The organism is Actinosynnema sp. NPDC049800, assembly GCF_040656635.1.
Lineage (GTDB): Bacteria > Actinomycetota > Actinomycetes > Mycobacteriales > Pseudonocardiaceae > Actinosynnema.
The window spans coordinates 1-57671 of sequence record NZ_JBFAMT010000055.1; the positions used below are offsets into that span (position 1 = coordinate 1).

The following is a 57671-nucleotide window of genomic DNA, read 5'->3' on the forward strand; positions in this document are numbered from 1 at the left end:
TTCCCGCCAGGCCTGCCCGGCTTTGGCCTGCCTGGGGTGCCCGTAAGGGCCCCATGTCAAATCGAGCCGAACGAGACCACCACCGCCCCGCCCAAACCCAACCCACACAACCCAGCCAACCGGCCCCACCCCACCCAAGCCGCTAGCCGCTAGCCGCTAGCCGCTAAGCGCTCATCCTCCAATGCACCACGTACCCAGCCGCCTCCGCCGCGATCAACGCGTCCAACTTGGCCAGGTTCGTCCGCCGGGACATCCGGAACGCCCGCCCCCGCCGCGCGTCCAACACCAACGGCACGACCTCCGGCGTCGCGCCCGGCAACGTGTCGGGCATCGCCTGCTGCAGGATCCGCAACCCGATGTTGGCCGCCTCCTGCGTCATCGGCGTCTCCTTGACGTACACCAACACCGCGGCTCGCGACCCGTCCGGCATCCGCAACCCCAAGTGCGGCCGGACCCGCAACGCCAGGTCACCCGTCCGCCACTTGGCCGCCGACGTGGGCACACCGGTCGCCCTGGTCGACCGCAACCACGGCAGGAACCCCTCCCGCAGCTCCTCGTACGCCCGAGGCTGCCCGGCCCGAGGCTGTCGGTGCGCCGCCTCGACCGCCTTGTCCAACTCCGCGGCCGGGTCGGGCGAGTTGGCCGCCCGCCTCATGGCGTCCCGCATCGGGTTGTAGAACCCGGCCACCCACTGCTCGGACGACAGGTAGATGCGCCGCTGCTCGGACACGATGCTGATCCGGCCACGCTGACCGCTCATGACGTACTCGGTGAAGGACAGGGCGGTGACGCTGATCGGCTCCACGACAAGCTCCCCTCGCACGCGCTCGAACTCGTGTTCGATTCTACCGAGGGGGTCCGACAATCCGGGGCCCGCGAACGGGGTATCCGCAGGTAGCACGCGATCGGCCTAGTCTCGAAGGCACACCCACCACCCGACCCACACCACTCGACCGCCCACACCCACCGCCGCCTAAGCTGCCGGCCGGGGGAAGGAGCAATCCGTGGGTGAACGACCGGACATCGACCTGACCAGGCCGAGCGCGGCCCGGGTGTACGACTACTACCTCGGCGGCGCGCACAACTTCGCCGTCGACCGCGAGATGGCCGAGCAGGCGATCTCGATGTGGCCGGAACTGCCGCTGATCATGCAGGCCAACCGGGCGTTCCTGCGCCGCGCCGTCCAGTTCTGCGTGAGCACGGGCGTGACCCAGTTCCTCGACCTCGGCTCCGGCATCCCGACCGTGGGCAACGTCCACGAGGTCGCCCGCGACGCCGACCCCACCGCACGCGTGGTCTACGTCGACAACGACCCGATCGCCGTGACCTACAGCCGCACGATCCTCGGCGACGACCCGCGGACCACCGTCGTCCAGGAAGACCTCCGCCACCCGGACGAGGTGCTCGCCGACCCGGTGGTCGCCCGCACGCTCGACTTCGACCAGCCGATCGCGGTGATGATGGTCGCGGTGCTGCACTTCGTCCAGGACGACCCGGCGAAGATCATCTCCGCCTACCGGGACGCCGTGCCGCCGGGCAGCTACCTGGTCATCTCGCACGCCACGCACGACGGCCAGGACACCCAGGCCGACGACCACACCGACCTGTACCGACGGCGCACCGCCACTCCGATGACCATGCGCTCCAAGCCCGAGGTCGAGGCGTTGTTCGAGGGCTACGAGCTGGTCGAGCCGGGCGTCGTGCACCTCCCGCTGTGGCGTCCGGCCTCGCCGGAAGACGTCGGCGAGCACCCGGAGCGCTTCGCCGGCCTCGCCGCCGTGGGCCGCAAGCTCTGACACCCGACACACAACGACACCCCCACACGACACCCCGACACGACGACACCCCCCGCCACCCCGACGCCCCCACAACTCGAACCCGACGAGTTCGCACCTTCGAGTGATCGAGCCCCACCGGCCATCACCGCTGTTGTAGTTTTGTGACCTGGCAGGTGCGGCTGCCACCGAGGCTCCTCCTGACCCGGATGGAGTGGGTGCCTCCAGAGCGCGTTCCCACGAGAACGTGTCCCGCGTGTCCGCCTCTTCCCCGGGGTTCGACGCCAGTGCGTTCGCGCGTCTGCGTGTTCGAGCAGTCGCGTGTTCACGCGTGGTCGAGCCCGTGGCGTCGACCGGGTGGCGTCCGCGGAGGTTCCTCGTGTCCACAAGCTCCCTGGCCAAGCGCTACTGGTGCACCGGCGAGACACCGAACATGGTGCGCAGGCAACGCGGCGGCGCCCAGCCCGACTCCCTCGTGCCCAGCGCCTGCCTGCCGGGCCAACGCCGGTTCGAGGCGTCGCTCCTGGCGGCGGCCAACCGCGCGATGGCGGGCATGCGCCGGCGTGGCGACTCCCTGCGGCCGACGGCCCTGGTGAGCCGCGTGCGGCCGGACGCGAAGGTGCTCGGCCTGCGGGTCCACGACGCCGCGCTGGACCAACTCCTGACCGAGGCCCTCCCGGTCGTCGCCGGCGACCGGGTCCGCGGCGTGCCCGGCCTGCGCGCGCACCCGCGGCGCAACCACCTCGACCTGCGTTCACCGGACGGCGAAGTGCGCCTCCTCGGCGTGACGCGGGAGCGCTGGCGTCGGGCCGTCGCCACGGGTCTGCCGGTCGACCTGGCCCTGACCGACCACCTCGACCCCCGCGAGTCCCAACCACCACCCGACGTGCCCGCCGACCTGATGAGCGGCGTGCTCCGCCGGCTGCCGCTGTGGCGCGGCGCCGCCTGGCTGGACGGCGTCGTCGTAGGCGACGTCCTGGAGCTGTACTGGCGAGGCGGCCCGCCGAGCGAGTCGGTCGCCGCGATCCTGGCCGGTTCCACGTGCGGCATCCCCGCGTCGGCGGCCGTCCCGTACCGCTTCCGCAACGCCGTGCGCGGCGTGGCCCTGTCCGCCGCCGACCCGCGAGCCGTGGCGAAGCCGGCCGAACCGGAGTGGGCGTGGGTCGGGTGGACCGCCGCCACCGCACCCGGCCCCGCCGTGGCCGAACGCGCGGTGCGCCCCACCGTCCACCCGCGCCCCGACCTGCCCGACGTGTGGGAGCAGCACGACATGCGGGAGGCGTTGGCGTTGCGCGACATCACCACCGTCTACCGGCTCCTGACGCACCACGGCGTGCCGCGCGACCGGATCGCCGCGCTGACCGGCCAACCGGACCACGACGTCGACCGGATCCTCTCCGGCGCCAAGGTCGAGTCCTACGACACCCTGACCGACATCGCCAACGGCCTCGGCATCCCACCGGGCTACATGGGCTTGGCGCACGACGAACCGACCGACCCCGAATCCCCGTGCGACTGCGCGAACTTGGACGAACGCGCGAAACGCGACCGCTTCCTCGCCCACGCCGCCCTCGTGACCGTCGGAACCACCACGACCTGGGGCTGCCAAGCCACCAGCTGCCGCTCCGCCCGCCCCGTCTGACCCCCACCCCACCTGACCCCACCACACCTGCCCCCACCGCGGACCTGAGCGGGTGACCGCAACCCCCAGCGTCCACGTCTGCGGGATCCTGACCAGACTGGACATCATTCAACCCGCGCGACCACCAACCATCCGATCGGAACTGATCAAGCCTCGAAATGCCGGCCGGTGCCGATCAGGAAGCCGGAGTCGGACCGCCTCGGGCGGGGCGCGCCGGCGACCAGCGCCGCCAGGTCGGCCACCACGCGGGCCGGGCTGGGTTGCTCGCCGATCTCCGCGGCCACCGCCTCCGCCGCCGTCCGGTAGGCGCGGGTCGCGAGGAGTTCGGCGCAGGTGTCGGCGATCGCGGCGGGGGTGAGGTCGGCGGACAGGCTCATGCCCGCACCCGCGCGGACCACCGCGTCGGCGTTGTCCAACTGGTCGTCGAACTGCGGTAGGACCAGTTGGGGACAGCCCGCCTCCAGGGCGGTCAGCGACGTGCCCTGGCCGCCGTGGTGGATGACGGCGTCGCAGGCGGCTGCGGCTTGGGCCAAGGGGATGTGGCCTGCGTGGAGGACGGCGTCCGGAAGGGACGACCAGGTCGCGGCGACGTCGTCGGCCACCGCGACGACGAGCTCGAAACCGTGGCCCGCCAATCGTTCCAGGGTCCCGGCCACCAAATCCGGCACACCCGCCGCACCCAGGCGCGGCACCACGGTACCCAGGGTCAGGCAGACGCGAGGGCGCGAGCGCGGGCGCAGCGCCCAGTCCGGCACGCGCGCGTCGCCGTTGTACGACACGTGGCGCAGGCTGCTGTGCCCGCGTGCGTGCTCCAACCGCAGGCTCGGCGGCCACGGGTCGAGCACCAGGTCGGGCTCGGGGAGCGGGCCGAGCCGCGCCGCCGCGGCCTCGCGGTACTCGGTCAGCTCGGCCACTCCCCAGCGCAGTTCGACCAGGGGCACCCCGTGGGCCGCGGCGGCGACCGGGCCGGCGGCTTCGGCGCGCTCGCTCACCACGACGTCCGGCCGCCAGGAGCGCACCAGCTCCGCCGTGCCGTCCAGGCCGCTCTCCGCGATCCGGGCGAACACCCGGCCGTGGGCCGACCGCCGCCGGGCGTGGGTGTCGGACACCGCGTCGGCGGCGCCCAAAGCCACGAAGTCCGCGGGCGGACCGCACGGCACCGCCGGCAGACCGGCGCGCAAGACCACCGGCACGAAGTGCTCGGCGGTCGCGACCAGCACCTCGTGACCCGCCGCCCGGCACGCCCAGGCGAGCGGCACGAGGGTGAAGAAGTGCCCGGACAAACCCACGCTCGTGAAAAGGATGCGCATGCGCGGGCCCTTATGCGGAACGCCGCAGACGATTAGCGGCGGCGACACGCGCGGCCGCTGCCTCGGCGCGGTGATCCGGGTGGCCGCCGACGGCGACGTGCGCCACCGAATCCGCCGCGTCGATTCCGGCCGCCCCGCGCCACCACACCCGGGTGAACGGCAGGTTGACAGAAGCTGTCGGCACCGCCGTCCCGTCGAGGTCGGCGCCCGCGAAATCGGCCGGCGTCACGGGGGACATCTCGTCGCCCACGGCGGTGAACTCCCGCACCCGATCGCCCGCTCCCTTTTTCGGGTCGAGCGGTGTCGCCGGGAGGCCTCGTAATGTCGTCGCGCCGACGTGCTCGTGGCTCATCGCGGCAAATTCCTCCGACTCGGATCGGTGGTTTCGGCAACCCCATCCTGTTTCCCCGGCGGATCGCGCCGCATCTCCCGGCGTGCGAAGCGTTATCGTGCTCACGTGCGGTTCGACGTGCTCGGTCCACTGGCCGTCTGGACGGATGCGGGCGCGCCGGTAGCGGTGCCCGGCGTGAAGGTGCGCGCACTGCTGGCCGACCTCGTCGCGCACCGCGGCGAGCTGATCCCGACCGCGCGCCTCATCGACGACCTGTGGGGCGAGGCGCTGCCGGGCAACCCGCAGTCGGCGTTGCAGGTCAAGGTCTCCCAGCTGCGCAAAGCGCTCGCCGACGCCGAGCCAGGCGCCCGCGCCCTGGTCGTCTCCCGGCCGCCGGGCTACCTGCTCGACGTGCCGCCGGGGTGCACCGACGTCGGCCGGTTCCACGCCCTCACCGCGCGTGCCGCCGCGGCCGACCCGGCGACCAGGGCGGCCCTGCTGGCCGAGGCGCTCCAGCTGTGGCGCGGCCCGGCGCTGGCGGACTTCGCCGACGAGCCGTTCGCCCGGCCGGTCACCGCGCGGCTGGAGGAGGACCGCCTGACGGCGGTGGAGCTGTGGGTCGAGGCGCGGCTGGAGCTGGGCGAGCACACCGGGCTGGTGGCCGAGCTGGAAGACCTGGTCGCCCGGTACCCGCTGCGCGAGCGCCTGCGCGCGGCGCACGTGCGAGCCCTCTACGGCGCGGGCAGGCAGAGCGCGGCGCTGGCCAGCTACGGCGAGCTGCGCGAACGGCTGGCCGACGAGCTGGGCCTCGATCCCAGCGCCGGGCTGACGGCGCTGCACCAAGCCGTCCTCACCCGGGATCCCGCGCTGGACGCGGCGGCGCCCGCGCCGCGCGGCAACCTGCCCGCCCAGCTGAGCGACCTGGTCGGCCGGGACGACGACCTGGACGGGGTGCGGTCGGCCCTCGGCGCGGCGCGGCTGGTCACGCTCACCGGCCCCGGCGGGGTCGGCAAGACCCGCCTCGCGGTGGAGACGGCGGCCCGGCTCACCGCGGCGTACCCGGACGGCGTGTGGCTCGTGGAGCTGGCGCCGCTGACCGCCGCCACGCCCGAACCGCTGGTGGAGGCGGTGACCGCGGCGCTGGGGCTGCGCGACGACGCGGCGGTCGGGCAGCCGTTGGACCCGGTCGCGCGGCTGGCGGACGCGTTGCGGGGCAGGGAACTGCTGCTCGTGCTGGACAACTGCGAGCACGTCGTCGAGCCCGCCGCCGAGCTGGTGGACCGGTTGCTGCGAGCCGCGCCCCGGCTGCGGGTCCTGGCGACCAGCCAGGAGCCGCTCGGCCTCGCGGGCGAGGTCCGGTGGGACGTGGCGCCGCTCGACCGCGCGGGCGCCGTCGAGCTGTTCGTCGCGCGGGCGGCGGCGGCCTCGCCCGGGTTCCGGCTCGACGACGACAACGCCGGGGACGTCGCCGTGCTGTGCCGTCGGCTCGACGGCATCCCCCTCGCGCTGGAACTGGCGGCCAACCGGGTGCGGGCGCTCGGCGTGTCCGGCCTGGTGGAGCGGCTCGACGACCGGTTCCGGCTGCTCGCCACCGGCTACCGGGGCGCCGCTCCCCGGCAGCGGACCCTGCGGGCGATGATCGACTGGAGCTGGGACCTGCTCTCGGGTCCCGAGCGCGCGGTCCTGCGCAGGCTCGCCCGCCACGGTGAGAGCGCGACGCTCGAAGCCGCCGAGGCCGTGTGCGCGGGCGGCGAGGTGACCGCGGCCGACGTCCTCGACCTCCTGACGCGGCTGGTGGACCGGTCTCTGGTGGTGCCGGTCGAGGCGCGCGGCCCGCGGTACCGGCTGCTGGAGTCGGTCGCCGCGTACTGCCTGGACCAGCCGGGGGAGCCGGGCGAGGCGGACGCGGTGCGCCTGAGGCACCGCGAGTACTACTTGGGGCTGGCCGAACGGGCGGAGCCGCACCTGCGCGCGGGCGACCAGCGGCGCTGGCTGGAGCGGCTGGACCGGGAATCGGCGAACCTGCGCGCGGCGTTCGACGGGGCCGTCCGCGACGGCGACCGGGACACGGCGCTGCGGCTGGCGACCGCGTTGGCCTGGTACTGGTGCCTGCGTGGTCGGTTCGCCGAGGCACGCCGGTCCCTCGACGCCGCGGCGGGCTCCGGCGGGGCCCCTCCGCTGGTGGCGGCGGCGCTGGCGTGGCGCACCGGGATCGCGATCCTGCAGGGCGACAGCACCGACCGGACGGCGCGGATCGCCCGGGTCGTGGAGCTGTTCGAGCGGATCTCCGAGGGCCGGGCCAGGGCGTTCTGGTTCCTCGACTACGCGGTGTCGCGCACCGGGGACGTCGCCGCGGAGGGGGACCTGGTCAACCGCGCGCTCGCCGAGTTCGAGGCGGCGGGCGACCGCTGGGGCACGGCCGCGGCGCTGAGCACCCGGGCCGGCCAGGCGCTCGCCCGCGGCGACCTGGCCACGCTCGACCGCGACGGCAGGCGGAGCGCGGCGCTGTTCGCCGAGGTGGGGGACCGGTGGGGGCAGTCGAGGGCGTCCGCGGCGCTGGCCGCGCTCGCCGAGATCGGCGGCGACTACGCGCGCGCGGCGCGGCTGCACCAGGAGGGGCTGCGCGCGGCCGAGCAGCTCGGGCTGTGGCCGGAGGTCGTCGACCGGCTCAACGGCCTCGGCCGGGTGGCGCTGCTGACCGGCGACTTCGCGACCGCGCGGGAGTCGCACGGGCGGGCGCTGCGGATGGCGGCCGAGCAGAACGCGAAGACCGCCGAGGTGAGCGCGGAACTCGGCCTGGCGCTGGGCGCGCGCCGCGAGGGCGACCTCGACGGCGCCGAGGTCCGGCTGTGCCGCCTGCTGGAGTGGAGCCGGGGCTCGGACTTCGCCGAGGGGGTCGGGCACGCGCTGGTGGTGGCCGAGCTGGGGTTCGTCGCCGAACTCCGCGGCGACCCGGCCGAGGCGGCGGCCCACCACCTGACGGGCCTGGGGATCGCGCGGAAGTCGGGCGACCCCCGCGCGGTGGCGCTGGCGCTGGAGGGCATGGCGGGCGCCGTGACGCTCGCCGGGCGGGCCGAGGCCGGTGCGCTCCTGCTGGGCGCGGCGACCGCGGCCCGGGAATCGGTCGGCGCCCCGCTCCCGTCCGCCGAACGGGGCGACTACGACCGGGTGTCCGCCCGGCTCGAAGAGGCCCTCGACCCCGACGCGCTCGCCGCGGCGCTGTCCCGCGGCGCGACCCTGACCGCCAGGGAGATCGACGAAGTCCTCGCCCCGACCGGGTGAGTCCCGGGCGGGACACGACACCGCGAACGGGGCGGTGCCGCGAGCAGGCACCGCCCCGTTCGCGGTCGTCATCAGCCCTTCGTGAAGGTCACCTTGTCCACGGTCAGCACGCCGGGCGGGCCTCCCACCACGAAGTACAGCGGTTCCGTGCCGGGCGGGGGCGTGAACGCGGGCAGCGCCACGTCCACGTAGGTGTCCAGGTCGCCGGTCGACGGCACCTCCACCGTGCCCAGCGCCGCGCCGCCCACCTCGTGGTACTGGACGGTGATCGTGGCGCCGGGCGCGGTGGCGGACACCCGGAACGAGACACCCGTGACGCCGGTCAGGTCCACGCGGTCGAGCTTCAGCCAGTCGTCCTGCTCCAGGTCGCCCACCCTCGCGCCACCTCCGGCCGGCAGCGGCGTGACCCTCGGGCCGAAGGCCTCCGCGACCGACTCCGCCTCCCACTCCAGGGCGTGCACCACGTGGCTCGCCGAGCCCGTGAGCCGCGGGGTCCCGGTGTCGGTGTAGACGGCCGTGAGGGTGCCGCCGCCGCGGGGGAGGGTCACCGATCCCTCGCAGCCGGAACCCCGCGCCGCGACGCGCCCGTCGACGGTGTACTCGACGCGGACCCTGGCGCAGTCGACCGGGCGGTCGTCGGACACCGCGACGCTGAACGGCACGGTCTCGCCCGGTGCGGCGATCACGCCGTCGCCCGGGGAGGTCAACGTCACCGCCGGGCGCGTGTTGCCCGCGACCGCGGTCGTCCGCTCGACGGTCGAGCGGCCCGTGGTGTCGGTGACCTTCAGCGTCACGCGGTACTCGCCCGGCCTGGCGTACCGGTGCCGGAGCTCGCCCGCCCGCGTCGAGTCCACCCGGCCGTCGCCGTCGACGTCCCACTCGTAGCGCAGCGCGTCGCCGTCCGGGTCGTGGGTGCCCGCCGGGTGGAGGACCACCTCGCGCGGGTCGGCTCCCGGCCGCGTGGTCACCTCCACCTCGGGCGCCCGCCTGCCCTTCGCGTAGTCCACGCGGTGCAGGCCGGCGCCGTCCAGCACGTACAGCGAGCCGTCCGGGCCGAACTCCGCGTCCGTCGGGCCGGCGAACCGCTGGAACGGGCGGATCTCACCGTCCGGGCGGAGTTCCTTCACCCAACCGCGGTCGCGGTCCAGCACGAACGCCGAACCGTCGTACTCGGGTGGGAACGCCGTCTCGGAGGTCGAGCCGGACCGGTAGGTCGGTCCGCTCATCGGCGCCTCGCCGCCGTTGCCGAACGGCGGCGTCGACCCGCCGGTCGTCAGCTCCGGCACCGACTCCCCGTCGTAGGCCGGCGACGCGGGGACCGCGGGCGGCAGGTCGACCAGCCCGGTGTTGTGCGGACTCGTGTTGCGCGGAGCGGCGCAGTCGAACGGCGTCCCGGCCACGGCGTAGGGCTGGTTGGCCCCGGCGCAGTACGGCCAGCCGAGGTTGCCGGGCGCGGTGAGCCTGGTCAGCTCGGCCTGCCCCGCCGGGCCGCGCGCCGGGTCGGGCGCGCCCGCGGCCGGTCCGTGGTCGGCCACCAGGACCGAGCCGGTCGGCCGGTCGACGGAGAACCGCACGGGGGCGCGCAGCCCCATGGCGTAGATCTCCGGCCGCGTCTTCGGCGTGCCCGGCGGGAACAGGTTGCCCGCCGGGACGGTGTAGCCGCCGTCGCGGCCGACGGTGACCCGCAGCAGCTTGCCGCTCAGGCTGTCGGTGCTCCCGGCCGTGCGCCGGGCGTCGCGCGTCGCGTGTCCCGGCCGCTCGTCGAGGGGCGCGTACCCGGCCGACCCGGTGGTGTCGGTGTCGTCACCGGTGGACACCAGCAGGTTGCCGTCCCGGTCGAACCCCAGGTCACCACCGCCGGGCGCGTCGATGACGCGCTGCTCGCCGCGGCGGTCGAGCACGTGGCCGCGCAGCGGGAAGCGGGAGACGTGGTCGTCGAGGTAGACGTAGACCCAGCGGGGTGACGCCGGGTCGACGGCGATGCCGTGCAGGTGGCCGCGGAACGCGGCGGCGCGGTTCGTGGTCCCGTCGGCGCCGGTCAACCACACCTGCCCGTCCGGCGCGGCGTGCAGCACGCCGCGGTCCGGCAGCACGGCCAGGGACGTCGACCCGGAACCCCCGGCGAGCGTCGTCCGGGCGAAGTCCCGCGCGGGCCGCGTGGCCCTGCCGCCGCAGTCACCCGGCTCCTGCCCGTTGGCGTACTGGATGCCGCCGAGCAGGTGCGCGCGGAACGCGGGGTCGGCGTAGGTCTCGATGCTGTGGCCGAGGTTGGTGTACCAGGCCCGCCCGCCCGCGGGCTCGCGGCACCAGGTGACGGGGTGGTCGCCCATCGCGCCGGGACCCGGCTGGTAGGTGGACTCGTCGAGCGAGGCGAGCACGTGCGCGTCCTGCCGGACGCTGCCGTAGAAGTTCCACCACTCCTCGGTGAACTCCCACTCGGCGGGCAGGTGCGCCGTCGACGGGTGGTCCCGGTCCTCCACCCGGATGGTGGCGCGCTGGGTCTCGGGGAACCGCGGCGGGTACGGGTGCGAGTGGTAGAACGTGCCGACCAGCTCGTTGTAGTACCAGGGCCAGTTGGACTCCATGCCCGCCGGCCCGTGCACGCCGACGTAGCCGCCGCCACCGGTGATGTACCGCTCGAAGGCCGCGCGCTGCGCGTCGGTGAAGCTGGGCGCGATCACGTTGAGCCACACCACGGCGTCGTACGCGGCCAGCCCCTCGTCGGTGAAGACGGCGGACTCGCGGGTTTCGTCAACCGTGAATCCGTGCTGGGCGCCCATTTCACGAATTGCGGCTATACCGTATTCGATCGAGGCGTGCCGGAGGTCGGGGTGGCCCGTCTGGTGGAAGACCAGCACGCGCACCGGGTCCTGCTGCGCCGAGGCGGGCGCGCTCATCCCGCCCACTACCACGAACAGCGCCGACAGCAGCGCCGCAAAGCGCCAGGGTCGTGTTCCGCCAACGATCGGCACGTCGTGCCTCCTCCTTCGGGCCGGTCCGTCCGCCGCTATTCCTAGTCGGTGCGACCGGCCGTGTCTTGTCCGGAAATGCGGAATCGGCGGAATCGCGGGCGTGGTACGTGCGGGTGAAATTACCGCAACGCAGAAGATGTTCGATCGCCGCACAAAGACCAAACTGGCTGCCGTCCCGCATCTTCGGTGGTTGGAGCTGTCCATGATCAACGTGTTTCAGCCGAGTCTCGGCGACGAGGAGGCCGAGGCCGTCCGCGAGGTCTTCGCCACCAACTGGCTGGGATACGGGCCCCGCACCAGGGCGTTCGAAGCCGAGTTCGCCGCACACCTGGGAGTGTCCTCCGACCAGCTGATCTTCATCAACTCCGCCACCTCCGGCCTCTTCCTGGCCACCGAGCTGCTCGGCCTCGGCCCGGCCGACGACGTGGTGGTGCCCGCGATCTCCTTCGTGGCCAACGGCAACGCCATCCTGTCCTCCGGCGCGCGCCCGGTGTTCTGCGACGTCGACCCGCACACGCTCAACCCGTCGGTCGAGGACGTCGAGCGGGCGCTGACGCCGCGGACCAAGGCCGTGATGGTGCTGCACTACGGCGGCTTCCCCGGCGACATCGCCGCGATCGCGCAGCTGTGCCAGGAGCGCGGCGTGGTGCTCATCGAGGACACCGTCGGCTCCATCTCGTCCCACGTGGACGGCAAGATGTGCGGCACCTTCGGCGACATCGCGATCTGGAGCTTCGACTCCCGGAAGATCATCTCCACCGGCGACGGCGGCATGATCTTCGTGCGCGACCCCGAGCTGCACGCGCGGGCGCACCGCCTCGCCTACCACGGCCTCGTGGACCGCAGCGCGTTCACCACCGCCTCGAAGTCGCCGAGCCACTGGTGGGGCCTGGACATCCAGGACGTCGGCCGCAGGCTGATCGGCAACGACGTCACCGCCGCGATCGGCAGCGTCCAGCTGCGCAAGCTGCCCGGGTTCATCGAGCGGCGCAGGCAGGTGTCCGCGCGCTACGACGAGCTGCTCGCCGGGGTCGAGGGCATCCGCATCCCCCCGCCGGCGCCCGCCGGGCACGGCAGCTCGTACTGCTTCTACTGGGTGCAGATCGACCCGGCCATCCGCGACCAGGTCGCCGCGGACCTGCTGGAGCAGGGGATCTACACCAGCTTCCGGTACGAGCCGCTGCACAAGGTGCCCATCTACGGCGGGAGCGGGGAGCTGCCCGGCACCGATGTCGCCTCCGCCTCGACCCTGCTGCTGCCGCTGCACCAGGCGATCACGGACGACGAGGCCGAGACCGTGGCCACCGCGCTGGTGAACTCCGTCGCGAAGCGATCCAACTGGACCCGAGTAGCTTAGGGAGCTCCCCATGTTCGGCACCGACCTCGCCGCCGTCTACGACCTGGTGTACAGCGAGCGCGGGCAGGACTTCGCCAGCGAGGCGGAGCTGGTCACCACCCTGGTCCGGGACCGGGCTCCCGGCGCGGCGAGCCTGCTCGACGTGGGCTGCGGCACCGGCGAGCACCTCGTGACGCTGGCGAAGCACTTCACCCACGTCGAGGGCGTCGACCTGGCCGAGCCGATGGTGGCGGTGGCCAGGGCGAAGCTCCCCGACGTCGCCGTCCACATCGGCGACATGACCGCCCTCGACCTCGGCCGGACCTACGACGCGATCATCTCGCTGTCCGCGGCCGTCGCCTACCTGCCGTCCGCCGACGCGATGGGCATCGCGCTCAAGAACATGGCCTCGCACCTCGCGCCCGGCGGGGTGCTGGTCGTGGAGCCCTGGTACTTCCCGGAGAACTTCCTCGACGGGCACATCGCCGCCGACATCATCCGCGGCGCGGGCCGCACGATCTCGCGGGTCTCGCGCAGCCGGGCCCAGGACGGCGCGACCCACATCGAGAGCCACTGGGTGGTGGCCGACGCGGACGCCATCCGCCACTTCACCGAGACGCACGTGTTCGGGCTGTGGACTCGCGAGCAGTACGACGCGGCCTTCGCCGCCGCGGGCTGCACCGCCGAGTACGTCCCCGACGTGCAGCTGGGTCGCGGTCTCTTCGTGGCCCGGCAACGCTAGAGAAAGGGCAACGACATGACCTCGCCGGCCGAACTCCAGCCCCGCGACGACGCCGAACTGCCCCGCCGCTTCGCGCACTCGGCGTCGGTGGCGTCCGCGGGCGCCTGGATGCGGACCATGCGCTTCTACGAGTGGCTCGCCCAGCGTGGCCGCCAGCACCGGTTCCAGGTGGACCGGATCCCGTTCGACGGGCTGGTCGGCTGGTCGTTCGACCCCGACTCCGGCAACCTGGTGCACCAGAGCGGCCGGTTCTTCACCGTCGAGGGGCTGCACGTCACGGTGGGGGACGGCCCGTTCCCCGAGTGGCAGCAGCCGATCATCCTGCAGCAGGAGGTCGGCATCCTCGGCATCCTCGTCAAGGAGTTCGGCGGGGTCCTGCACTTCCTCATGCAGGCCAAGATGGAGCCGGGGAACCCGAACCTGCTGCAGCTCTCGCCGACCGTCCAGGCCACCCGCAGCAACTACACGAAGGTCCACAAGGGCGCCGACGTGAAGTACCTCGAGTACTTCACCGACCCGGGCCGCGGCCGGATCCTGACCGACGTGCTGCAGTCCGAGCACGGGTCCTGGTTCCTCAGCAAGGCCAACCGGAACATGATCGTGGAGGCGCACGACGACGTGCCCCTCGACGACGACTTCTGCTGGCTCACCCTCGGCCAGATCGGCGAGCTGCTGCGCCAGGACAACATCGTCAACATGGACGCGCGCACCGTGCTGGCGTGCGCCCCGGTCGCGAACGACGAGCCGAGCGCGATCCACTCCGACACCGAGCTGCTGTCGTGGTTCACCGCGGAACGGTCCCGCCGCGAGGTCCAGGTGCGGCGGATCCCGCTGGCCGAGGTCCGCGACTGGGTCCACTCCCCGAACTCGATCGACCACGTGGACGGCAAGTACTTCCGGGTGGTGGCGGTGTCCGTGGAGGCGGGCAACCGGGAGGTCTCGGGCTGGACCCAGCCCTTGTTCGAGCCACGTGCGCGCAGCGTCGCGGCGTTCTTGACCAGGAGGTTCCACGGCGTGCCGCACCTGCTGGTGCACGCGCGGGTCGAGGCGGGCTTCCTCGACACCATCGAGCTGGGACCGACCGCGCAGTTCACCCCGGAGTACTACGCGCACCTCAAGGGCAAGCAGCGGCCGCCGTTCCTCGACCTGGTGAGCACCGCGCCCGCCTCGCGCATCCGCTACGAGGCGGTGCACTCCGAGGAGGGCGGCCGGTTCCTCAACGCCGAGAGCCGCTACGCCATCATCGAGGTCGACGAGAAGGACGTGCCCGCCGACCTGCCGCCCGGCTACCGCTGGGTCACCCCCGGCCAGCTCAACTCGCTGGTGCGCCACGGCCACTACGTCAACGTGCAGGCGCGCACGCTGCTGGCGGTCATCAACTCGCGGGCGGCCGAACTCTGATGGCGCCACTGCGGATCGGCGTCCTGGGCTGCGCCGACATCGCGGTGCGGCGGATGCTGCCCGCGTTCGCCGCGTCCGCCCTCACCGAGCTGTCGGTGGTGGCCAGCCGCAGTTCGGCGCGGGCGGCGGCGGTGGCGGGCGAGTACGGCGCCCGCGCCGTTGGGGACTACCGGGAGGTCCTCGCCGCCGCGGACGTCGACGCGGTCTACGTGCCGCTGCCCGCCGCGCTGCACGCGGACTGGGTCGAGGCGGCGCTGCTCGCGGGCAAGCACGTGCTCTCGGAGAAGCCGCTGACCACCGACGCCGGCCGGACCGCCCGGCTGTTGGCGCTCGCCCGCGCGCGGGGGCTGGCGCTGGTGGAGAACGTCATGTTCGTCCACCACTCCCAGCACGCGGCGGTGCGCGACCTGGTGGCGGAGGGCGCGATCGGCGAGCCGAGGGCGCTCACCGCGGCCTTCACCATCCCCCGGCTCCCACCGGGCGACATCCGCTTCCGGCCGGAGCTCGGCGGCGGCGCGCTCCTGGACACCGGCGTGTACCCGGTGCGCGCGGCCATGCACCTGCTCGGGACGGACCTGCGGGTCGTCGGGGCCACGCTGACCTCCGCGCCCGGGTTCGAGGTCGACACGGCGGGAGCGGCGCTGCTGTCCACGCCCGAAGGCGTCACCGCGCAGGTCACCTTCGGGCTCGACCACGGCTACCGGTCGGCCTACCAGCTGTGGGGGGCCGACGGGCGGCTGACGGTCGAGCCCGCGTTCACCCCGGCCGCCGACCACCGCCCGGTGATCCGGTTGACCCGGCGCTCCGGCACCGAGGAGATCGAGCTGGCGGCCGACGACCAGGTGGCCGCCGCGGTGGCGGCGTTCGCCCGCGCGGCGGCCACCGCGCGCACCGACGACGCGGCGCTGCACCAGGCGCGGCTGCTCGACGACATCCGGGACCAGGCCGGGAAGGCCGCGGTCGGGGACTTACCGCGCACCGCGACCGGCGCCGAAAGCGGATGGTAAGCCGACCGTAGGGCCCGGGTCGCATGGTGGGCACGACGACCACCGAGCCGACGACGAGGAAGTCCACCCGATGTCCGAGAGCCACCGCCTCCGCGTCGCGGTCATCATCGGCAGCACGCGGGTCGGCCGGTTCGGGCCCACCGTCGCCGAGTGGGTCAGCGCCAAGGCGCGCCGCAGGCACGACGTCGACGTCGACGTCATCGACCTCGCCGAGACGCGCCTGCCCGACCGGCTGGCCGACGAGGACACCACCCCGCCGCTCGCCGTGCGCGCCCTGGCGGGCAGGCTCGACCGCGCCGACGGGTTCGCGGTCGTCACCCCCGAGTACAACCGCAGCTTCCCGGCCCCGTTGAAGACCGTGATCGACTGGTTCTGCCGGGAGTGGCAGGCCAAACCGGTCACGATCATCTCCTACGGCCGGGACAACGGCGGCCTCAACGCCACCCGGCAACTGCGAGAGATCTTCACCGAGTTGCACGCCACGACCGTGCGCGACACCGTGGCGCTGGCCGACTACTGGACCTACTTCAACACGGACGGCACGTGGCCGAAACCGACGGCCGAGTGCAACGCGGCCGTCGACACGACCCTCGACCAGCTGGTCTGGTGGGCCGTGGCACTGCGCGACGCGCGCTTGGCGTCTCCCTACCCCGCCTGACCACCCGCATCCGAGAGAAAGTCCGAGAGGAGCAACGACGGTGAATGTCAACGAGCCGGCCTCCGCGCAGGTGCTGGGCACCGACGGGGGCAGGCCGGCGCCGTGGGCGGAGGCGCGCGAGCGGCTGGCCGGGGCGCGGTCGTACTGGACCGCGACGAGCCACCCGAGCGGACGACCGCACATGCGGCCCGTGCTCGCGGTCTGGGTGGGCGACGCGCTGTACCTCTCGTCGGACCCGGGCGCCCGCAAGAGCCGCAACCTCGACGCCGACGCCCACTGCTCGATCGCGGCGACGTGCGACGACATGGACCTGGTCATCGAGGGCAAGGCCGTGCGGGTCACCGATCCCCAGCAGCTCAAGAACGTCGCCGCCGAGTACAAGGCGAAGTACGGCTGGCCGGTGACCATCGTGGACGCCGCGTTCACCGCCCCCTACGCGGCACCGACCGCGGGCGACGGCCCGTTCGCCGTCTACGAGGTCGAGCCCGCCACCGTGTTCGGCTTCCCGACCAGCGACAAGTTCGCGCCCACCCGCTGGCGCTTCTGACGACGGCGATCGCTGGAAAGGAACGATCATGGACACCACACCGACCGAGTCCGGCGCCCTGGCCGGGCGCAAGGAGTGGCTGGGACTGGCCGTGCTGGCCCTGCCCACCATCCTGCTGGCGCTCGACTTCAGCGTCCTGTTCCTCGCCCTGCCCAACCTGAGCGCGGACCTGGCGCCCGACGGCGCGCAACAGCTGTGGATCATGGACATCTACGGCTTCATGATCGCCGGGTTCCTGGTCACCATGGGCACGCTCGGCGACCGCATCGGCAGGCGGAAGCTGCTGATGATCGGCGCGGTCGCCTTCGCCGCGGCCTCGGTGCTGGCGGCCTACTCGACGTCGGCCGAGATGCTGATCGCGACCCGGGCGCTGCTCGGCATCGCGGGCGCGACGCTCATGCCGTCCACGCTCTCGCTCATCACCACGATGTTCACCGACGGCAAGCAGCGCGCCGCGGCGATCGGCGTGTGGATGGCGTGCTTCATGGGCGGCACGGCGATCGGCCCGGTGATCGGCGGCGCGCTGCTGCAGTGGTTCTGGTGGGGCTCGGTGTTCCTGATGGGCGTGCCCGTCATGATCCTCCTGCTGGTGACCGCGCCCGTGCTGCTGCCCGAGCACCGCGACCCCGCCGGCGGCAAGCTCGACCTGGCCAGCGTCGCGCTGTCGCTGGCGGCGATCCTGCCGGTCATCTACGGCCTCAAGGAGTTCGCCAAGGACGGGTTCGCCGTCGTGCCGCTGGTGGCCGTCGTCCTCGGTGTCGTGTTCGGCGTGCTGTTCGTGCGCAGGCAGCGCAAGCTCCCCAACCCGCTGATGGAGGTGTCGCTGTTCGCCAACCGCGCCTTCAGCGGCGCGCTCGGCATCATGCTGCTCGGCGTCCTCACCGTCGGCGGGAGCACCCTGCTGTTCGCCGTGTACCTGCAGGACGTGCAGGACATGTCGCCGCTGCAGGCCGGTCTTTGGATGCTGCCGCACACCGCGGCGCAGATGATCGGCGTGGTGCTGGCGACGATGCTGGTCCGCACGATCCGGCCGGCCTTCGTGATCGCGGGCGGCCTGGTGATCGCGATCGTCGGCTTCCTGATCGTCTCGCAGGTGAGCGCCACGGGCGGGATCACGCTCGCGGTGGTCGGCTTGTCGGTCGCGTTCTTCGGCGGGGCGCCGATCGCGGGCCTCGGCGTCGACCTGATCGTGTCGTCCGCGCCGAGCGAGAAGGCGGGCTCGGCGTCGTCGATCTCCGAGACCAACATCGAGTTCGGCATGGCGCTCGGCGTCGCGGTGATGGGCAGCATCGGCGCGGCGGTCTACCGGAGCCGGATGGCGGACACCCCGCTGCCCGAGGGCGCCGCCGAGGCGGGCAACACCTTGTCGGGCGCCACCACCGCGGCGGCGGAACTGCCCGCCGAGGCGGGCGCGTCGCTGGTCGCCTCGGCCCGGGAGGCGTTCACGGCCGGTTTCGGCACTGCGGCCGCCGTGTGCGCGGCGATCGTCGCGGTCGTCGCCGTGCTGGCGGTGACCCTGCTCCGCCACGTCCCGGCGGCCGGCGCGGCCGAGGCGGACACCGCCGAGTCCGGTTCGGACGAGAAGAAGGCCACCTCCGACGAGGCGACCAACATCGAGGCGTAGGAACCCCCTGCCCCGAGTGGACGAAGAGGTGACCGCGCGATCCGCGGTCACCTCTTCTCCTTGTCCCGCAACGGGAACAGCACGAGCAGACGCGCCGAACAGGACTGGGTCGGGAAATCCGGCGGGCCCTGCCCGATCGTGGGCAGGGCCCGCCGGTCCGGTGCTACGCCACCCGCCGGTTCGAGGGCCCGGCGGCCGGTTTCGACTGCCGGAGCACGCGCAGCGCGAGCCCCGGGCGCATGAGCGCGGTCGGCGGGTCGACCAACCCGGCCACCCGGAGGAACGCCCGGGCGACCTGCGGGTCACGGGTGGCCGCGACCTGCACCTTCGGCATGTACGAGTTGCCCATCCGCGCCTTGAGCGGACGGGGCCCGACCACGTCGGGGTAGGCCAGGTCGCCGCCCGCGGCGATGTCCCACGGCGCGTCGAGCACCTTGGCGATGTCGGCGAAGAACGCCCGCGCCTGCGGCATCGTGCCCTGCCGCAGGTGCTCGCGCAGCGTCAGCGCCTGGAGCCCGGCGGTCGTCATGCCCTGCCCGTAGACGGGGTTGAAGGTGCACACGGCGTCGCCGAGCACCAGCAGGCCCGCCGGGAACCGGGGCATCCGCTCGTACCGCTTGCGGGCGTTCGCGGGGAACTGGAAGGACACCGGGTCGTCGAGCGGCTCGGCGTCGCGCACCGCCTCGTACACCTCGGGCACCGGCAGCGACTTGGCGAAGGCGAGGAACCCGTCCGGGTCGGTCGGGGCGTGGTCGCCGAAGATCCCGGTGAGCGACAGCGCCCAGCGGTCCTCGCCCACGATGGTGAGGAACCCGCCGCGCCGGTGGCCGGGGGTCGCGACCGGGTTGACCGACACGTCGCCGCCGAAGTGGTCCGACGACAGCGCGAACCGGCGGGTGCAGTAGGCGAGGCCGATCTTCACCCGCTCCTCCTCGACCCGCGGGTAGCCCGCGGACTCGAGCCAGGACGGGGTGCGCGAGCCGCGGCCGGTGGCGTCCACCACCAGGTCCGCGGTCACGGTCTCCGGGGTGCTGCCCTCGGCCCGCCGTTGGATCCGCGCGCCGACGACCCGGCTGTTGTCGGGCGAGAACACCGGCTCGACCACGTCGTGGCCCTCGACGAAGCGCACGTTCGGGATCGCGGCCACCCTGGTCCGCACGTGGTGCTCGAGCGTCGGCCGGTCGCCGCCCGCGACGAACAGCCCGGTCTCGACCGGCGCGAGCCGCTCGCCGTTGAAGTGCCAGCGCAGGTCACGGCCCATGTCGCCGACCTTCACCCCCGCGGCGCGCACGCCGTCGGTGAAGCCGGGGAACAGCTCGTCGAGCACGATGAGGCCGCGGGCGAGCAGGCCGTGCACGTGCCTGCCCTGCGGCACGCCCCGCCGCACCCCGGCCACGCCGACGAGCTCGTCCCGGTCCACGACCACCACTTCGGCGTAGGCCTCGGCGAGCACCCGCGCGGCGAGCATGCCCGCCATGCTGCCGCCCAGGACGAGCGCGCGGTCTCCGACCTTGTTGTCCATGCGCCGTCCTCAGCTCAGGAGTTCCGGTGCGCAGCGGTGAGCTTCTCCAACAGGGGCACGACGTCGTGCGTGCTCGGCGCGGACATCCACTCGTGGTGGACCCGTTTCGCGCCCTCGAGGTAGGAGGGGTTCGACACCACGTCGAAGATCTGCTTGCGGATGTCCTCGACGGACAGCTCCGCGCGGTTCATCGCGATGCCCGCCCCGCGCTCGGCCATGTACGGGCCGGTGATCGGCGACTCGATGCCCCACGGCTCGACCGGGATGATCTGCGGCACCGAGAGCGCCACCGCGGCCGCCCAGGTGCCGACGCCGCCGTGGTGGATGAGCGCCGAGCAGCTCGGCAGGAGCTGGTCGAGGGGGATGTACTCGACGGTGCGCACGTTGTCGGGGATCGGCTTGCCCTTGGGCAGCTGCGCCTCGTTGAGCGTGCCGACCAGCTCGACGTCCAACTCGGACACCGCTTCGAACATGTCGCCCACCAGGCCGTGGATCGCGGCCATGAGCTCCTCGTGACCGTTGCCGAACTGGCGCATCGACGCGCCGAGGCACAGCGCGATCCGCGGCCGCTCCGCCGGCCCGTACAGCCACTCGGGGACGGTGTCCGCGCCGTTGTAGGGCACCCAGCGCATCGACACGCGCGAGCGGTGGGTCGGCAGCCGCATCCCCTGCGGGGCCGGGTCGATCGTGATGTCCCCGAGCAGGAGGTCGTCGTCGACCTTGACGCCGTAGTGGTCGGCGAGCGGGGCCACGTACCGCTCCAGCGGATCGGGACCCAGGTCGACGCCGGGCAGGCTGTTGCGCTCCGCCCAGCGGTCCCTGGTCCACGCGAACATGTCGTGGCCCCAGAGCAGTCGCGCGTGCACGGCGCCGCTGGCCTTGGCGGCCACCGCGGCCGAGGGCCAGCACGGGTCCCAGATCACCAGGTCCGGGCGCCAGGCCTTGGCGAAGCTCACCAGGTCCGGCAGCCCGGAGCGCTCCAGCGCCACCGCCGGGTCGGTCGGGTGGAAGTTCCACACGCAGGGCAGCATGAACTGGCGGAAGTGCTCCCACGGGTAGCGGTCGGCCGGGTCGTCGCTGGTGAGGACCTCGGTCAGCGGGGACAGCTCGTCGGCGGCGGCCCACAGGTCGGGGTTGCCGGCGCCCATGGGCGGCAGCATCCGCTCCTGGTCGCCGATCGACACGGCGGAGAGCCCTGCGGCGGCGATCTGCTTGGCTATCAACGCGGTCGAGGCCACCCGCACCTCGTGCCCGGCGGCCTTGAGCGCCCAGGCCAGCGAGACGGACGGGTGCAGGTGTGCCGTTGCCGGCCACACCGCGAACAGGACGCGCATCAATGCTCCTCAGCCGTTGATCGTGCCGTTCGTTGACGGGCGGGCCACGTGCCACCTGCCACCGCGCCGCCTGACGGCGAATCGCCGGTGCGGCGCGAGAGTCCGTTCTGGACCGGGTCCACAGTGGCGCCTGGGCACCATCCTGTGCTGCCGCGGCACCGCACGGCATCTTCGTTGTTGCCCTCTTCGCTGCGGTTGTCCGCACTCCTGAAGAAGTCCCGGATGTCCGATTCGGCAAGGCTGGGATGTCGTGTGCCCAAAAGGGAAGGAAGAATCGTGACCTCCACACAGCGGATCGACGTTTCGGCTGATCCAGTCGGGACGGACGGCGCCGTGCCGAGGCGGACGAGCCTGTGGCGGCGACCGTGGATGGTGCCGTTGGCACTCCTCGTCGCGGCGTTCCTCTTCATCTCCCTACCGGTGTACGTGACGTTGGACCCCGCGCGGTCCCGGATCGCACTGTCCGAAGGCTTCCCGCTGCACTACCCGTTCTTGGTGGCGCACATAGCTTTCGGCACGGTCGCGATGGTGACGGTGGTGCTTCAGGTGTGGCCTTGGTTGCGGCGTCGGCACCCTGTCGTGCACCGGTGGAGCGGGCGGTTGTACGTGTTCGCCGGCGTCCTCCCGTCCGGCCTGCTCGCGCTGGTCATCACGCCGTTCGCCGTGGGGCCGGTGGGCAACGCGGTCGGCGGGATCCTGTGGCTCGGCACGACGATCGCCGGCTACCGGATGGTGCGGCAGCGGCGTTACGCTGAGCACCGGCGGTGGATGATCTACAGCTTCGCGTTGTGCCTGCAGATCATCGAGGGTCGGGTCATGGTCATCGCGGCGCCCGCGTTCCCCGGCTTCACCCCGGACGCCTTGCCGCCGATCCTCGAGGCCGCCAGCTGGATCGGGATCGTCATCAACCTGCTGATCGCGCAGTGGTGGCTGGAGCGGACAGCGAACCGGCGGCGCCGCGTCGCCGTCACCAACAGGCAGAGGTGAGGGACATGAAGGCAGCGGTCATCCCCGGACCGGGACTGGAATGGGAACTGCGTGAGGTTCCCACGCCCACCCCGGGCCCCGGCCAAGTGTTGATCAAGGTGCACGCGTCGGGCGTCTGCTTCAACGACGTGCTGGCCACGCAGGGCGTGCTCCCGTTCCCCGCGGTGTCCCCGGCGGTCACCGGGCACGAACCCGTCGGCGAGGTCGTCGCGGTCGGGCCCGGCGTGACGTCCCGGGAGGTCGGGGACCGGGTCGGCACCACCTGGGTGCAGGCCGGCTGCGGACGCTGCGGGTACTGCAAGCTCGACTTACCGGTGACCGGCCAGACCGCGCTGAACTGCACCGCGCCGGTGGTCACCGGGTTCACCGTCGCGGGCGGGCACGCCGAGTACGTGCTCGCCGCCGCGGCGGCGACCGTGCTCCTGCCCGACGGCCTCTCCTACGAGCACGCCGCCCCCGTGATGTGCGCGGGGTACACGGCTTGGAGCGCGCTGCGGCAGGCGGATCCGCAGCCGGGTGAGCGGGTCGCGGTGCTCGGGATCGGCGCGGTCGGGCACCTCGCGCTGCAGTTCGCCAAGGCGTGCGGCCACGACACGGTCGCCGTCACGCACTCGCCCGACAAGCACGCGCTCGCGCGCGAACTGGGTGCGGACGTGGTGGTCGGCACCGGCGCCGAGCTGGCCGAGGCGGGTGGCGCGGACGTGGTGCTGGCGGTGGGCAGCTCCTACCGGGCCGCGTCGGACAGCCTGCTCGGCCTGCGCCCGGACGGCCGCCTGGTGCTCACCGGGTTCGACAACTCGCAGGGCTTCGACCTGGCGCCGAACCCGATGCAGCCGTTCTTCACCCAGCGGCACCGCATCATCGGCTCCACCCACAACGGCCTGCCGTACCTGCGTGAGGCGTTGGACCTGGTGGCGGGCGGCGCGGTGACGCCGAAGGTCGAGGTCCACGACGCGTCGGAGGCCGCCAAGGCGGTCGGCCGGGTGGCCGCGGGGGAGGTGCGCTTCCGCGCGGTCCTGCGCTTCTGACGGCACAGGCGGAAACGGGTGGCGCCGGGGCGTGGACCAGCCCCGGCGCCACCCGTTCCGCGTTGACGATCACTGGTCCGAGCCACCGGGACACGCCGCGGTGGGCCATCCTCGACCGGTTGGTCGGGGATGGCCCACCACGGGGTCCGCTCGGGTCAGGCCGCCGTCTCGACGCGGTGCGGCAGCGCACCGGCGATGAGGTCGGCGGCCTTCTCGGCCACCGCGATCACCGGGGCGTTGGGGTTGCCCCGGACGACCTTCGGCATCACCGAGGCGTCCACCACGCGCAGCCCGTCCACGCCCATCACCCGCAGCTCCGCGTCGACGACCTCGCCCATGGCGCACGTCGAGGACGGGTGGAAGATCGAGTGGGTGTACTGGCGGGCGAAGGCGCGCAGGTCCGCGTCGGAGTCCGAGTCGGGCACCAGGTACGGCGTGCCGGTGTAGCGCGCCAGCGCGTCCTGGCGGGCGATGTCGAGGCCGATCCGCAGCGCATCGACCGCGTTGTCCAGGTCCGCCTCCTCGGCGTAGTAGTTGTGCACGATCTTGGGCTTGGCCGTCGGGACGTCCGAGGCCAGCGTGACGCTGCCCCGGCTGACCGGGCTGAGCATCGACGGGCCGTAGGACAGCGCGTGGTGCGTCGGCGTGCCGAGGCCGCTGTCGGCGAACATGACCGGCGCGCACAGGAACTCCACGTCCGGTGCGGCGAGGTTCGCCTTGGTGCGCACGAAGCCGCCCGCCTCCGGCCCGTTCGAGGTCAGGGGTCCGGTGTGCTCGTTCGCGTAGAGCTCGAAGTTCTCCGGTGTGGCCGCGGCGAGCATGCTGATCGGGTGTTCGTGGGCGTAGATCAGCGGGATGAGCGCGTGGTCCTGCAGGTTCTGGCCGACCTGGGGCGAGTCGACCACCACGGGCACTCCCAGCGCGCTGAGCAGCGACGCGGGCCCGATGCCGGACAGCATCAGCAGTTGCGGCGAGTTGTACGCGCCGCCGGAGAGGATCACCTCGCGCTCGGCGCGGATCGTCACCTGCTCGTCGAGCCGCTCGCCGACCACGCCGGTCGCCCGGCCGTTCTCCACGAGCACCCGGTGGACCTGCAGGTTGGTCTCCACCGTGAGGTTCGGCCGCGACAGGGCCGGGTGCAGGTACGCGCTGGCCGTGCTGGCCCGGCTGCCGTCGCGCTGGGTCAGCTGGAAGTAGCCGAACCCGTCCTGGGAGTCGCCGTTGAAGTCGTCGTTCGCCGGGTGGCCCGCCTCGACGGCGGCGTCGATGAACGCCGTCGACATCGCGTTGCGCGCCCGGTTGTCCGCGACCGAGAGCGGACCGCCGACCCCGTGGTAGGGCGACGCGCCGCGCTCGTTGTCCTCGGACTTGATGAAGTACGGCAGCAGGTCGGCGTAGCTCCAGCCGGGCTGGCCCCACTCGTCGAAGTCCAGCCGGTTGCCCCTGATGTAGATCATCGTGTTGATGGAGCTCGTCCCGCCGAGCACCCTCCCGCGGGGTAAGTAGATCCGGCGGCGGTTCAGCTGTGGTTCTTCGTGGGTGCTGTAGTCCCAGTCGAGGTTAGTGCGGAGCAGCTTGCCGAAGGCGGCAGGCACCGGGATGTTCTGGGACTTGTCGGCCGGCCCGGCTTCGACCAGGCACACGGTGACATTGGGATCCTCGCTCAGCCGAGCGGCGAGGACGCATCCCGCCGAGCCGGCGCCGACGATCACGTAGTCGTACATCCACTCCTCCTTGGGTGAAAACCCAGCATGGACCAGGCCACGAGACGCCGGCGTCTCCGTAATTGCCGAAGTTGTGACCGACTTTCGACCGCGGCAGCGGGCATTTCGCAAGTCCGGAGATGCGACGGCGCGCGCAGGCGGAGGACGATGGGGATCGGTGCTTGTACGGACGGAGATCCCATGGTGCCCGCGGGTTCGCCGACGGCGGTTGACGTCGTGCGGTCCGCGGGTGAGGACGTGGATCGCGGTGCGGCACAACGGCGGGCGACGGCTCGTCGGCTCCCGGAAAGCCCGCGTGGTGCGGGCACGACCTGCGGCGGTGACCAGATGACCACGAGTGCGAGTTCCTGGGGTGACGCGGCCGAGATCCTCGCCGAAGCGGGCGTGGCCGACGACCCCGACTACTACGGCGCCTTCACCAGCCCGGCGCAGAAGGCCGTCCTCACCGTGCCGCTGCGGATCCAGGCGGCCTGGGCCGCCAACGACGCCGACGCCTTCGCCGACATCTTCACCGAGAACGGCAGCGAGCTGATCGGCGACGACCAGCTGTGCGGCCGGGAGGAGATCCGCGAGTACCTGACGGCCGGTTTCGCCGGCGTGTTCAAGGGTTCGCGCGTGCGCGGCTGGGCGCTGTCGCTGGACTTCATCGCCGACGACGTCGCCCTGCTCACCACCGGCGGCGGGGTGGTGTTCGCGGGTGCCACCGACATCGCGCCGGAGCACGAGCTCCGGTCCACCTGGGTGATCCTCCGGGAGGCGCCGGGCAAGTTGCGGCTCGTCTCACACCAGAGCAGCCCCGTCAAGGGCTGACCCCCCTAGTGCAAGGAGTTCCGATGCCCACTGACGACCACCTCTCCCTCGACCGGCCGTCACCGGCACGCATGTACGACTACTTCCTGCACGGCGACAACAACTTCGAGATCGACCGGGCCGCCGCGGAGCAGGTGATCGCCAAGGTCGGGGAGCGCCTCACCCGCGACGTGGTGTGGGAGAACCGCAACTTCCTCGGCCGCGTGGTGCGCCACCTCGCCGAGGACTGCGGCATCACCCAGTTCATCGACGTCGGCGCGGGACTGCCGAGCCAGGAGAACACGCACCAGGTCGCCCGCCGTGCGGTGCCCGACGCGCGGGTCGTCTACGTGGACAACGACCCGATCGTCGCGGCCCACGGGCAGACCCTGCTGTCCGAGGAAGACCGGAAGCTCACCCGGATCATCACCGCGGACCTGCGCGACCCGCAGGCGATCCTGGACCACCCGGAGACCGCCGAGGTCATCGACTTCTCGAAGCCGGTGGCGGTCCTGCTCATCGCCGTCTTCCACTTCGTGAAGGACAGCGAGCGGCCGGGCGAGCTGGTGGCGGCCTTCCGCGACCGGATGGCGCCGGGCTCCTACCTCGCGCTGTCGCACCTGAGCACCCACGACTCGCCCGCCGAGGAACGGGCGAAGATGGAGGACAGCTACAAGAACGCCACGGCCCCGATGGTGTTCCGCGATCTCCCCGAGATCGAGAAGCTGTTCGACGGCTTCACCCTCACCGCGCCGGGCCTCGTCCCCGTCGGCCGGTGGCAGCCGGGGGTCGAGCAGGGCGAGTCCGTGCGCCGGATGTACGGCGGTGTCGCGCGCCTGTCCTAAAAGGACTGTCGTGGGGTCCGAGGGGCACGCCCCTCGGACCCTTCGCGCCGTCCGCCACGTGCCGGGCGACCATCGTGATCGGATAGCCGTGGCGCGCCTCACCTCGCGAACGCGGCCTACTCGCCGATCCGGGCCAGGAAGTCGAGGACCCGGACGCGCATGAGCTCGGCCGGCTCCGGCTCGTACTCGGGGTAGTCCGCGTCGCCGAACATGTGCTTGCCGCCGGGGTAGACGTGCACGTCTAGCGCCGCACCAGCCCGTTCAGCCGCCGCGCGGAACCGTTCAAGATCGGTCGGACCGACCCACGGGTCCCCCTCGGTGAAGTGCAGCTGTGCCGGCACCCCGTCCGGCCACGGCCCGTCCGGCACCGGCACGCTGTTCATGAGCACCGCCGCCCGCACCCCGGGCACCAAGGTCGCCACGTCCACCGCCACCGCGGCCCCCATCGAGAAGCCCGCGACCACGATCCCCGACGGCAATCCGGCCACGGCCGCGAGCGTCCGCTCCCGCAGTCGCGCCCCCAACGCCTCGACCTTCCGCATGCCGTCGTCGATGTCGTCATACGTCTCACCGTCGAACAGGTCGGGCGTGTGCACCCGGTGTCCCGCGGCCCTCAGGTCCTCCGCCCACTGGAGGACACTGGGCCGCCGCCCGAGGACCGAGTGGAACAACACGACGTCGTGGATCATGGCGAACCCTCTGCTGTCCTAGCCGACGAGACCACTCGACCCAACCATGATCGTCGACCGGCGGACTACTCGGGCGGCTCACCGGCGTCAGCAAGACACCACCTCCTCCGCGGACCTGCCGACCAGGCGGCGGCCGCCTCGGCGGTCTCCGACCGGAGAAGTGAATCACCTGGGTTTGACGTGGGCCGATCTTGACCGGAGACCGGCCCCAACGTCCTCACCTGCACTGCTGCGCCCCCGGCAGGATTCGAACCTGCGACCTCGGGATTAGAAGTCCCTCGCTCTCTCCACTGAGCTACGGAGGCTGGAGGGGCTGTTGACCACGCGCTGTAGCAGCGTAGCCGCCCCACCGGACACATCGTCCGGAAGACTCGTCGCGTTTCCTTCCAGGCGCGGGAAGGTGATTAAGATGGCCAAAAAGTGATGTGGATCACTTCGGTGGGGCCGTCGAGTCGCGCGGAACGAGGGAAACCGGCAGTCTTGTCGGCTCGCCTGGTCTGCCGCCGTCGAGCAGTCGCAGGGCCAGTTCACCCGCGTGCCTGCCCTTGTCGGCCAGGGGTTGACGCACCGTAGTCAACGGTGGGTCTGCGTGTTCGGCGGCGGGCACGTCGTCGAAGCCCACGACCGACACGTCGGCCGGCACGCGCAGGCCCAGGTCGCGCACCGCCTGGAGCGCGCCGAACGCCAGCTCGTCCGAAGCGCACAGCAACGCGGTCGGCCGCGGTGAGGTCGAGAGCAGGGCACGGGCGCCCGCACGGCCCAGTTCGCGGTTGCTCCGGGTGCACTCCCAGACCGGGGTGTCCGCACCCGTCACGTCGAGGTACCCGTGCAACCGGTCCCGAGTCACCCGGAACGACGTCGAAGCCAGCCGCGCGGGCGTCACCGGGCCGCTGTGCCCGTCCGGGTGCAGCGCGAACGTCACCACGCCGAACCTCCGGTGCCCCGCCTCCCACAGCGACGACGCCGCCAGCCGCGCCCCGCCGAAGTCGTCCACCTCGACCCGCGCGGTGTCCGGCAGCACGGGCTGGTCGATCACCACCAACGGCAGCCCTCGCGCCCGCACCGCCGCCAACGCGGGCGCGTCGTCGGGCAGCGAGTAGGCCACCACGACGTCCGCCTGAGCCCGCGTCACGGTCTCCGGTCGCGGTCCGCCCTTGTCCCGCCCCGGCATCAGCACCAGGCAGTGGTCGTGTCCGTCCACGGTCGAAGCCAGTCCGTCCAGCACGATCGACAGCGCCGCGTCGGCGAACGACGCCGACAGTCCCTGCCCCAGCATGAACCCGACGGCCGCGCTGTGCCGGGTCGCGAGGCTGCGCGCCACCGGATCCGGTCCCGCGTACCCGATGGACGCCGCCGTCTCCAGGATCCGCTCGCGCAACGCGGCGGACAGCTGGTCCGGCCGGTTGTAGGCGTTCGACACCGTGGCGCGCGACACGCCGACCACGCCGGCCACCGTGTCGAGCGTCGGCTTCCGAGGGCGGTCCACGTGATGAGCGTAACCAGGTAATCGGTTGGACGTTCTGAAGCGCTCTAGTTCACACTCGAACGCATGCCCACACCACGCGTCGCCGTCTTCGCGGTGTTCCTGTTCAACGGGGCGCTGTTCCTGTCCTGGGCCGCACGCATGCCCGCGTTGGCGGCGCAGGTGGGCGCCACCGAGGCCACGCTCGGCCTCGCGCTGGTCGGCGCGAGCATCGGCCTGGCGCTGACGGCGCCGTTCGCGGCCAGGATCTGCGCACGGGTGGGCGCGCGGAAGCTGATCCTCGCCGGCGCGGCGGTCACCGTCGTGGCCGTGCCCTCCCTCACGCTGACCGAGACGCCCTTCCAGCTGGGCCTGGTCCTGTTCGTGCTCGGCTCGTGCGGCGCGTCGCTGGACGTCGGCATGAACGTCGCCGCCGTGGCCGTCACCCGGAGCCTGGACCGGCCGCTGATGCCGCAGTTCCACGCGGGCTTCAGCGTCGGCGGCCTGGTCGGCTCGCTGGGCGCGGCCGCCGCGGCGGCCGTCGGCTGGGGCCTGCCCCGGCACCTGGTCGTCGTGGCGGTGATCGGCGCGGTCGCGATGGCGTGGGTGATCAGGTCCGTGCCGGACACGACCGCGGAGGCGTCCGGCGAGACCGCCGGCACGGCCGAGGGCGACCGCCCGGTCCTCAAGCGACCGCTGCTGTGGCTGCTCGCGACGATCACCCTGTTCTCCGCCATCGCCGAGGGCGCGGCGTCGGACTGGTCGGCGCTGTTCTTCGTCAACGAACGGGGTGTGAGCGAGGCCGCCGCCGCTGCCGCGTACGCCGGGTTCTCCGTCGCCATGGCCACCGCCCGCCTGTTCGGCGAGCCCGCGCAACGCCGGGTCGGCCCGTACCGGCTGCTCGCGGCGGGCGCGGTGGTCGCGGCGGCGGGGTTGGCGCTGGCCGTGCTGGTGGTGTCGCCCGCGGTCGGTTACGTGGGGTTCGCCCTCGTGGGCCTTGGCCTCGCGTTCGCGTTCCCGGTGATCATGGACCTGGCCGGTGACGCGGGCAGGCGCGCCGACGGCACGGGCGGTGAGCGCGAGATCGGCCTGGTCACGACGGTCGCCTACACCGGTTTCCTGCTCGGACCGCCCGTCGTCGGCGGTATCGCGCACGCCAGCAACCTGTCGATCTCGCTGGGTTTCGTGGCGTTCGTGATCGCGCTGATGGTGCCCGCCGTGGCGCTGGCGCGCCGGTCGCGCGCCCGTGAGCTCAGGCGATCGGAAGCCGGTTCAACGCGGCCTTGAGCAGCGGCTGCATCCCGGCCAGCATCTGCTCGGGCACGCCGCCCGCCTGCGCCATCGCCACCAGGACGCTGCGGTTGGCGTTCACGGCCAGGGTCGCGGTGCACGCCATCTCGCCGCCGCTCAACTCGCACAGCGTCCACGTGGAGTGCCCCTCCACGACCACCTCGCGGCCCTTGGACTGCCGCGTCCGCACCTGCTCGTACTTCTGGTAGAGCGCGGCGACCACGGTCCGCCCGGCCTGCGAGCCGTCGTCGAGCACGTACTGGCACGACTCCTGGATCACGTCGTCCTTGCGCGCCGGGTCCTTCTTGTACGGCCCGATGGACTTCAGGTCGGCCGCGGTGAGCAGGGAGCACGGCTCCACGCCGACGACCGTGCGCGGCTTGGCGATCTTGGGGCCGTCCGCGGGTTCGGCCGACGTCGTGGGTGTGACCCCGGCCTGGGGCAACGCGTCCCCGTTGACGGAGTAGCTGCACCCCGCCGACAGGAGCAAGGCGAGGGCCATCACGAGCGCCGTGCGAGAACTGGTCACGTCCGGCAACGGTAGTGGGTGTGATCTGCGCACGTCCGGCGGTTGGTGGTGGTGCGGTCGCGCCGCCTACGCTCGTCACGTGCCCACTGACGCGCCTTCCCGCACCCGGCGGACCGGTCTCATCCCGTTGTTGATCGTCGGCACGACGATAGCCGCGGTGGTCGCGGCGGCGCTGCTCGTCCTCACCGGGGGTGACGCGTCCGGGTTGATCGTGGTGCGCGTGCTGACCGAGGCGGCCGCCGTGGTGACCGTCGGGTCGCTGCTGCTGGCGGCGTTCCTGGTGCCACCGCAGGAGAGCGGCACGCTGGCCGCCGACGGTTACGCCGCCGTGCGCACGGCGGGCTGGGCGGCGTTGGTGTGGACGTTGGGCGCGGTGCTGTCGGTGCCGTTCACGGTGGCCGACGCGTTGGGGCAGCCGGTGACGGCGCTGCTGGAGCCGTCGGTGCTGTTCCAGGTGGCCGGGCTGGTGGAGCAGTCGAAGGCCTGGATGATCACGGCGGTGATCGTGGCGCTGCTGGCGCTGGGCTGCCGGTTGGTGCTGTCGTGGGGCTGGACCGTGCCGCTGTTCTTCCTGTCGGTGTTCGCCCTGATCCCGGTGGCCGTGACGGGGCACTCGTCCGGCGGCGGCTCGCACGACGTGGCCACGAACAGCCTGCTGTACCACCTGATCGGGGCGGCGTTGTGGGTCGGCGGCCTGATCGCGCTGCTGGCGCACGGCCGGCGGGGCGGCGACCACCTCGGGACGGCGACGACGCGGTTCTCCAGGCTGGCGCTGGTCTGCTGGCTCGTGATGGCGGTGTCCGGCGTGGTCAACGCGTGGGTGCGGCTGCCGTTGAGCCAGCTGTTCGGCAGCGAGTACGGCCTGCTGGTGCTCGGCAAGACGCTCGCGCTGGTCGTCCTGGGTGTCGTGGGGTACTTCCAGCGCGAGAAGAGCGTGAAGGAAGTCGTGGCCACGGGCGCCGGGCGTTCGCTGGTGAAGCTCGCGGGCATCGAAGTGCTCTTGATGTTCCTCACCCTCGGCCTGGCCGCCGCGCTGAGCCGGACGCCCCCGCCGATGGAGGGCCGCGCGCTGCCCAGCACCGTGGAGCTGCGCATCGGCTACGACCTGGCCGGCGCGCCGACGTGGTCGCGGCTGCTGTTCGACTGGCGGTTCGACCTGGTCTTCGGCGCGATCTTCATCGCCCTCGGCGTGCTGTACCTGCTCGGCGTGCGGCGGCTGCGCAAGCGCGGTGACGCGTGGCCGGTCGGTCGCACGGTCGCGTGGGTCGCGGGCTGCCTGACCGTGGTGTTCGCCACGTCGTCCGGCGTGGGCCGGTACGCGCCCGCGATGTTCAGCATCCACATGGAAGCGCACATGCTGCTGTCCATGCTGGCGCCGATCCTGCTGGTGCTCGGCGGTCCGGTGACGTTGGCGATGCGGGCGCTGCCGACGGCGGGCAAGGGCAACCCGCCGGGGCCGCGGGAGTGGCTGCTGGCGTTCGTGCACTCGCCGGTGGCGAAGGTGCTGACGAACCCGTTCGTGGCGTTGGCGCTGTTCGTCGGCTCGTTCTACGGCTTGTACTTCTCCGGGCTGTTCGACGCCGCGCTGGACTACCACTGGGCGCACCTGGCGATGAACGCCCACTTCATCCTGGTCGGCTACGTCTTCTACTGGCCGGTGATCGGCATCGACCCGGCGCCGAACCGGCTGCCGCCGCTGGGACGGCTGGGCCTGCTGTTCGCCTCGATCCCGTTCCACGCGTTCTTCGGCATCGTGCTGATGAGCTCGCAGACCGTGATCGGCGACAACTTCTACCGGTCGTTGGGCCTGCCGTGGGTGACGTCGCAGCTGGAGGACCAGCGGCTGGGCGGCGGCATCGCGTGGGCGGCCGGCGAGCTGCCGCTGATCGTGGTGATGGTGGCGTTGCTGGTGCAGTGGGCCAGGTCGGACAGCCGCGACGCCCGCCGGGCGGACCGGCGGGCGGACGCGGACGGTGACGCGGACCTGGCCGCGTACAACGCGATGCTGCGCAAGATGTCGGGGAAGGACTAGAGCGGGCGCTGGAAGCCCTTGACCGCCGCGACCCACCCCGCCGCGGCGAGCACGGCACTGGTCACCAGCGCCCCGACCACGCCGGTCACGGGCTGGGCCAGCGCCAGCGAACGCGCCGCGTCCACCGCGAACGTCAACGGGTTGACGTTGGCGACTGCCTGCAGCCAGCCCGGCAGGCCGCTGATCGGGACGTACGCGCTCGACGCGAACATCAGCGGGAACATGGCCAGGAAGCCGACGGTCTGCATCAGCTCGGCGTTGCGCAGCCACGCCGCGATGGCCAGGAAGATCCAGCCCAGACCCCACCCGACCGCCAGGGCCAACGCGAGCGCGGCGGCGGTGCCGGCCACCCCGCCGGCGGGGGAGAAGCCGAAGACCACGACCGCGAACACCAGCATCAGCAGCAGTTGCGAGGCGGTGCGGACGAGGTCGGACAGGCTGCGTGCGACGAGCACCGAGCCCGATCGGATGGGCAGTGAGCGGAACCGCGCCAGCACGCCGTTCTTCATGTCCGTGACCAGGCCCACACCCGCCTGCAACGCGGACTGCATGGCGGTGTTGACCAGGATCGCGGGCATCAGGAAGTCGATGTAGGCCACGCCCCGGGGGAAGCCGGGCGTGTTGGCGATGCTCGCGAAGATCTGGCTGAACAGGGTCAGCATGATCAGCGGCTGGAGGATGCTGAACACGATCATGCGCGGGTCGCTGACCAGCGTGCGCAGGGACCGCTGGGTCAGCACCAGCACCTGGGTGCCGAAGTCCGTGCCGCGCCAGCGCGGCGCGGCGGTGAGGGTGGTCATCCGGTGGCTCCTGTTCAGGCCGCGTGCTGCGCGAGGGTGAGGTAGACGTCGTCGAGAGTCGGCTCGCCGAGGGCCAGTTCGGTGGCCTCCAGGCCGACCTCGTCCAGCGCGCGGACCACCTTGGCGATCTCGCGGGACGACGTGACGGGCGCGGTCAGCGTGTTCTGCGCCGCCACGGGCTGCATACCGGCCCGTTCCAGGGCTCCGGTGGCCTTGGCGACGTCCGAGGCGTCCGCCAGGGTCACGGTGACCGTGCGTTGGCCGACCTGGGCCTTCAACTCGGCGCTGGTGCCCGCGGCGACGACCTTGCCCTGCGAGAGCACCGTGATCGAGTCGGCCAGGCGGTCGGCCTCGTCCAGGTACTGGGTGGTGAGCAGGACCGTGGTGCCGTCGGTGACCAGGCCCTCGACGATTTCCCACAGGCCGAGCCTGCTGGCCGGGTCCAGGCCGGTGGTCGGCTCGTCCAGGAAGATCACTTCGGGGTGGCCGACGAGGCTCGCGGCCAGGTCGAGGCGTCGACGCATGCCGCCCGAGTAGGTGCGGGACGGCCGCTTCGCCGCGTCGGCCAGCCCGAACAGCTCCAGCAGCTCCTCGCCCCTGGCCCTGGCCTCGCGCGTGGTCGCGCCGAGCAGGCGGGCGATCAGGACCAGGTTGTCCAGGCCGGACAGCTGCTCGTCCACGGCGGCGAACTGGCCGGTCAGCCCGATCCGGCTGCGCACCTGGTGGGCCCGCGCGACCACGTCGAACCCGGCCACGCTCGCGTGACCGGAGTCCGGCGGGAGCATCGTGGTGAGCACGTTGACCAGCGTCGTCTTGCCGGCGCCGTTGTGGCCCAGCAGTCCGAGCACGGTGCCCTTGGGCACGGCGACGCTCACCCCGTCCAGGGCCTTCTGCGCGCCGAACGCCTTGCCGACGTCGACGGCCTCGATCATCAGGTCCTTCACTGCTTCCCCCTCAGCACGCCGTGCAGGAACAGTTCGACGAGCTGGTCGGCGTCGGCGGTGGAGTCGCCGAAGCCCTCGCCGTGCATGCGGTTGGTGAACACGAGCCCGAGCAGCAGCCGTGCGGCCAGGGACGGGTCGACGCGCAGGTCGTCGTCCGGGCCGAACAGCGAGGCGACGTGCTCGGTGATGCGCTGCATCTCGACCGGCGGTCCCTTGTGCTCGCGCTGCTTGTCGTGCCCGTCGTGCGGGTCGTAGCCCGAGTCGCGGAGCACGCTCATCAGCTTCCACATCCGGTCCAGGTAGCCGGAGACGGCGCTGATGGCCCAGGACAGGCGCTCGGCGAGGGTGTCCGCTTGGCTCGCCTGCTCGATCAGGTCCAGTTCGGAGTCGGCCGCCATGACGCTCTGCACGCACGTGCGGATGAGCTCCTGCTTGTCCTTGAACGCCCGGAAGACGGTGCCCTCCGCGATGCCGGCGGCCTTGGCGACCTGGCTGGTCGTCACGTTGGCGCCGTGCGTGAACAGCAGCGGGACCGTGGCGGCGACGATCGCCTCGCGGCGGTCCTCGGGGCTCATCGCGGGCGCGCGCCGACGGCGTTGGGTGGTCTCCTCGGGCATGGTGCGAGCTTATGAGTGAGTCCTCACTCATGTCAACGAGTGAGCGCTCACTCATTTAGTTATGCATGCTTCAGTCAGTTGTCCACAGCTCCGGAACCGCCGCTCGCCACCCGCCTCCACCACCGGCAACCTGGTCGCAAGCGATCAACCAGGAGGAGCACGAGATGGCCTACAACGAGACCCGGGTCACCATCTGCGGCAACGTCGCCAGCCCGGTCAGCCACACCAAGGTCGGCCCCGGTTTCAGCCGGGCGAAGTTCCGGCTGTTCACCGCGGAGCGCGTCTGGGACCAGGAGCAACGCGCCTGGGAGGACGGCGCGCGGATGTTCCTGTCGGTGTCGTGCTGGCGGATGCTCGCCGACAACGCGCAGGCGTCGTTGAACAAGGGCGACCCGGTGGTGGTCACCGGCCGGTTGACGATCAGGGAGGTCGAGTTCGAGGGCAGGACCAGGTCGGTGGTGGAGATCGAGGCCACCGCGATCGGGCCCAACCTGGCGCTGTGCACGGCCACGGCGACGCGCACCCGGCTCGCGGCGGACGCGGTCGAGGCGCGGGCGGCGCCCGAGATCGCCGCGCCCCGCGCACCGGCGGAGTTGCCGCTGGTCCTGACGGGCGAGGCGGAGCGTCCGAAGGAGGTGGCCGAAGTGCCGTTCTGAGCCAAACGAGCTACAAGGGCTTCCGTCGGGCCGTTCGGGGCGGAGAATGCGCGGGCAGTCGTCGCCGTTGCGAGCGTGGAGGAGGGAGGTCGTCGGGCCGGCGCCAGGGCCGGGTCCGCACGCAGGCACCGGGGGTTGACAGCGCACCGAGTTCGCGCATCGGGTCGGAGTCGCTGGTCGCAGGGTCGCGCCAGGCCGGCCCGGCGGTCGTGTTACGACTGTGGGTGACCCACGTTCGCGTTAACTCTGCGTTGTGCCCACGTCCGTTGCCGGCGTCCGAGGTTCGGGCCCGATCGGCACCGCTCTACGATCGCGGGCATGGCCGAGTACGTCTACACCATGAAGAAGGTGCGCAAGGCGCACGGGGACAAAGTCATCCTGGATGACGTCACCATCATGTTCCTCCCCGGTGCGAAGATCGGCGTTGTCGGTCCCAACGGCGCCGGTAAGTCGAGCGTGCTGAAGATCATGGCCGGCCTGGACACACCGGGCAACGGCGAGGCCTTCCTCGCGCCGGGCTACACGGTCGGCATCCTCCAGCAAGAGCCGCCTCTCAACGAGGAGAAGACCGTCCTGGGCAACGTCCAGGAGGGCCTCGGCGAGATCAAGGTGAAGCTCGACCGCTACAACGAGATCGCCGAGAAGATGGCCGTCGACTACTCCGACGAGCTGATGGAGGAGATGGGTCAGCTCCAGGAAGACCTGGACCACGCGAACGCGTGGGACCTCGACTCCCAGCTGGAGCAGGCGATGGACGCCCTGCGCTGCCCGCCGCCCGACGCGGACGTCAAGACCCTCTCCGGTGGCGAGCGCCGCCGGGTCGCCCTCTGCAAGCTGCTGCTGAGCAAGCCGGACCTGCTGCTGCTCGACGAGCCCACCAACCACCTGGACGCGGAGAGCGTCCTGTGGCTGGAGCAGCACCTGGCGCAGTACGCGGGCGCGGTCCTGGCCGTCACGCACGACCGGTACTTCCTGGACAACCTCGCCGAGTGGATCCTGGAGCTCGACCGCGGCCGGGCCCACCCGTACGAGGGCAACTACTCCACCTACCTGGAGAAGAAGGCCGAGCGGCTCGCGGTCTCCGGCAAGAAGGACCAGAAGCTGCAGAAGCGGCTGAAGGACGAGCTGGAGTGGGTCCGGTCGGGCGCCAAGGCCCGGCAGGCCAAGTCCAAGGCCCGCCTCGGCCGCTACGAGGAGATGGCCGCGGAGGCGGAGAAGACCCGCAAGCTCGACTTCGAGGAGATCCAGATCCCGCCGGGCCCGCGCCTGGGCAGCGTCGTGGTCGAGGTCGACAAGCTGAAGAAGGGCTTCGGCGACCGGGTGCTGATCGACGGCCTGTCGTTCAGCCTGCCGCGCAACGGCATCGTCGGCGTCATCGGTCCGAACGGCGTCGGCAAGACGACGCTGTTCAAGACCATCGTGGGGCTGGAGGAGCCCGACTCGGGCACGGTCAAGATCGGCGAGACGGTCAAGCTGTCCTACGTCGACCAGAACCGCGGCGGCATCGACCCGAAGAAGAACGTGTGGGAGGTCGTCTCCGACGGCCTGGACTACATCCACGTCGGCAACGTCGAGATGCCGTCGCGGGCGTACGTCAGCGCGTTCGGCTTCAAGGGCCCGGACCAGCAGAAGCCGGCGGGCGTGCTCTCCGGTGGTGAGCGCAACCGGCTCAACCTGGCGCTGACCCTCAAGGAGGGCGGCAACCTGATCCTGCTGGACGAGCCGACGAACGACCTGGACGTCGAGACGCTCGGCTCGCTGGAGAACGCCCTGGAGCAGTTCCCCGGTTGCGCCGTGGTCATCTCGCACGACCGGTGGTTCCTCGACCGCGTCGCCACGCACATCCTGGCGTGGGAGGGCACGGCGGAGAACCCGTCGAAGTGGTACTGGTTCGAGGGCAACTTCGAGGGCTACGAGAAGAACAAGATCGAGCGCCTCGGCGCGGAGGCGGCGAGGCCGCACCGCGTCACCTACCGCAAGCTCACGCGGGACTGAGGGCCGGGTACCTACATCGTGGCGGCGAGGGGCGAAGCGCAGGCGGACGTCGAGGTGAGCACGCTGGTCGTGCCCGCCTGGCGGCTGCGTTGGCGGGCACCGGAGCTTGCTCTGGTGCTGGGCGAGCGCGCCGTCGCGCTCGCCTCCGCCCGCCGTGACGAGGTCGACCGGTTGCGCGCGGAGGCCCTGGTGGTCTTCGCGAGCAACCGCATGGGCCGGGGCGTCCGCATCGCGGACCGGGCGTTGGACGCCCTCAAGGCGGCCGAGGCCGCGTCCGAGCGGGAGACGGCCTGGCGCCTGCGGGTCGAGCTGGCCGACAGCGCCAGGTCGGTCGGCGCGCCCCTCACGGGGTTCGCCGCCGTCCGGCCGGTGCTGGAAGCCGACGACGTCCCGCCAGGCCTGCGGGCCACTGCCCTCGTCCAGGCCAGTGAGTGCCTGGTCTCGGTCGGCCGGGGCGCGGCGCTGGCCCAGGCGTTGGACGAAGCGGACCGCCTCTACCAGGCGGATCCGCTGCTGGACCACGACACGACCCTGCTGCACCGGGGCCTGCTCCGCGCGTCCGCCGCGGGGCAGCACCGCCGTTGGGGCGACCTGCAGGCGGCGGTCGCGTCGGCTCGTGACGGCCTGGCCGTGCTGGACCGGCTCAAGGAGTCGGAGTCCGACAACGGCCAGGTCCGGGGCAGGCTGACGGTGGAGCTCGTCTGCGCCCTGATGGACCTGAACAAGCCGGGCGAGGCCTCCGAGATCGGCACCCCGCTCCTGGAACGCCCGGTGCGGGCACCGTCCGCCTCCACCACCGGCTGGCTCCGGCTGGCCCTGGCCACCAGGGTCCACCTGCCCGCCGGTCGCGTCGACCAGGCCCGCGACCTGCTGCGTGACGCGGCCGACAGCGCCGAGCGCCACCAGTTGGACACCCTGCTGGCGGAAAGCCTCCTGGCGCTGGCACACGTGCACGAGGTGGCCGGCGACCTGACCGAAGCACTGGCCAACCTCCGCTCCGCCCACGCCGCCGAACGCCGGCGTGCCAGAGCGGTCTACGCCGTGCGGGCCAGGCTGGCCGCCGAGTTCTCCGGCGTCCACCGCCGGCCGGCGGGCGGCCTGCACGACGAACTGGCCGCCCTGCTCCGCACGGGAACCTCGGTGGTGACGCCACCCACCACCGACCCCGACCTCGCCCCCGAGGCCAAGCAACAACTCCGCCAGTGGCGTCCGGTCCAAATGCACCGCAACGAGGGAATCCGGGTCAAGCGCTCCCGCCGTGCGGCCGAAGACATGACTGTGGAAGGCCTCTCCGCCGCAAGGGCCCACGCCGCCGACCGCTGGCGCCTGGTCCAACCGTTCGGCGACGTGGAAGACGACACGGCCCAACCGGGAGGCCGCCGCCGAGCACCGGAACCGGAAACCCCACCACCGACCGCCCAAGGCCGCCCGGAACACGCCAGAAGCGGCGAGGCCAAGCCCACCCACACACCACCCTCCGGCACCCCGATCCCCGGCGTTCACGCCGCCGGCACCCACACCGCCGGCTCAGGAGCGACCACCGGTACGGGCACGGCGCCCAACCCTGGACACCCCGCCACGTCGACCAACACGCCGGCCGCCACTCCCGCGCGCACCGCCGGACCGCCCGCCGCGACGCATACTGCCGCCACGAACACAGCCACCACGCACACTGCCGCCACGCCCACCGGCGCTATCGGCAACCCACCATCCGGCATCCACGCAACCGGGACGGGCACGGTTTCCGCCACCTCCGCTGATGTGCCGCCGGCCGGCATCCACCCGCACGCCCCAGGAACGGGCGAGCCAAGGACTGGCGCTGCCGCGCATGGCATCGGATCGGCCGCGCACCACGCAGTCGGCGCAGTGACCGACGCGGTAACCGGCGCAGTGACCGGCGAGGCGACCTCGGGCGGTGCCGGGTTCGGCACCGCGTCGGCGGGCGTTCACGCCCAGGACGAAGTGACCGGCGAGCCAAGGGTTGCTGGTAGCGGCGCACACAGCACCGCGTCGGCCACGAGCCCGGGTGGTGCAAGTGCTGGTGAGGTGAGGCACGAGGGCGGCGCAGGGACGGGTGAGGCGAAGACCTCCGGCTCGGAGGGCGGCGGTTTCGGGATCGGCGGTTCAGGGATCGGCAATGTCGGGGCCCGCAATGTCGGGGCCGGCGGTGTCGGGGTTGGCGGTTCGAGGGCTGGCGGTGCGGCAACTGGCGATGCGGGACTTGGGGTTGTCGGAACTGGTGGTGTGGGGCTTGGTGGTGCTGCGGCGGCTGCGGCCGCGTCGGCTGGAGGCCGCGTGAGCGGCGTGGAGGCCGGTGAGTCCGCTGTTCGGCGGCCGGTCGGTGGTGCTGGGCTTGGTGGGGGTGGGTTCGGCATCGTGCAGCCCGAGGTTGGTGCGCAGCCCGAGGTTGGTGAGAGCGGTGTCGGCAAGGCTGGCTCTGGCGAGAGCGGTGCCATCGAGGCCGGTTCCACCGAGACCGGTATTGGCGAGGCCGGCCCTGGCGCGCTTGGTGTCGGCGAGGTCGGGGCCGGTGGGAGCGGTGCCGATGCTGCTCCGGCGGCTGGGCACGAGGGTGGTGGCGAGCGGAGTGTGCCGGCGGCTGGGTTGATCGCGGCGGCTGGTGCTGTGCGTAGTGGTCGTAGGCGGGCGGCGCGGGAGGCTGCTCAGGATGAGGGGGAGCGGTCTTCCGGGGACGCCGACCCCAGTGTGCTGGACGCGCTGAAGGCCGCTGGGCTGCTCGACCCGCAGCGCGCCGGTGGTCGGCGGCGCGCTCGCGACACAGATGAGGAGGCCGCCGTTTCCGAGCCCGAGCCCTCGCGACAGGCTGAACCCGAGCAGGTGCAGTGGCGCGTGGAACCGCCGCCGCGGCTGCGTGGTGAGGCGCCGTCGCCCGTGGACATGTTCGACTCACCGACGATGGTCCAGCCCGCCGTGCGCGACGACGTGCCGCCGGTCGGGCTTGGCGCGGCCTTCGTCAAGGGGCCGCTCATCCCCACCGCCCGGGTGCCCGACCCACCGGACTACCCGCTGCCGCCCGTGCCCGACTTCGCCATGTCGTCGTCGGTGCCGGAGCAGGCCGTGAAGGCGGACGAGGTGCCGCCGATCTTCCCCTCGACGGACGTGGATTCGCCTGCCGAGGACCTGTCGGTGCCCGCACCGCAACCCGAACCACGGCCCATGCCGGAACCCGACCTGCGGCCCATGCCGCAATCCGAGCCGCAGTCCGTGCCACAGCCCGCGCGGCGACCCGAGCCCCAGCCCTCGCCGCAACGAGAGCCGCGACCTGAGCCGCAGCCCGAGCCACAGCCGGTGCCGCAGCCCGAGCCGGACCAGGTGCCCGGGGTGCCCGAGCCCGACCAGGTGCCGCCGGTCCCGGTGCCCGACCCGGTGCCGACCGACCCGTCCCCTGACACGCCGCCGACGACACCGACGACACCACCGACGCCGACGACTCCGCCGGCGGAGTTCAGCCCGACCGGGTTCCTGGGCGCGGCCGACATCGAGCACGACGACGCACCCGCGCACGCACCCAGCGAAGCGCCGGTCGGGGTGACCGGTGAAGCGACAGTCGAGGTGACCGGCGGAGCACCAGTCGAGGTGACCGGTGAAGCGACCGGTGAGGAAACCGCGACCGGTGGGGAAACGCCGAAGGACCCCTTCGTCACCGCCGTCGTGGTCGGCGGCAAGACGATCGACCTGCCGGCCATCGTCGTCGAACCGACACCGCCCGCCCCCGGCTCACCCAGCGCCACCCGCGCCTCACGCCGCCACAAGAGCGACCTGAGCCTGGCCGAACTCCTCGCCGAGGCCCTCGTCGCCTACGAGGACGCCCGACGCGAGGACGAAGCCGCGGGCCGCGCCGAGGTCGACGAGGACACCGTGCCGATCTCACCGGTCGGGACGCCGCCACCGCCATCCGAGAACGAGACCACCGCCCCGATCCAGCGCATCGACCCACCGCGCCGGTTCGACACGTGGACTCTTCCCGAATCGTGAAATGATTTGAGGTTCTAATAAGGTTTCCCGCCGGTAACAAAGCGGGAAATAGGCCACGTCACAAGTGAATTCCCGACTTTCCAGGCAAGTTGTTCGATTCAGTGCGAGGGTTGCGGCGATCGGCTTCGCGCCCGTCTGGTTAAGTGGTGCGCACACCCGGTACACAGAGGTACCGGATAGCGTGGAGTCGCCTGAACATGACCTCGACTGGAGCCCCGTCCCGATCCGAGCCCACCGCCCGCGACGTCGGCGCGGCTCGCCCGGCCAGTCCCGAACAGGCCCGTGACGAATTGATCGAACGTGCCGCCGCCAACGCCCCCGAGCTCGCCGACCTGATCCGCCTGTACTACCGCCACGTCCCCGCCGAGGAAGTCAACGACGACGACCCGGTCGACCTGGTGGGCGCGGTGCGCTCGAACTACCAGCTGGCCGAGACCCGGGTCCCGGGCCGTCCGGTGGTGCGGATCCTCAACCCCACCCGCGCGCACGACGGCTGGACCTGTCCGGCCACGGTGGTGCAGGTGGTCACCGACGACATGCCGTACCTGGTCGACTCGGTGGCCTCCGAGCTGACCCGCGGCGGCGTGCAGGTCCAACGGGTGGTGCACCCGATCGTCGTGGTGCGCCGTGACCTGGTGACGGGAGCGCTCCAGGAGGTCCTGCCGACCGCGGACCCGGCCGACCCGCCGGGCGACGCGCTGGCCGAGTCGTGGATGTACGTCGAGGTCGACCTGCTCACCGACCCGGACCGGGCGCGTGAGCTGGAAACCAAGCTGCACACCGTGCTCAACGACGTCCGCGAGGTCGTCGAGGACACCGACAAGATGGCCGGCATGGCGGGGCACCTGGCCGAGCTGCTGGAGTCCGAACCGCCGCCGCTGCCCAGCCACGAGGTGCAGGACGGCGCGAACCTGCTGCGCTGGCTCGCCGACGACCACTTCACGTTCCTCGGCTACCGCCAGTACGAGCTGGTCCGCGACGACCCGGCCACGGACGGCGAACCCGCGCTCCGGGCGGTCCTGGCGAGCGGTCTCGGCGTGCTCAGACAGGACAGCCTCGCGGCGCGCAGCCTGACGGCGGGCCCGGACGCGGGCGCCCAGGCACTGTCACCGGAACTGCTGGTCCTGACGCAGGCCAGCGCGCAGTCGAGCGTGCACCGGTCGGTGTACCCCTACTACGTCGGCGTGAAGACCTTCGACGCCGACGGCAACGTGTCCGGCGAGCACCGGTTCCTCGGCGTCTTCTCCACCACGGCCCTGCACGAGGACGTGCTGGACATCCCGGCCATCGAACGCCGGGTCCGCGACGTCATCCACCGCGCCGGCTTCCCGCTGCACTCCTACTCGGGCCAGCGGATGCTCGAGGTGATCCAGAACTACCCGCGCACCGAGCTGTTCTCGGTCGACACGGACACGCTCTACCAGACCGTCACGGGCGTGATCGCGCTCGCCGAACGCCGCCGGCTGCGCCTGTTCCTGCGCCGCGACCCGTACGGCCGCTTCTACTCCTGCCTGGTCTACCTGCCGCGCGACCGCTACACCACGACGTCGCGGCTGGCCATGCAGGAAGTGCTGATCGACCAGCTCGGCGGCGTGAACCTGGAGTACAGCGCACGCGTCGGCGAGTCGGCGCTGGCCCGCGTGCACTTCACCGTGCACACCGACCCGAGCCGCCACGTCGAGCCGGACACCGCCCACATCCAGCAGCTGCTGGCCGAGGCCGTGCGCCTGTGGGACGACCGCATGGTCGAGGCGGTCATGGAGGACCACGGCACGGGCCTGGGCGCGGAATCGTCGTCCGAGCGGGGCCAGCGGATCGCCGCGGCGTTCCCCGAGGCCTACAAGGAGGACTTCACCGCGGCCGAGGGCCTGGCGGACTTCCGGCGCATCGAGGCCCTCAAGCGCGGCGACCTGGACCTGGCGTTCTACACGCCGCGCGACGCCGAGCCGGGTGAGCGGCGGTTCAAGCTGTTCCTCGTCGGCGCCCGGTTGACGCTGTCGGACGTGCTGCCGATGTTGCAGCGCATGGGCGTGGTCGTGGTGGACGAGCGCCCGTACGAGCTGGTCCGCGACGACGGCGTGGAGTGCTGGATCTACGACTTCGGCCTGCGCATCGACCAGGTCACCCTGGACAAGCTGTCCGGCGAGGACTTCGAGTCGATCCGCACCCGCTTCCAGGACGCGTTCGCCGCCGCCTGGCGCGGCGAGGCCGAGGTGGACGGCTTCAACACGCTCGTGCTCAAGGCGGGCGTCACGTGGCAGCAGGCCGCGATGCTGCGCGCCTACGCCAAGTACCTGCGCCAGGCCGGCACCCCGTACAGCCAGGACTACATCGAGGACGCCGTCCTGGGCCACACCGAGGTCGCCACGGCCCTGGTGCGGCTGTTCGAGGCCCGGTTCGACCCCGCCCTGTCCGACGAACAGCGCTCCGGCCGCACGGACCACCTGGTCGACGAGATCACCGAGATGATCGACAACGTGACCAGCCTGGACGCGGACCGCATCCTGCGCAGCCTGCTCACGCTGGTGCAGGCCACGCTGCGCACGAACTACTTCGTCCGCGACGTCGACGGCAACCCGCGCCCGTACCTGGCGGTCAAGCTGAACCCGCGCGCGATCCCGGACCTGCCGCAACCGCGGCCGCGGTTCGAGATCTTCGTGTACTCGCCCCGCCTGGAAGGCGTGCACCTGCGCTTCGGCCCGGTGGCCCGCGGCGGTCTGCGCTGGTCCGACCGGCGTGAGGACTTCCGCACCGAGATCCTGGGCCTGGTCAAGGCGCAGGCCGTGAAGAACGCCGTGATCGTGCCGGTCGGCGCGAAGGGCGGCTTCGTGCTGAAGAGGCCGCCGGCGCCCACCGGCGACCCGGGCCAGGACCGCGAGCAGCTGCTGGCCGAGGGCATTGCCTGCTACCGCCAGTTCATCTCCGGCCTGCTCGACCTGACCGACAACCTCAACTCGGGCACGGTCCTGCCCGCGCCGCAGGTCGTCCGGCACGACGGCGACGACACGTACCTGGTGGTCGCGGCGGACAAGGGCACGGCGTCGTTCTCCGACATCGCCAACGAGGTCTCCAAGTCCTACGGCTTCTGGCTGGGTGACGCGTTCGCGTCCGGCGGTTCCGTCGGCTACGACCACAAGGCCATGGGCATCACCGCCAAGGGCGCGTGGGAGAGCGTGAAGCGCCACTTCCGCGAGCTGGGCACCGACACGCAGACCGAGGAGTTCACCGTCGTCGGCGTCGGCGACATGTCCGGTGACGTGTTCGGCAACGGCATGCTGCTCTCCGAGCACATCCGCCTGGTGGCCGCGTTCGACCACCGGCACATCTTCATCGACCCGGACCCCACCGCGGCGAGCGGCTACGCCGAGCGCAAGCGGCTGTTCGAACTGCCCCGCTCCTCGTGGGACGACTACGACCGCTCCCTGATCAGCGCCGGCGGCGGCGTCTGGCCGCGCACGGCCAAGTCGATCCCGGTCTCCGAGCAGGCCCGCGAAGCCCTGGGCCTGCCCGAGGGCGTGGTCAAGCTGTCGCCGCAGGAGCTGATGAAGGCGATCCTGCTCGCGCCCGTCGACCTGCTCTGGAACGGCGGCATCGGCACCTACGTCAAGGCGGGCGCGGAGTCGCACGCCGAGGTCGGCGACAAGGCCAACGACGCGATCCGCGTCAACGGCTCCGACCTGCGCGTCAAGGTCGTCGGCGAGGGCGGCAACCTCGGTCTGACCCAGCGCGGCCGCATCGAGTTCGCCCGCAACGGCGGCAAGGTCAATACCGACGCGCTGGACAACTCGGCCGGTGTCGACTGCTCCGACCACGAGGTCAACATCAAGATCCTGCTGGACGAACTGGTCCGCGACGGCAAGCTCGACCAGGACCGGCGCAACGAGCTGCTGGGCCAGATGACCGACGAGGTCGGCGAGCTGGTCCTGGCCGACAACTACTCGCAGAACGCCGTGCTCGGCGTCTCCCGCGCCCACGCCGCGCCGATGCTCTCGGTGCACGCGCGCCTGGTCGCCGACCTCGAACAGCGGGGCGTCCTCGACCGCACGCTCGAAGCGCTGCCGAGCGCCGCCGAGTTCAAGGCGCTGGAGAAGGCGGGCGACGGCCTCACCTCGCCGGAGCTGGCCACGCTGCTCGCGCACGTGAAGCTGGCGTTGAAGGAGGAGGTGCTGGCCGGCGACCTGCCGACGATCGACGTGCTGGCCCGCCGGCTGCCCGACTACTTCCCGAGCGAGCTGCGGGAGCGGTTCGCCGACGCCATCGGCAACCACCCGCTGTCGCGCGAGATCATCTCGACCGTCCTGGTCAACGAGGTCGTCGACGGCGGCGGTGTGTCGTACGCGTTCCGCCTGGCGGAGGAGATCAGCGCCTCAGCCACGGACGCCGTGCGCGCGTACACCGTGGTGACCGCGATCTACGACCTGCCGTCGATCTGGCAGGAGATCCGCGCCCTGGACAACGTCGTGCCGACGGACGTCCAGGACGACATGGTGCTGGAAACGCGCCGCCTGCTGGACCGCGCGTCGCGCTGGCTGCTCACCAACCGCCCCCAGCCGCTGGCGGTCGGCTCCACGATCAGCCGCTTCGCCCCGGTGGTCGGCTCCTTGGCCCCGCGCGCCATCGACCTGCTCCAAGGTCACGAGAAGGAATCCGTGATCGAGCACGTCGAACGCCTGGTCGGCCAGGGCGTGCCGGTCGGGCTGGCCCGTCGGGTCGCCGGACTGCTGTTCACCTACGGGCTGCTGGACGTCACCGAGGTCGCCGAACTCGCCGAGCGCGAGGAGGGCGAGGGCGCGACCGGCCAGGAGCGCACGCACCAGGAGACGGCCGAGGTCTACTTCGCGCTGTCGGACCACCTGGACGTCGACCGGATGCTCAGCTCGGTGTCGAACCTGGAACGCCTCAACCGCTGGCACTCGCTGGCACGCCTGGCGTTGCGCGACGACTTCTACTCGTCGCTGCGCGCGATCACGATCGACGTGCTGCGCTCGGCCGATCCGGGCGACACCCCGGAGGAGAAGATCGCGACCTGGGAACAGGCCAACTCCTCCCGCCTGAGCCGCGCCCGCGCCGCCCTCGCCGAGATCAACCGGGTCAGCAAGCTCGACCTGGCGACCCTCTCGGTGGCGGCCCGCCAGGTCCGCAGCATGATCCGCTGACGTGCCGCCGGTCGGGCGCCCCCAAAGGCGCCCGACCGGCGGTCTCAGCCCAGGAGCCAGGGGCCGGTGTAGTCGAGGTCGTACGGCGTGTCCGCGGGTGCGCCCGCGGTGTCGTAGCAGCGGACGTTGATGCCGCTGGTCGGGTTCCAGTAGGCGATCTTGCAGAACTCCGCGGTCCAGCCGGTGGCGGCCACGTGCACGGTGCCCGTCGTCAGGTCGGCGTGGGTGAACCGCATCGTGTAGTTGCCCGTCGCCGAACGGGCCGCGGTCGCGCCGCCCGGCGGCACCTCGTGCTGGTAGGACGCGCTCGGTGAGTAGGAAGCCGCGGTGGGGTCGTTGGCGAGCGCGTACCCGGACTGGTGGCCGTTCGGGTTGCAGCAGCCGTCCAGGCCGAGCGTGTTGGTGCGGTCGGTGAAGGTCAGCACGAACCGGGAGTCCGCCGGCGCGCCCGCGGCCGTGAAGCACCGGACGTTGACCTTGATCGTGGTGGACGGCGACGTCCAGCCGAAGTTGACCACCTTGCACCGCTCGGCCGCCGAGCCGTACGCGGTCACCAGGGCGTGCCCGCCCGTCACGGCGTGGCCGATGCCGGGCAGGAACGCCGAGTAGGTGCCGACGCCGACGCGGGAGACCGTGTTGACGCCGCCCGCGGAGTTGTACTGGTACAGCGTCGACGGCGTGGTGTTCGGGCTGGTCGGGTCGCCGTGGTAGAGGTAGGCGCCCGGGTAGGTGCGGCCGTACTCCCAGCCGTGCCAGTACTTGTTGCTGGTGAAGCTCGCGGTGAACCGGGAGTCGACCGGCACGCCGGCGAGCGTGAAGCAGCGGACCACGACGTTCTGGTCGTCGCCGGAGGGCGACCAGCCCTCGACCTTGCACGTGTGCGTGCCGGCGCCGTACGCGGTGGCGTGCGCGACCCCGCCGAGGACGCCCAACCCGGTGAACCGCACCGAGTACCGGCCCGCGCTGATCCTGGTGATCGTGTTCCGCGTCGTGATGCCCGTGGTGTTCATCTGGTAGCCCGGCGCCGGCGTGTACGCCGCCGCGGCCGGGTTGTCCGCCCACACGTAGCCGGCGCCGCGCACCGGTCCGGTGTCGGCGCTCGCGGTGCCTTCGGCGAGGGCGACCGTCGCCGCGACGAGTGCGACCGCTAAAGCGTTCCCGAGTCTTCGCATGTTCTCCCCTTGGTCCGTAGGTGGGACCGAGGGTGCGTGCGAACGCCGGTCGCGCACAGTCGCCGGTTCGGCCCGCGCGGCGTGTCCGCCGTTCGACGGGCACAACCACGGGCGTTCTCGTGCGTCGAACAGGGGTGACAGCGACGGTGGTGGAGGAGAGCATGCCGGACGGCTCCGGGCCGATCGAGTTGGGGCTGGTCGACGACCACTCCATGTACCGCGACGGGGCGGCGCTCTGGCTGGAGCACCAGCCCACCCGGCGGATCAGGGTTGTCGCGGCCGTGCGGTCGGTCGTCGACCTGCCGACCCCTCCGCCGCCGGTGGTGCTGCTGCACCGCACCACCGAGGTCGGCGCCCTGTGCGGTCTCGGCGTCCGGGTGATCGTGCACAGCGCCGACGAGTCGCCGACGTCCGTCCGCGCCGCCCTGGACGCGGGCGCGAGGGGCTACGTCTCCAAGCGCGCTCCGCTGTCGGACCTGCTGGAGGCGGTGGTGGCGGTGGCCGTCGGCGAGCACTACCTCACCCGTCACCTGGCCCAGGACGCCCTGCTGGCCCGACCGGTCCGGCGGCCGCTGCTGTCCCACCGCGAGGTCGAGGTGCTGCTGGGGATCGCGAAGGGCCGCACCCGTCGCGCGGTCGCGCGGTCGCTGGGCGTCTCGGAGGGCACGGTGAAGACCTACCTGGAGCGCATCCGCGGCAAGTACCGGGCCGCAGGCCGCGCCGCGGGCACCACCGTCGAGCTCTACCAACGCGCCCTGGAAGACGGCCTGATCACCACCACGCGCGTCGCCTGAACCCTGGCGGGGGACGCCCGCGAAGCACGCCCCCGGCCAGGGTCGCGGCGCTAGTTCCGCCAGGTGTCCGACAACGTCACCGGCGACGTGGCGGTCCGGTTCGCCCCGCTCTCCCACGTCACCGCGCCACCGCCGTCCTTCCGGACGTACTTGTACTGGAACGACGTCCCCGCCGGCAGCGACACCGACCCCCGCCACGTCGGGTAGGTCGCCGACGACAGCGCCACCGCCGCGGCCGGGTTCCACGCGCCCAGCGACGGGTGGTCGCCGACCACGAAGATGTTCTGCCCCAACGACGTCGTGGCGTTCACCGCGAACGACGTCGTCCCGGCCGGCGGGTTGCCCACGCCGGTCGCGCCTACGTGCAGGGCCAGCGCCTCACCCGCGCCCAACGTCGCGGTGAACTGGCCGTTCGACCCCACCGCGACCGCGACGCACCCCTCCTGCTGCACGTTGCAGTACGACCCGGCGGGCAGCGAGGTCTGGAACGTCCGCGTCATCGCCGACGACTCCCGGTTGATCGCGACGAAGCCCTTGTTGCCCCGCCCGAACGCGATGGCGTCGCCGCCGTTGTCCCACCAGTTCACGACCGACGTCCCGGCCACGGTGTTGCGGAACTGCACCATCGACGCGATCTGCGTCCACCGGTGCTGGCACTTCCACCCGGACGTGTAGCACTCCGACCCGGACGGCGGCCCGGCGTCGTGGTTGGCGAACTCGTAGCCCGAGTACACGTTCGGCGAACCGTAGGGCCACGCCAGCATGAACACGTTCGCCAGCGTGTAGGTGGACCCGTCCTTGTAGGTCAACGTCGACCCGTTGCGCTCGGTGTCCCAGTTGTCCACGAACGACCGCGCCTGACCGCTCGCCAGGTAGCCCCACGACTGCCCGAACGTGCTCAGGTACGCCAGGTTCTCGTTGTTGAAGATCCGCTTGAGGTCGTAGGCGTACCGGAACTCGTCCACGTCGCCCGACCCGGTGTACTCGCCGGGCTGCACGGCCTCGCCGGCGCCGTAGATCACCTCGTGCACCCAGAAGACGCCCGGGTTGCTCAGCCGCGACTTGATCGCGGCCAGGTCGGCCGCAGGCATGTGCTTGGCCGCGTCGATCCGGAACCCGTCGACGCCCATCGCGATCAGCGAGTTCAGGTACGACGCGATCTTCCCGCGCACGTAGTCGCTGCCCGTGTTCAGGTCCGACAGCCCGACGAGCTCGCAGTTCTGCACGTTCTCGCGGTTGCGGTAGTCGCTGATGTGCGACCGGCAGGAGTGGAAGTCCGGGTCGCTGTAGATGCCGGGGTAGTTGTACTTCGTGTACGACGAGCCGCCGGTGCCCGTGCCGGAGCCCGCGCTCATGTGGTTGATCACCGCGTCCGCGATGACCTTCACGCCCGCCGCGTGGCAGGTGTTCACCATGTTCCGGAACGCGGCCTCGTCACCCAGCCGCCCGGCGATGCGGTAGCTGACCGGCTGGTACGAGGTCCACCACTGGGAGCCCTGGATGTGCTCGGTGGCCGGCGAGACCTCCACGAACCCGTAGCCCTTCGGCCCGAGCACGTTCGTGCACTCACTGGCGACCCGCGCGAACGGCCACTGGAACAGGGTCGCGGTCACGTCCTTCGCGGACGGCGGCGTTGCAAAACTTTGCGGAACCGCCAAAAGGCTGAACAGGAGTACGGCTATCGCGCCCAAGGCGCGTCGACTTGAGGAAACCACGATGTCTCCTAGCTGGCAGGGATGTGCTCTAGGTCATACCAGCTGCCAGACTTGCTGAAAACACTTGCAAAGTATTTCATTGCCCTCCGGCGGAACCGATCCGGAAGGACACCCCATGACGCAGGACTGGTGGCGCGATGCCGTCATCTACCAGGTCTACGTGCGCAGCTTCGCCGACTCGGACGGCGACGGCGTCGGTGACCTCCCCGGCATCCGCTCCCGGCTGCCCTACCTGGCCGACCTCGGCGTGGACGCCGTCTGGATCACGCCGTTCTACTCCTCGCCGATGGCCGACGGCGGCTACGACGTCGCCGACTACCGGACCGTCGACCCGCTGTTCGGCACCAACGACGACGCCAAGGCCCTCGTCGAGGACGCGCACGCGCTCGGCATCCGGGTGATCGTCGACCTGGTCCCGAACCACACCAGCGACCGGCACGCGTGGTTCCGGCAGGCCCTCGCCTCGGCGCCGGGCTCCCCGGAACGCGCGCGCTACCACTTCCGCGACGGCCGCGACGGGGAGCAGCCGCCCAACGACTGGGAATCGGTCTTCGGCGGCCCCGCGTGGACCAGGACCGCCGACGGCCAGTGGTACCTGCACCTGTTCGCGCCCGAGCAGCCGGACCTGAACTGGGACCAGCCCGAGGTGCGCGACGAGTTCCTCGACGTGCTGCGGTTCTGGCTCGACCTCGGCGTGGACGGCTTCCGCATCGACGTCGCGCACGGCATGGTCAAGGCCGACGGCCTGCCCGACGTCGGCACGCCCGGTCACCTCAAGCTGCTGGGCACGGAGGCGCTGCCGTTCTTCGACCAGGACGGCGTCCACGAGATCTACCGCGACTGGCGCAAGGTGCTCGACTCCTACCCGGGCAACCGGATCGGCGTGGCCGAGGCGTGGACGCCGAGCCCCGAGCGCACCGCCCGCTACCTGCGCCCCGACGAGCTGCACCAGGCGTTCAACTTCCACTACCTGACCGCCGAGTGGACCGCCGCCGACCTCAAGCAGGTCATCGACGACTCGCTGGCCGCGATGAGGCCGGTCGCCGCGCCGACGACGTGGGTGCTGTCCAACCACGACGTGCAGCGGCACGTGACGCGGTACGGCAGCGTGGCGCGCGCCCGTGCCGCCGCGATGCTCATGCTCGCCCTCCCCGGCAGCGCGTACGTCTACCAGGGCGAGGAACTGGGCCTGCCCGAGGTGCTCGACCTGCCCGAGGACGTCCTCCAGGACCCGGTGTGGGAGCGGTCCGGCCACACCGACCGGGGCCGTGACGGCTGCCGCGTGCCGATCCCGTGGACGGCGGACGGCCCGTCGTTCGGCTTCGGCGACGGCGGCTCGTGGCTGCCGCAGCCCGCCGCGTGGGCCGACCTCAGCGTGGCGAGCCAGCTCGGCGACCCGAACTCCGTGCTGGAGCTGTACCGCAGCGCGCTGCGCGTGCGACGGGAGCACCCGGACCTCGGCGCGGGCACGGACGTGGAGTGGCTCGACGCGCCCGAAGGCGTGCTGTCGTTCCGCCGCGGCGCCTTCACCTGCGTGGTCAACTTCGGCCCTGACGTGGCACGTCTGCCCGCCGCCGGCGAGGTGCTGCTCGCCTCGGGTGGCCACGCGACCGAAGACGCGGACGTCCTCGTGCCGCCGGACACGACCGTGTGGCTCTCGCGCCCGTAGAGTCACCCGGTGTGACAGCGCGGCTCAGTGACATCGCGACCCAGGCAGGCGTGAGCGAGGCGACGGTCAGCCGAGTGGTCAACGGCAAGCCAGGGGTCTCGGCCACCACCCGCCAGGCCGTGGTCGCCGCGATGGACGTGCTCGGCTACGAGCGCCCGCCCAGGCTCCGCCAGCGCAGCGCCGGGTTGATCGGGTTGATCACCCCTGAGTTGAACAACCCGATCTTCCCGGCGTTCGCGCAGGTCATAGAGCAGGTGCTGACCCGCGACGGCTACACGCCGGTGCTGTGCACGCAGACGCCCGGCGGCTCGACCGAGGACCAGCTGACCGAGATGCTGGTCGACCGGGGCGTGACCGGGATCGTCTTCGTGTCCGGCCTGCACGCCGACACGACCGCCGACAAGGACCGGTACGTCAAGCTGGCCGGTCGCGGCGTGCCGTTCGTGATGATCAACGGCTACACCGACCAGGTGTCCGCGCCGTTCGTCTCGGTGGACAACCGCGCCGCGGTTCGGCTGGCCGTCACCCACCTGGTCGAACTCGGGCACGAGATGATCGGCCTGGCCGTCGGTCCGCCGCGGTTCGTCCCCGCGCTGCGCATGGTCGAGGGCTTCACGCTCGTCCGCCCGCAGGCCTCCGACCTGGTCGAGCACTCCCTGTTCACGGTCGAGGGCGGCCAGGCCGCGGCCAACGCCCTGCTGGACCGCGGCTGCACGGCGATCGTGTGCGGCAGCGACCTGATGGCGTTCGGCGCGATCCGCGCGGCCCGCCACCGGGGCTTGGACGTGCCGCGCGACGTGTCCGTCGTCGGCTTCGACGACTCGCCGCTGATCGTGTTCGCCGACCCGCCGCTGACCACGATCCGCCAGCCGGTCGAGGCGATGGGGCAGGCCGCCGTGCACGCGTTGCTGGAGGAGATCGGCGGCACGCCCGCGCCGCACGCGGAGTTCGTGTTCCAGCCGGAACTGGTCGTGCGCGGCTCGACGGGCGCCCGCCCCAGATGACCGTGCCCGCGCCGCGGATCCTCGCTCAACGGATGCGGGCCCAACGCCTCTCGCACCCCGCCTCCACCGCCGCGGACCTCCTCACCTCGATCTTCGCCCTCCAAGCCCAGGACGTCCCGGCGGCACGGCTCGCGGCACGCGCCCGGGGCGTGAGGTCCCTGGACGGCCCTCTGGTGCGCACGTGGGCCATGCGCGGCACCCTCCACCTGCTCCACCAGGACGACCTGTGGGTCGTGAACCTCCTCGGCTCGACCTTCATCGCCGCCGGACGACGTCGCCGCGAGCAACTCGGCCTCACCGATGAACTGTGCGAGCGCGCGCTACCCGCGCTCCGCGAAGTCCTGACCGAGCCGCTGGAACGCGCCGAACTCGTGCGCCGCCTCGCCGAGGTCGGCATCGCCCTCGACCCGAAGTCCCAGGCGCCCGCCCACCTGCTGGCGTTCGCCGCGCACTCGGGCGTGCTGTGCCGAGGTCTGGACGACACCTACCGCCTCCTGCGCGTCGACTGCGAACCCCGCGGCGTGGACGAGCTGTGGCGGCGCTACCGGCGTGCCTACGGCCCGGCCACGCCCGACGACTTCGCCGCCTGGAGCGGCCTGCCCAAGCGGCGGCTCGGGGACCTGCCCGAGGTGGCCGACGACCCGGCCGAACCGGCCGGCGCGGTCCGGGTGCTCGGTCACTTCGACCCCTACCTGCTCGGCTACCGCGACCGCTCCCTGGCGCTCGCCCCCGAGCACGCGCCGCTCGTGCAGACCGGCGGCGGTTTCCTCACCCCGCACGTCGTCGTGGACGGCCGCGTCGTCGCTGTCTGGCGGCGGGACGGCGCGCTGGTCACGGTGCGGCCGTTCGACGAGCGCCCCGACCTCGCCGACGAGGTCGCCGACCTGGGGCGATTCCTCGACCTGGACGTGCGCTTAACCTGGGCGTAGCACGTGGATAAGGTCACTGCCACGCATCGAAGACCGGGAGGCGCGTTCAACTTGGGTGTGTTCGTCACGGGCGTGCGCCCGCGCTGGTCGGACATGGACGCCTTCGGCCACGTCAACCACGCCAACACGGTGACCTTGCTGGAAGAGGCGCGCATCGACCTGCTGTTCACCGAGGCCGCCCGGCACGGTGTGCCGGAGATGTCGCACGGCATGGTCGTCGCCCGGCTCGTGGTGGACTACCTCGCGCCGGTGGTGTTCACCGGCGGCGAGATCGTGGTGGAGATGTCCGTGCGGGAATTGAAGTCCGCGTCCTTCACGTTGGACTACACGGTCCGCGGCGGTCGCCAGGAGGGCAGCGCCGTCGTCACGACGGCCGAGACCCTCATGGTCCCGTACAACCTGACGGCCGGACGCCCGCGCCGTCTCCTCGAAGCCGAGCGCGATTTCCTCGCGGGCTGGCGTGCCGGAGGTAATGGTGCCTGAGCTGGTCCTCGCCGATCCCGCCGAGCGGGACGACCTCGGCGCGTTCGTCGCCCGTGCCGTCCGCCTGGACGCCCAGGCGGTCGTGCGGCTGCGCAACCGCCCGTCCGGCGACCTGGTGGACGCGTGGGTCGCGACCCCGTTCGACACCCTGGCCACCCGCACGGTGGCCGGGCAGATCACGCCGGGCGACGTCACCGTGTCCGGCACCGACCTGCTCACCGGGCTGGCCGTGGTGCGCAGCGAGACCGTCGACCCCGGCCCGGCGCGCGACATGATGTGGCGCTCGGCGCTGCCGCCGGTGGCGGGCTGGCTCCCGGTCGACCGGCTGCCCGGCAGCGTCGTGTCGGAACTGGCCGAGAAGGGCGTCGAGGTGGCCCGGGAGAACGCGGGCCCGCGCGGCACCCCGCCCGCCTCGCTGCTGGACCAGACCGTGATCACGGTGAGCGGCTCGGGCCTGGACGTGAAGGTGCCGATGCGGTGCCTGTTCGCCTTGTCCGGCATGGGTTTCCTGGGCGGCGACGACGTCCGCATCACCGCCACCGACGCGTGGCTGCGCATCGACGCCCGCTTCGGCGCGGTCGTCCGCCGCCGCCACTCCATGCTGCCGCTGCTGGTCTGACCGGTCGCTTGATCGGGTGCAACTCGCAGGTAGCGCGGATACCCTGACCGCCGTTGTTGGATCACGGGGGGCACCGGGTGGAGTTCAGGCTTTTGGGACCGGTCGAGGCTCATGTCGGGGGCAGCTCGGTGTCGGTCGGGGGACCGAAGCCGAAGACGCTCCTCGCGCTGCTGGCCGTGCACGCGGGCCGGGTGGTGTCGCTGGAGCAGCTGGTCGACGCGATGTGGGGCGACCAGCCGCCGGACCAGTCGCGTTCCGCCGTCTACACCTACGTGTCCACGTTGCGCCGGGCGCTGGGCGACGTGCTGTCCCGGTCCGGCGGCGGGTACCGGCTGGCCGTCGACCTCGACCAGGTCGACCTGCACGTGTTCACCGCGGAGGTGGACGAGGGTCGTCGAGCGCTGGCCGAGGGTGACCTGGAGGAGGCCGCGACCTGCTTCGCCGAGGCCCTGAGCGCCTGGCGCGGCACGCCGTTGGGCGGCACGCAGGGCACGTGGGCCGAGGGTGAGCGCGCCCGGCTGGAGGAGCTGAAGCTCGGCGCGCTGGAGGACCGCTTCGACGCGGACCTGGCCATCGGCCGCGGCGAGTCGCTGGTCCCCGAGCTGAGCGCGGCCGTCGCCGAGAACCCCCTGCGCGAACGGCTGCGCAGCCAGCTGATGCTCGCGCTGCACCAAGCGGGCAGGCAGGCGGACGCGCTGGCGTGCTACCAGGAGGGCAGGCGGGTCCTGCTGGACGAGCTCGGCGTGGAACCGGGCGCGGCGCTGCGGGCCACGCACGAGCGCGTGCTGCGCGGCGAGCCCGACGCGCCGCCCGTCGAGGCGCGCAAGTCGCCGACCCCGAGCCAGTTGCCGTTCGACATCGCCGACTTCACCGGGCGGTCGGCCGAGCACGACCGCCTGGTCGCCCGGTTGACCACCGGCACGTCGGCGGTGCGGCTGTGCGCGATCTCCGGCCAACCGGGCGCGGGCAAGTCGACGCTGGCCGCGCACGTCGCGCACGCGGTGCGCGAGCACTTCGGCGACGGCCAGCTCTACGCCAACCTGCGCGGCGTCCAGACCGTGCCCGCCGACCCGGTCGAGGTGCTGGCCGGGTTCCTGCGCGCGCTGAACGTGGCGGACGCCGCGATCCCGGCCGACCCCGAGGAGCGCGCCCAGCTCTACCGCACCCTCGTGGCCGATCGCCGGGTGCTGATCGTGCTGGACGACGCCCGCGACGAACGCCAGATCCGCCCGCTGCTGCCCGGCGGCGGGACGTGCGCGGTCCTGGTGACCAGCCGCGAGCGCCTGAGCGCCTTGAGCGGCGCCGTGCAACTGGACCTGAGCGTGTTCCCGGAGGCCGAAGCGCTGGAACTGCTCGACCGCGTGGTGGGCGATGACCGGGTGGCCGCCGAGCCGGAGTCGGCCGAGGAGATCGTCCGCCTCTGCGGCAGGCTGCCGCTGGCGCTGCGCATCGCCGGCGCCCGACTGGCCGCCCGGCCCCACTGGCGCCTGGCCCGCCTGGTCGAACGCCTCGGCGTGCAGCGGCGCGTCCTGCAGGAGCTGACGCTCGGCGACCTCGAGGTGCGCGGCAGCCTGGCCCTGAGCTACGACGGGCTGGCCGACCGGGAGCGCACCGCCCTGCGCAGGCTCGGGCTGCTGGACGTCTCCGCGTTCGGCGGCTGGCTGGTGGCGCCGTTGCTCGACTGCGGCCCGCAGGAGGCGGAGGAGGTGGTCGAGCGCCTGGTCGACTCGCAGCTGCTCGACCTGGACTCCACCGACGACGGCGCGACGCTGCGCTACCGGATGCACGAGCTGACCAGGGCGTTCGCCCGGGAACGCGGTGAGGCGGAGGAAACGCCCGCCGAGATCAGGGCGGTGTGCACGCGTGCCGCCCGTGCGTGGCTGAGCCTGGTCGAACTGGCCGGCAGCCTCATGCCGCACGCCACCTTCGACGGTGTGCCGATCGTCCTCGACCCGCGCTACTTCGACCCGGACGCGGCGGACGTCGTGGCCGATCCGGAAGTGTGGTTCGACGCCGAGCAGGCGGGGCTGGTCAGCGTGGTCGAACGGGTCAGCGAACTCGACCTCACCGACGTCGCCAGCAGGCTCGCCGCCGCCCTGTGCGCGTCGCGCTTCTCGGTGCGCAACCTCTTCGGGCAGTGGTGGCGCACCCACTCGGCGGCGTTGGCGGCGGCACGCCGGGTGGGCGATCGCGCGGCCGAGGCGCGACTGCTGTCGGGGCTGGGCTGGCTGCGCTACGAGCAGGACCGCTTCGACGAGGCCGAG

At 72.2% G+C, this 57671-nt stretch carries 41 protein-coding genes, 1 tRNA gene and 1 pseudogene (1 of these 43 running past the window's edge); 27 read left to right on the top strand and 16 right to left on the bottom strand.

Annotation, left to right across the window (positions count from 1 at the left end; genetic code table 11):
* Positions 1-163 precede the first annotated feature (163 nt).
* A complete protein-coding gene (locus tag AB0I91_RS36965; protein ID WP_498783616.1) occupies positions 164-805 on the bottom strand; it encodes a hypothetical protein in 642 nt (213 codons plus the stop codon).
* A 199-nt stretch (positions 806-1004) separates the two neighbouring features.
* Between AB0I91_RS36965 and AB0I91_RS36970 the strand changes: the two genes are divergently transcribed.
* Positions 1005-1796 (top strand): SAM-dependent methyltransferase, encoded by a 792-nt coding sequence (locus tag AB0I91_RS36970; protein WP_498783614.1) that lies wholly within the window; start codon positions 1005-1007, stop codon positions 1794-1796.
* Positions 1797-2154: 358 nt separating this feature from the next.
* The gene (locus tag AB0I91_RS36975) at positions 2155-3417 is read left to right on the top strand and encodes a hypothetical protein (RefSeq protein WP_499641020.1); all 1263 of its coding nucleotides are present in this window, start codon (positions 2155-2157) and stop codon (positions 3415-3417) included.
* Positions 3418-3563: 146 nt separating this feature from the next.
* Here AB0I91_RS36975 and AB0I91_RS36980 read toward each other — a convergent pair whose 3' ends face one another.
* The gene (locus tag AB0I91_RS36980; protein ID WP_499641022.1) at positions 3564-4727 is read right to left on the bottom strand and encodes a nucleotide disphospho-sugar-binding domain-containing protein; all 1164 of its coding nucleotides are present in this window, start codon (positions 4725-4727) and stop codon (positions 3564-3566) included.
* Between the two features lie 10 nt (positions 4728-4737).
* On the bottom strand, positions 4738-5079 hold the full coding sequence (locus tag AB0I91_RS36985; RefSeq protein WP_499641024.1) for a thioredoxin domain-containing protein: 342 nt from the start codon (positions 5077-5079) through the stop codon (positions 4738-4740).
* A 105-nt stretch (positions 5080-5184) separates the two neighbouring features.
* On the opposite strand from AB0I91_RS36985, the gene AB0I91_RS36990 reads away from it, so the two are divergent.
* Positions 5185-8340 (top strand): AfsR/SARP family transcriptional regulator, encoded by a 3156-nt coding sequence (locus AB0I91_RS36990; protein ID WP_499641025.1) that lies wholly within the window; start codon positions 5185-5187, stop codon positions 8338-8340.
* 71 nt (positions 8341-8411) lie between these two features.
* Here AB0I91_RS36990 and AB0I91_RS36995 read toward each other — a convergent pair whose 3' ends face one another.
* Positions 8412-11312, bottom strand: a complete 2901-nt coding sequence (locus AB0I91_RS36995) for a ThuA domain-containing protein (protein ID WP_499641027.1) — start codon at positions 11310-11312, stop codon at positions 8412-8414.
* A gap of 202 nt (positions 11313-11514) precedes the next feature.
* Here AB0I91_RS36995 and AB0I91_RS37000 point away from each other — a divergent pair, with 202 nt between their 5' ends.
* From AB0I91_RS37000 to AB0I91_RS37030, 7 genes are all read left to right on the top strand, one after another.
* Entirely contained in the window at positions 11515-12669 is a 1155-nt protein-coding gene (locus tag AB0I91_RS37000) for a DegT/DnrJ/EryC1/StrS family aminotransferase (protein WP_499618728.1), read from the top strand.
* 10 nt (positions 12670-12679) lie between these two features.
* Positions 12680-13390, top strand: coding sequence for a class I SAM-dependent methyltransferase (locus AB0I91_RS37005; RefSeq protein WP_499618730.1), 711 nt, complete (start codon positions 12680-12682; stop codon positions 13388-13390).
* 15 nt (positions 13391-13405) lie between these two features.
* Entirely contained in the window at positions 13406-14791 is a 1386-nt protein-coding gene (locus tag AB0I91_RS37010; RefSeq protein ID WP_498783598.1) for an NDP-hexose 2,3-dehydratase family protein, read from the top strand.
* Positions 14791-15798, top strand: coding sequence for a Gfo/Idh/MocA family protein (locus AB0I91_RS37015; RefSeq protein WP_499641029.1), 1008 nt, complete (start codon positions 14791-14793; stop codon positions 15796-15798). The genes AB0I91_RS37010 and AB0I91_RS37015 overlap by 1 nt, the downstream gene beginning before the upstream one ends.
* Positions 15799-15868: 70 nt before the next feature.
* The gene (locus AB0I91_RS37020) at positions 15869-16456 is read left to right on the top strand and encodes an NADPH-dependent FMN reductase (protein WP_498783594.1); all 588 of its coding nucleotides are present in this window, start codon (positions 15869-15871) and stop codon (positions 16454-16456) included.
* Positions 16457-16496: 40 nt separating this feature from the next.
* Positions 16497-17003, top strand: a complete 507-nt coding sequence (locus AB0I91_RS37025) for a pyridoxamine 5'-phosphate oxidase family protein (RefSeq protein WP_498783592.1) — start codon at positions 16497-16499, stop codon at positions 17001-17003.
* Between the two features lie 28 nt (positions 17004-17031).
* The gene (locus AB0I91_RS37030) at positions 17032-18627 is read left to right on the top strand and encodes an MFS transporter (protein ID WP_498783590.1); all 1596 of its coding nucleotides are present in this window, start codon (positions 17032-17034) and stop codon (positions 18625-18627) included.
* Positions 18628-18790: 163 nt separating this feature from the next.
* Here the strand turns inward: AB0I91_RS37030 and AB0I91_RS37035 are convergent, their stop codons facing one another.
* Positions 18791-20149, bottom strand: a complete 1359-nt coding sequence (locus AB0I91_RS37035; protein WP_498783588.1) for an FAD-dependent oxidoreductase — start codon at positions 20147-20149, stop codon at positions 18791-18793.
* A gap of 14 nt (positions 20150-20163) precedes the next feature.
* A complete protein-coding gene (locus AB0I91_RS37040) occupies positions 20164-21483 on the bottom strand; it encodes a nucleotide disphospho-sugar-binding domain-containing protein (RefSeq protein ID WP_498783586.1) in 1320 nt (439 codons plus the stop codon).
* Positions 21484-21759: 276 nt separating this feature from the next.
* On the opposite strand from AB0I91_RS37040, the gene AB0I91_RS37045 reads away from it, so the two are divergent.
* Entirely contained in the window at positions 21760-22470 is a 711-nt protein-coding gene (locus AB0I91_RS37045) for a DUF2306 domain-containing protein (RefSeq protein WP_498783584.1), read from the top strand.
* A gap of 5 nt (positions 22471-22475) precedes the next feature.
* Positions 22476-23498 (top strand): alcohol dehydrogenase catalytic domain-containing protein, encoded by a 1023-nt coding sequence (locus AB0I91_RS37050; RefSeq protein ID WP_499641031.1) that lies wholly within the window; start codon positions 22476-22478, stop codon positions 23496-23498.
* Between the two features lie 155 nt (positions 23499-23653).
* On the opposite strand, the gene AB0I91_RS37055 is transcribed toward AB0I91_RS37050, so the two are convergent.
* Positions 23654-25222, bottom strand: a complete 1569-nt coding sequence (locus AB0I91_RS37055; protein ID WP_498786369.1) for a GMC family oxidoreductase — start codon at positions 25220-25222, stop codon at positions 23654-23656.
* Positions 25223-25549: 327 nt separating this feature from the next.
* Here AB0I91_RS37055 and AB0I91_RS37060 point away from each other — a divergent pair, with 327 nt between their 5' ends.
* Positions 25550-26032, top strand: coding sequence for an SgcJ/EcaC family oxidoreductase (locus AB0I91_RS37060; RefSeq protein ID WP_498786371.1), 483 nt, complete (start codon positions 25550-25552; stop codon positions 26030-26032).
* Between the two features lie 23 nt (positions 26033-26055).
* Entirely contained in the window at positions 26056-26856 is an 801-nt protein-coding gene (locus tag AB0I91_RS37065) for an SAM-dependent methyltransferase (protein ID WP_498786373.1), read from the top strand.
* A 116-nt stretch (positions 26857-26972) separates the two neighbouring features.
* On the opposite strand, the gene AB0I91_RS37070 is transcribed toward AB0I91_RS37065, so the two are convergent.
* The 3 genes from AB0I91_RS37070 to AB0I91_RS37080 form a co-directional block, all read right to left on the bottom strand.
* A complete protein-coding gene (locus AB0I91_RS37070) occupies positions 26973-27545 on the bottom strand; it encodes a dienelactone hydrolase family protein (RefSeq protein ID WP_498786375.1) in 573 nt (190 codons plus the stop codon).
* Positions 27546-27777: 232 nt separating this feature from the next.
* Positions 27778-27850, bottom strand: a tRNA-Arg gene (locus AB0I91_RS37075).
* A gap of 125 nt (positions 27851-27975) precedes the next feature.
* Positions 27976-29031 carry a LacI family DNA-binding transcriptional regulator gene (locus AB0I91_RS37080; protein ID WP_498786403.1) on the bottom strand — a complete coding sequence of 352 codons (1056 nt, stop codon included), beginning with the start codon at positions 29029-29031 and terminating at the stop codon, positions 27976-27978.
* Positions 29032-29169: 138 nt separating this feature from the next.
* On the opposite strand from AB0I91_RS37080, the pseudogene AB0I91_RS37085 reads away from it, so the two are divergent.
* Positions 29170-29997 (top strand): annotated as a pseudogene (locus AB0I91_RS37085) (MFS transporter); the annotation flags it as partial.
* A gap of 262 nt (positions 29998-30259) precedes the next feature.
* On the opposite strand, the gene AB0I91_RS37090 reads toward AB0I91_RS37085, so the two are convergent.
* On the bottom strand, positions 30260-30826 hold the full coding sequence (locus AB0I91_RS37090; RefSeq protein WP_498786405.1) for a DUF3558 family protein: 567 nt from the start codon (positions 30824-30826) through the stop codon (positions 30260-30262).
* Between the two features lie 79 nt (positions 30827-30905).
* On the opposite strand from AB0I91_RS37090, the gene AB0I91_RS37095 reads away from it, so the two are divergent.
* Positions 30906-32858 carry a bifunctional copper resistance protein CopD/cytochrome c oxidase assembly protein gene (locus tag AB0I91_RS37095; protein ID WP_498786407.1) on the top strand — a complete coding sequence of 651 codons (1953 nt, stop codon included), beginning with the start codon at positions 30906-30908 and terminating at the stop codon, positions 32856-32858.
* Here AB0I91_RS37095 and AB0I91_RS37100 read toward each other — a convergent pair.
* Genes AB0I91_RS37100 through AB0I91_RS37110 form a run of 3 tightly spaced genes read right to left on the bottom strand, consistent with a single transcriptional unit; the run spans position 32855 to position 35219 of the window.
* Positions 32855-33658 carry an ABC transporter permease gene (locus tag AB0I91_RS37100; RefSeq protein WP_498786129.1) on the bottom strand — a complete coding sequence of 268 codons (804 nt, stop codon included), beginning with the start codon at positions 33656-33658 and terminating at the stop codon, positions 32855-32857. The two genes, AB0I91_RS37095 and AB0I91_RS37100, sit on opposite strands and share 4 nt — an antisense overlap.
* Positions 33659-33672: 14 nt before the next feature.
* Complete coding sequence (locus AB0I91_RS37105; RefSeq protein WP_499641034.1) at positions 33673-34602, bottom strand: ATP-binding cassette domain-containing protein; 930 nt, start codon at positions 34600-34602, stop codon at positions 33673-33675.
* Positions 34599-35219: a TetR/AcrR family transcriptional regulator gene (locus AB0I91_RS37110; RefSeq protein ID WP_498786124.1), complete on the bottom strand. Its 621-nt coding sequence runs from the start codon at positions 35217-35219 to the stop codon at positions 34599-34601. Before AB0I91_RS37110 ends, AB0I91_RS37105 begins: the two co-directional genes overlap by 4 nt.
* A 164-nt stretch (positions 35220-35383) precedes the next feature.
* Between AB0I91_RS37110 and AB0I91_RS37115 the strand changes: the two genes are divergently transcribed.
* The 4 genes from AB0I91_RS37115 to AB0I91_RS37130 all read left to right on the top strand — a co-directional run bounded on the left by AB0I91_RS37115 (position 35384) and on the right by AB0I91_RS37130 (position 47022).
* Positions 35384-35875 carry a single-stranded DNA-binding protein gene (locus AB0I91_RS37115; protein ID WP_499618487.1) on the top strand — a complete coding sequence of 164 codons (492 nt, stop codon included), beginning with the start codon at positions 35384-35386 and terminating at the stop codon, positions 35873-35875.
* Between the two features lie 318 nt (positions 35876-36193).
* A complete protein-coding gene (ettA, locus tag AB0I91_RS37120; protein ID WP_498786120.1) occupies positions 36194-37870 on the top strand; it encodes an energy-dependent translational throttle protein EttA in 1677 nt (558 codons plus the stop codon).
* A gap of 54 nt (positions 37871-37924) precedes the next feature.
* Entirely contained in the window at positions 37925-41866 is a 3942-nt protein-coding gene (locus AB0I91_RS37125) for a hypothetical protein (protein WP_499641036.1), read from the top strand.
* A gap of 197 nt (positions 41867-42063) precedes the next feature.
* Positions 42064-47022, top strand: coding sequence for an NAD-glutamate dehydrogenase (locus AB0I91_RS37130; protein ID WP_498786116.1), 4959 nt, complete (start codon positions 42064-42066; stop codon positions 47020-47022).
* Positions 47023-47066: 44 nt separating this feature from the next.
* On the opposite strand, the gene AB0I91_RS37135 is transcribed toward AB0I91_RS37130, so the two are convergent.
* Positions 47067-48194: a hypothetical protein gene (locus AB0I91_RS37135; protein WP_499641038.1), complete on the bottom strand. Its 1128-nt coding sequence runs from the start codon at positions 48192-48194 to the stop codon at positions 47067-47069.
* 134 nt (positions 48195-48328) lie between these two features.
* Between AB0I91_RS37135 and AB0I91_RS37140 the strand changes: the two genes are divergently transcribed.
* Positions 48329-48988, top strand: a complete 660-nt coding sequence (locus AB0I91_RS37140) for a response regulator transcription factor (RefSeq protein WP_498786112.1) — start codon at positions 48329-48331, stop codon at positions 48986-48988.
* 50 nt (positions 48989-49038) lie between these two features.
* Here the strand turns inward: AB0I91_RS37140 and AB0I91_RS37145 are convergent, their stop codons facing one another.
* On the bottom strand, positions 49039-50601 hold the full coding sequence (locus AB0I91_RS37145) for a carbohydrate-binding module family 20 domain-containing protein (RefSeq protein WP_498786110.1): 1563 nt from the start codon (positions 50599-50601) through the stop codon (positions 49039-49041).
* 217 nt (positions 50602-50818) lie between these two features.
* Between AB0I91_RS37145 and AB0I91_RS37150 the strand changes: the two genes are divergently transcribed.
* From AB0I91_RS37150 to AB0I91_RS37175, 6 genes are all read left to right on the top strand, one after another.
* On the top strand, positions 50819-52372 hold the full coding sequence (locus AB0I91_RS37150) for a glycoside hydrolase family 13 protein (RefSeq protein ID WP_498786108.1): 1554 nt from the start codon (positions 50819-50821) through the stop codon (positions 52370-52372).
* An 11-nt stretch (positions 52373-52383) separates the two neighbouring features.
* Entirely contained in the window at positions 52384-53376 is a 993-nt protein-coding gene (locus tag AB0I91_RS37155) for a LacI family DNA-binding transcriptional regulator (protein ID WP_499641040.1), read from the top strand.
* A gap of 32 nt (positions 53377-53408) precedes the next feature.
* On the top strand, positions 53409-54305 hold the full coding sequence (locus tag AB0I91_RS37160) for a DNA glycosylase AlkZ-like family protein (RefSeq protein WP_498786104.1): 897 nt from the start codon (positions 53409-53411) through the stop codon (positions 54303-54305).
* A gap of 51 nt (positions 54306-54356) precedes the next feature.
* Positions 54357-54788 (top strand): acyl-CoA thioesterase, encoded by a 432-nt coding sequence (locus tag AB0I91_RS37165; protein WP_498786102.1) that lies wholly within the window; start codon positions 54357-54359, stop codon positions 54786-54788.
* Positions 54781-55407, top strand: a complete 627-nt coding sequence (locus AB0I91_RS37170) for a DUF8010 domain-containing protein (RefSeq protein ID WP_498786100.1) — start codon at positions 54781-54783, stop codon at positions 55405-55407. Before AB0I91_RS37165 ends, AB0I91_RS37170 begins: the two co-directional genes overlap by 8 nt.
* 128 nt (positions 55408-55535) lie before the next feature.
* A protein-coding gene (locus AB0I91_RS37175) for an AfsR/SARP family transcriptional regulator (RefSeq protein ID WP_499617981.1) crosses the window boundary here: on the top strand, positions 55536-57671 show its 5' portion. Its footprint extends 819 nt past the window's final position; only the first 2136 of its 2955 coding nucleotides appear in the window; its start codon is at positions 55536-55538; the stop codon falls past the right edge of the window.

Excerpts from the sequence above, each read along its gene's own strand:
- AB0I91_RS37070 (WP_498786375.1), bottom strand. The coding sequence starts at position 27,545 with ATGATCCACGACGTCGTGTTGTTCCACTCGGTCCTCGGGCGGCGGCCC.
- AB0I91_RS37150 (WP_498786108.1), top strand. The coding sequence starts at position 50,819 with ATGACGCAGGACTGGTGGCGCGATGCCGTCATCTACCAGGTCTACGTG.
- AB0I91_RS37035 (WP_498783588.1), bottom strand. The coding sequence starts at position 20,149 with ATGGACAACAAGGTCGGAGACCGCGCGCTCGTCCTGGGCGGCAGCATG.
- AB0I91_RS37115 (WP_499618487.1), top strand. The coding sequence starts at position 35,384 with ATGGCCTACAACGAGACCCGGGTCACCATCTGCGGCAACGTCGCCAGC.
- AB0I91_RS37010 (WP_498783598.1), top strand. The coding sequence starts at position 13,406 with ATGACCTCGCCGGCCGAACTCCAGCCCCGCGACGACGCCGAACTGCCC.
- AB0I91_RS37040 (WP_498783586.1), bottom strand. The coding sequence starts at position 21,483 with ATGCGCGTCCTGTTCGCGGTGTGGCCGGCAACGGCACACCTGCACCCG.
- AB0I91_RS37055 (WP_498786369.1), bottom strand. The coding sequence starts at position 25,222 with ATGTACGACTACGTGATCGTCGGCGCCGGCTCGGCGGGATGCGTCCTC.
- AB0I91_RS37135 (WP_499641038.1), bottom strand. The coding sequence starts at position 48,194 with ATGCGAAGACTCGGGAACGCTTTAGCGGTCGCACTCGTCGCGGCGACG.
- AB0I91_RS37000 (WP_499618728.1), top strand. The coding sequence starts at position 11,515 with ATGATCAACGTGTTTCAGCCGAGTCTCGGCGACGAGGAGGCCGAGGCC.
- AB0I91_RS37030 (WP_498783590.1), top strand. The coding sequence starts at position 17,032 with ATGGACACCACACCGACCGAGTCCGGCGCCCTGGCCGGGCGCAAGGAG.
- AB0I91_RS37020 (WP_498783594.1), top strand. The coding sequence starts at position 15,869 with ATGTCCGAGAGCCACCGCCTCCGCGTCGCGGTCATCATCGGCAGCACG.
- AB0I91_RS37110 (WP_498786124.1), bottom strand. The coding sequence starts at position 35,219 with ATGCCCGAGGAGACCACCCAACGCCGTCGGCGCGCGCCCGCGATGAGC.
- AB0I91_RS37100 (WP_498786129.1), bottom strand. The coding sequence starts at position 33,658 with ATGACCACCCTCACCGCCGCGCCGCGCTGGCGCGGCACGGACTTCGGC.
- AB0I91_RS37005 (WP_499618730.1), top strand. The coding sequence starts at position 12,680 with ATGTTCGGCACCGACCTCGCCGCCGTCTACGACCTGGTGTACAGCGAG.
- AB0I91_RS37060 (WP_498786371.1), top strand. The coding sequence starts at position 25,550 with ATGACCACGAGTGCGAGTTCCTGGGGTGACGCGGCCGAGATCCTCGCC.
- AB0I91_RS37050 (WP_499641031.1), top strand. The coding sequence starts at position 22,476 with ATGAAGGCAGCGGTCATCCCCGGACCGGGACTGGAATGGGAACTGCGT.
- AB0I91_RS37160 (WP_498786104.1), top strand. The coding sequence starts at position 53,409 with ATGCGGGCCCAACGCCTCTCGCACCCCGCCTCCACCGCCGCGGACCTC.
- AB0I91_RS36980 (WP_499641022.1), bottom strand. The coding sequence starts at position 4,727 with ATGCGCATCCTTTTCACGAGCGTGGGTTTGTCCGGGCACTTCTTCACC.
- AB0I91_RS37065 (WP_498786373.1), top strand. The coding sequence starts at position 26,056 with ATGCCCACTGACGACCACCTCTCCCTCGACCGGCCGTCACCGGCACGC.
- AB0I91_RS36985 (WP_499641024.1), bottom strand. The coding sequence starts at position 5,079 with ATGAGCCACGAGCACGTCGGCGCGACGACATTACGAGGCCTCCCGGCG.
- AB0I91_RS37015 (WP_499641029.1), top strand. The coding sequence starts at position 14,791 with ATGGCGCCACTGCGGATCGGCGTCCTGGGCTGCGCCGACATCGCGGTG.
- ettA (WP_498786120.1), top strand. The coding sequence starts at position 36,194 with ATGGCCGAGTACGTCTACACCATGAAGAAGGTGCGCAAGGCGCACGGG.
- AB0I91_RS37130 (WP_498786116.1), top strand. The coding sequence starts at position 42,064 with ATGACCTCGACTGGAGCCCCGTCCCGATCCGAGCCCACCGCCCGCGAC.